At 70.5% G+C, this 56673-nt stretch carries 54 protein-coding genes; 20 read left to right on the forward strand and 34 right to left on the reverse strand.

Translation table 11 applies throughout. From position 1 onward, the window contains the following. Positions 1-286 precede the first annotated feature (286 nt). Both IF78_RS0126675 and IF78_RS0126680 read left to right on the forward strand, forming a co-directional pair. Positions 287-712 carry a pyridoxamine 5'-phosphate oxidase family protein gene (locus tag IF78_RS0126675; protein ID WP_031478747.1) on the forward strand — a complete coding sequence of 142 codons (426 nt, stop codon included), beginning with the start codon at positions 287-289 and terminating at the stop codon, positions 710-712. A gap of 27 nt (positions 713-739) precedes the next feature. Next, positions 740-1420 carry a pyridoxine/pyridoxamine 5'-phosphate oxidase gene (locus IF78_RS0126680; RefSeq protein ID WP_031478748.1) on the forward strand — a complete coding sequence of 227 codons (681 nt, stop codon included), beginning with the start codon at positions 740-742 and terminating at the stop codon, positions 1418-1420. An 18-nt stretch (positions 1421-1438) separates the two neighbouring features. Here the strand turns inward: IF78_RS0126680 and IF78_RS0126685 are convergent, their stop codons facing one another. From IF78_RS0126685 to IF78_RS0126720, 8 genes are all read right to left on the reverse strand, one after another. Beyond that, the gene (locus IF78_RS0126685; RefSeq protein ID WP_031478749.1) at positions 1439-2311 is read right to left on the reverse strand and encodes a GNAT family N-acetyltransferase; all 873 of its coding nucleotides are present in this window, start codon (positions 2309-2311) and stop codon (positions 1439-1441) included. A gap of 149 nt (positions 2312-2460) precedes the next feature. Further along, positions 2461-3090: a GNAT family N-acetyltransferase gene (locus IF78_RS0126690; protein WP_031478750.1), complete on the reverse strand. Its 630-nt coding sequence runs from the start codon at positions 3088-3090 to the stop codon at positions 2461-2463. 24 nt (positions 3091-3114) lie between these two features. Next, entirely contained in the window at positions 3115-3540 is a 426-nt protein-coding gene (locus IF78_RS0126695; protein ID WP_031478751.1) for a Zn-ribbon domain-containing OB-fold protein, read from the reverse strand. Beyond that, positions 3537-3986 carry a hypothetical protein gene (locus IF78_RS0126700; RefSeq protein ID WP_031478752.1) on the reverse strand — a complete coding sequence of 150 codons (450 nt, stop codon included), beginning with the start codon at positions 3984-3986 and terminating at the stop codon, positions 3537-3539. The genes IF78_RS0126695 and IF78_RS0126700 overlap by 4 nt, the downstream gene beginning before the upstream one ends. A gap of 137 nt (positions 3987-4123) precedes the next feature. After that, on the reverse strand, positions 4124-4873 hold the full coding sequence (locus IF78_RS0126705) for an ATP-binding cassette domain-containing protein (RefSeq protein WP_031478753.1): 750 nt from the start codon (positions 4871-4873) through the stop codon (positions 4124-4126). After that, complete coding sequence (locus IF78_RS0126710; protein WP_031478754.1) at positions 4870-5457, reverse strand: hypothetical protein; 588 nt, start codon at positions 5455-5457, stop codon at positions 4870-4872. The genes IF78_RS0126705 and IF78_RS0126710 overlap by 4 nt, the downstream gene beginning before the upstream one ends. A gap of 2 nt (positions 5458-5459) precedes the next feature. After that, positions 5460-6743 carry a DUF7224 domain-containing protein gene (locus IF78_RS0126715; RefSeq protein WP_031478755.1) on the reverse strand — a complete coding sequence of 428 codons (1284 nt, stop codon included), beginning with the start codon at positions 6741-6743 and terminating at the stop codon, positions 5460-5462. Positions 6744-6802: 59 nt separating this feature from the next. Next, entirely contained in the window at positions 6803-7231 is a 429-nt protein-coding gene (locus IF78_RS0126720; RefSeq protein WP_031478756.1) for a hypothetical protein, read from the reverse strand. Between the two features lie 699 nt (positions 7232-7930). Here IF78_RS0126720 and IF78_RS0126725 point away from each other — a divergent pair. After that, a complete protein-coding gene (locus IF78_RS0126725; protein ID WP_031478757.1) occupies positions 7931-9115 on the forward strand; it encodes a flavin-containing monooxygenase in 1185 nt (394 codons plus the stop codon). A 16-nt stretch (positions 9116-9131) separates the two neighbouring features. Here IF78_RS0126725 and IF78_RS0126730 read toward each other — a convergent pair whose 3' ends face one another. Then, positions 9132-9560, reverse strand: a complete 429-nt coding sequence (locus IF78_RS0126730) for a MerR family transcriptional regulator (protein WP_031478758.1) — start codon at positions 9558-9560, stop codon at positions 9132-9134. Between the two features lie 66 nt (positions 9561-9626). Between IF78_RS0126730 and IF78_RS0126735 the strand changes: the two genes are divergently transcribed. Further along, entirely contained in the window at positions 9627-11231 is a 1605-nt protein-coding gene (locus IF78_RS0126735) for an MFS transporter (RefSeq protein WP_051828198.1), read from the forward strand. On the opposite strand, the gene IF78_RS0126740 is transcribed toward IF78_RS0126735, so the two are convergent. The 3 genes from IF78_RS0126740 to IF78_RS0126750 all read right to left on the reverse strand — a co-directional run bounded on the left by IF78_RS0126740 (position 11218) and on the right by IF78_RS0126750 (position 12740). Continuing rightward, complete coding sequence (locus tag IF78_RS0126740; protein WP_078662595.1) at positions 11218-11541, reverse strand: hypothetical protein; 324 nt, start codon at positions 11539-11541, stop codon at positions 11218-11220. The two genes, IF78_RS0126735 and IF78_RS0126740, sit on opposite strands and share 14 nt — an antisense overlap. 109 nt (positions 11542-11650) lie before the next feature. Then, positions 11651-11848: a DUF397 domain-containing protein gene (locus IF78_RS0126745; RefSeq protein ID WP_031478761.1), complete on the reverse strand. Its 198-nt coding sequence runs from the start codon at positions 11846-11848 to the stop codon at positions 11651-11653. Positions 11849-11858: 10 nt separating this feature from the next. Further along, entirely contained in the window at positions 11859-12740 is an 882-nt protein-coding gene (locus IF78_RS0126750; protein WP_031478762.1) for a helix-turn-helix domain-containing protein, read from the reverse strand. 252 nt (positions 12741-12992) lie between these two features. Here IF78_RS0126750 and IF78_RS0126755 point away from each other — a divergent pair, with 252 nt between their 5' ends. Both IF78_RS0126755 and IF78_RS0126760 read left to right on the forward strand, forming a co-directional pair. Beyond that, the gene (locus IF78_RS0126755; protein ID WP_031478763.1) at positions 12993-13451 is read left to right on the forward strand and encodes an ATP-binding protein; all 459 of its coding nucleotides are present in this window, start codon (positions 12993-12995) and stop codon (positions 13449-13451) included. 101 nt (positions 13452-13552) lie between these two features. Further along, positions 13553-14137 carry a Uma2 family endonuclease gene (locus tag IF78_RS0126760; RefSeq protein ID WP_051828200.1) on the forward strand — a complete coding sequence of 195 codons (585 nt, stop codon included), beginning with the start codon at positions 13553-13555 and terminating at the stop codon, positions 14135-14137. An 88-nt stretch (positions 14138-14225) separates the two neighbouring features. Here the strand turns inward: IF78_RS0126760 and IF78_RS0126765 are convergent, their stop codons facing one another. From IF78_RS0126765 to IF78_RS0126775, 3 genes are all read right to left on the reverse strand, one after another. After that, positions 14226-16412 carry a hypothetical protein gene (locus IF78_RS0126765; RefSeq protein ID WP_051828202.1) on the reverse strand — a complete coding sequence of 729 codons (2187 nt, stop codon included), beginning with the start codon at positions 16410-16412 and terminating at the stop codon, positions 14226-14228. Further along, entirely contained in the window at positions 16409-17107 is a 699-nt protein-coding gene (locus tag IF78_RS0126770; protein WP_037641338.1) for an ABC transporter ATP-binding protein, read from the reverse strand. The genes IF78_RS0126765 and IF78_RS0126770 overlap by 4 nt, the downstream gene beginning before the upstream one ends. A 99-nt stretch (positions 17108-17206) precedes the next feature. Then, on the reverse strand, positions 17207-17551 hold the full coding sequence (locus IF78_RS0126775; protein ID WP_234439761.1) for a hypothetical protein: 345 nt from the start codon (positions 17549-17551) through the stop codon (positions 17207-17209). Positions 17552-17911: 360 nt separating this feature from the next. Between IF78_RS0126775 and IF78_RS0126780 the strand changes: the two genes are divergently transcribed. From IF78_RS0126780 to IF78_RS0126795, 4 genes are all read left to right on the forward strand, one after another. Continuing rightward, entirely contained in the window at positions 17912-19399 is a 1488-nt protein-coding gene (locus IF78_RS0126780) for a flavin monoamine oxidase family protein (RefSeq protein WP_031478768.1), read from the forward strand. Positions 19400-19555: 156 nt separating this feature from the next. Continuing rightward, the gene (locus IF78_RS0126785) at positions 19556-21781 is read left to right on the forward strand and encodes an acetate--CoA ligase family protein (RefSeq protein ID WP_031478769.1); all 2226 of its coding nucleotides are present in this window, start codon (positions 19556-19558) and stop codon (positions 21779-21781) included. A 16-nt stretch (positions 21782-21797) separates the two neighbouring features. Next, on the forward strand, positions 21798-22655 hold the full coding sequence (locus IF78_RS0126790; RefSeq protein ID WP_051828211.1) for an enoyl-CoA hydratase/isomerase family protein: 858 nt from the start codon (positions 21798-21800) through the stop codon (positions 22653-22655). 86 nt (positions 22656-22741) lie between these two features. Next, positions 22742-23347, forward strand: a complete 606-nt coding sequence (locus IF78_RS0126795; RefSeq protein ID WP_078662596.1) for a flavin reductase family protein — start codon at positions 22742-22744, stop codon at positions 23345-23347. Between the two features lie 123 nt (positions 23348-23470). Here the strand turns inward: IF78_RS0126795 and IF78_RS0126800 are convergent, their stop codons facing one another. Beyond that, positions 23471-24799 (reverse strand): MFS transporter, encoded by a 1329-nt coding sequence (locus tag IF78_RS0126800; protein WP_031478772.1) that lies wholly within the window; start codon positions 24797-24799, stop codon positions 23471-23473. 71 nt (positions 24800-24870) lie between these two features. On the opposite strand from IF78_RS0126800, the gene IF78_RS0126805 reads away from it, so the two are divergent. After that, a complete protein-coding gene (locus IF78_RS0126805; protein WP_051828204.1) occupies positions 24871-25944 on the forward strand; it encodes a GlxA family transcriptional regulator in 1074 nt (357 codons plus the stop codon). On the opposite strand, the gene IF78_RS46475 is transcribed toward IF78_RS0126805, so the two are convergent. The 4 genes from IF78_RS46475 to IF78_RS0126825 form a co-directional block, all read right to left on the reverse strand. After that, a complete protein-coding gene (locus tag IF78_RS46475; protein ID WP_078662602.1) occupies positions 25840-27111 on the reverse strand; it encodes an MFS transporter in 1272 nt (423 codons plus the stop codon). The two genes, IF78_RS0126805 and IF78_RS46475, sit on opposite strands and share 105 nt — an antisense overlap. Positions 27112-27262: 151 nt before the next feature. Beyond that, complete coding sequence (locus IF78_RS0126815) at positions 27263-28312, reverse strand: alcohol dehydrogenase catalytic domain-containing protein (RefSeq protein WP_031478774.1); 1050 nt, start codon at positions 28310-28312, stop codon at positions 27263-27265. Then, a complete protein-coding gene (locus IF78_RS0126820) occupies positions 28312-29463 on the reverse strand; it encodes an acyl-CoA dehydrogenase family protein (RefSeq protein ID WP_031478775.1) in 1152 nt (383 codons plus the stop codon). Before IF78_RS0126820 ends, IF78_RS0126815 begins: the two co-directional genes overlap by 1 nt. 130 nt (positions 29464-29593) lie before the next feature. Beyond that, positions 29594-30508 carry an SDR family NAD(P)-dependent oxidoreductase gene (locus IF78_RS0126825; RefSeq protein ID WP_031478776.1) on the reverse strand — a complete coding sequence of 305 codons (915 nt, stop codon included), beginning with the start codon at positions 30506-30508 and terminating at the stop codon, positions 29594-29596. Positions 30509-30604: 96 nt separating this feature from the next. Here IF78_RS0126825 and IF78_RS0126830 point away from each other — a divergent pair, with 96 nt between their 5' ends. Further along, on the forward strand, positions 30605-31531 hold the full coding sequence (locus IF78_RS0126830) for a cyclase family protein (RefSeq protein ID WP_031478777.1): 927 nt from the start codon (positions 30605-30607) through the stop codon (positions 31529-31531). A 406-nt stretch (positions 31532-31937) separates the two neighbouring features. Here IF78_RS0126830 and IF78_RS0126835 read toward each other — a convergent pair whose 3' ends face one another. From IF78_RS0126835 to IF78_RS0126845, 3 genes are all read right to left on the reverse strand, one after another. After that, positions 31938-32399, reverse strand: a complete 462-nt coding sequence (locus IF78_RS0126835) for an ATP-binding protein (RefSeq protein WP_031478778.1) — start codon at positions 32397-32399, stop codon at positions 31938-31940. Positions 32400-32907: 508 nt separating this feature from the next. Continuing rightward, entirely contained in the window at positions 32908-33783 is an 876-nt protein-coding gene (locus IF78_RS0126840; RefSeq protein ID WP_031478779.1) for an acyl-CoA dehydrogenase family protein, read from the reverse strand. Between the two features lie 3 nt (positions 33784-33786). Then, positions 33787-34920: an acyl-CoA dehydrogenase family protein gene (locus tag IF78_RS0126845; protein ID WP_031478780.1), complete on the reverse strand. Its 1134-nt coding sequence runs from the start codon at positions 34918-34920 to the stop codon at positions 33787-33789. A gap of 124 nt (positions 34921-35044) precedes the next feature. On the opposite strand from IF78_RS0126845, the gene IF78_RS0126850 reads away from it, so the two are divergent. Beyond that, positions 35045-36556 (forward strand): class I adenylate-forming enzyme family protein, encoded by a 1512-nt coding sequence (locus IF78_RS0126850; protein WP_031478781.1) that lies wholly within the window; start codon positions 35045-35047, stop codon positions 36554-36556. On the opposite strand, the gene IF78_RS0126855 is transcribed toward IF78_RS0126850, so the two are convergent. Together IF78_RS0126855 and IF78_RS0126860 are read right to left on the reverse strand one after the other, a co-directional pair. Continuing rightward, positions 36535-37047, reverse strand: coding sequence for an EF-hand domain-containing protein (locus tag IF78_RS0126855; RefSeq protein ID WP_031478782.1), 513 nt, complete (start codon positions 37045-37047; stop codon positions 36535-36537). The genes IF78_RS0126850 and IF78_RS0126855 overlap by 22 nt on opposite strands. A gap of 180 nt (positions 37048-37227) precedes the next feature. Beyond that, positions 37228-37608: an STAS domain-containing protein gene (locus IF78_RS0126860; protein ID WP_031478783.1), complete on the reverse strand. Its 381-nt coding sequence runs from the start codon at positions 37606-37608 to the stop codon at positions 37228-37230. Between the two features lie 354 nt (positions 37609-37962). Between IF78_RS0126860 and IF78_RS0126865 the strand changes: the two genes are divergently transcribed. Together IF78_RS0126865 and IF78_RS0126870 are read left to right on the forward strand one after the other, a co-directional pair. Continuing rightward, a complete protein-coding gene (locus tag IF78_RS0126865; protein WP_031478784.1) occupies positions 37963-38547 on the forward strand; it encodes a sigma-70 family RNA polymerase sigma factor in 585 nt (194 codons plus the stop codon). After that, positions 38544-39950: a maleylpyruvate isomerase N-terminal domain-containing protein gene (locus IF78_RS0126870; RefSeq protein ID WP_031478785.1), complete on the forward strand. Its 1407-nt coding sequence runs from the start codon at positions 38544-38546 to the stop codon at positions 39948-39950. The genes IF78_RS0126865 and IF78_RS0126870 overlap by 4 nt, the downstream gene beginning before the upstream one ends. A 168-nt stretch (positions 39951-40118) precedes the next feature. Here IF78_RS0126870 and purU read toward each other — a convergent pair whose 3' ends face one another. Beyond that, positions 40119-41000, reverse strand: a complete 882-nt coding sequence (purU, locus tag IF78_RS0126875) for a formyltetrahydrofolate deformylase (protein WP_031478786.1) — start codon at positions 40998-41000, stop codon at positions 40119-40121. Between the two features lie 47 nt (positions 41001-41047). Then, on the reverse strand, positions 41048-41548 hold the full coding sequence (locus tag IF78_RS0126880; protein WP_031478787.1) for an SCO4402 family protein: 501 nt from the start codon (positions 41546-41548) through the stop codon (positions 41048-41050). A 118-nt stretch (positions 41549-41666) separates the two neighbouring features. On the opposite strand from IF78_RS0126880, the gene IF78_RS0126885 reads away from it, so the two are divergent. Next, positions 41667-42974, forward strand: a complete 1308-nt coding sequence (locus IF78_RS0126885; protein ID WP_031478788.1) for an ABC transporter substrate-binding protein — start codon at positions 41667-41669, stop codon at positions 42972-42974. Between the two features lie 13 nt (positions 42975-42987). Here IF78_RS0126885 and IF78_RS0126890 read toward each other — a convergent pair whose 3' ends face one another. Together IF78_RS0126890 and IF78_RS0126895 are read right to left on the reverse strand one after the other, a co-directional pair. Continuing rightward, complete coding sequence (locus IF78_RS0126890; protein ID WP_031478789.1) at positions 42988-44853, reverse strand: hypothetical protein; 1866 nt, start codon at positions 44851-44853, stop codon at positions 42988-42990. Between the two features lie 201 nt (positions 44854-45054). Then, complete coding sequence (locus tag IF78_RS0126895; protein WP_031478790.1) at positions 45055-46440, reverse strand: NsdA family TPR-like regulatory protein; 1386 nt, start codon at positions 46438-46440, stop codon at positions 45055-45057. A gap of 316 nt (positions 46441-46756) precedes the next feature. Here IF78_RS0126895 and IF78_RS0126900 point away from each other — a divergent pair, with 316 nt between their 5' ends. From IF78_RS0126900 to IF78_RS0126910, 3 genes are all read left to right on the forward strand, one after another. After that, complete coding sequence (locus IF78_RS0126900; RefSeq protein ID WP_107050019.1) at positions 46757-47419, forward strand: bifunctional DNA primase/polymerase; 663 nt, start codon at positions 46757-46759, stop codon at positions 47417-47419. A 117-nt stretch (positions 47420-47536) separates the two neighbouring features. After that, a complete protein-coding gene (locus IF78_RS0126905) occupies positions 47537-48310 on the forward strand; it encodes an ABC transporter ATP-binding protein (RefSeq protein ID WP_031478792.1) in 774 nt (257 codons plus the stop codon). Further along, on the forward strand, positions 48307-49899 hold the full coding sequence (locus IF78_RS0126910; protein ID WP_031478793.1) for a hypothetical protein: 1593 nt from the start codon (positions 48307-48309) through the stop codon (positions 49897-49899). Before IF78_RS0126905 ends, IF78_RS0126910 begins: the two co-directional genes overlap by 4 nt. Before the next feature lie 119 nt (positions 49900-50018). Here IF78_RS0126910 and IF78_RS0126915 read toward each other — a convergent pair whose 3' ends face one another. Together IF78_RS0126915 and IF78_RS0126920 are read right to left on the reverse strand one after the other, a co-directional pair. Then, a complete protein-coding gene (locus IF78_RS0126915) occupies positions 50019-50906 on the reverse strand; it encodes an alpha/beta fold hydrolase (RefSeq protein ID WP_031478794.1) in 888 nt (295 codons plus the stop codon). A 748-nt stretch (positions 50907-51654) separates the two neighbouring features. Beyond that, entirely contained in the window at positions 51655-52347 is a 693-nt protein-coding gene (locus IF78_RS0126920) for an iron-dependent transcriptional repressor DtxR (RefSeq protein WP_004000347.1), read from the reverse strand. Between the two features lie 249 nt (positions 52348-52596). Between IF78_RS0126920 and IF78_RS0126925 the strand changes: the two genes are divergently transcribed. Next, positions 52597-53352: an SIS domain-containing protein gene (locus IF78_RS0126925; RefSeq protein WP_031478795.1), complete on the forward strand. Its 756-nt coding sequence runs from the start codon at positions 52597-52599 to the stop codon at positions 53350-53352. 56 nt (positions 53353-53408) lie between these two features. On the opposite strand, the gene IF78_RS0126930 is transcribed toward IF78_RS0126925, so the two are convergent. From IF78_RS0126930 to pdxH, 3 genes are all read right to left on the reverse strand, one after another. Further along, the gene (locus tag IF78_RS0126930) at positions 53409-54848 is read right to left on the reverse strand and encodes a PAS domain-containing protein (protein WP_031478796.1); all 1440 of its coding nucleotides are present in this window, start codon (positions 54846-54848) and stop codon (positions 53409-53411) included. Between the two features lie 149 nt (positions 54849-54997). Continuing rightward, positions 54998-55399 carry a GNAT family N-acetyltransferase gene (locus tag IF78_RS0126935; RefSeq protein ID WP_234439762.1) on the reverse strand — a complete coding sequence of 134 codons (402 nt, stop codon included), beginning with the start codon at positions 55397-55399 and terminating at the stop codon, positions 54998-55000. 408 nt (positions 55400-55807) lie between these two features. Continuing rightward, on the reverse strand, positions 55808-56476 hold the full coding sequence (gene pdxH, locus IF78_RS0126940; protein ID WP_031478798.1) for a pyridoxamine 5'-phosphate oxidase: 669 nt from the start codon (positions 56474-56476) through the stop codon (positions 55808-55810). Positions 56477-56673 lie beyond the last annotated feature (197 nt).

A 56673-nucleotide genomic window follows, 5' to 3' on the forward strand; every position in this document is an offset into this window, starting at 1 on the left:
GGGCGGGGAGCGCCAGGTGTGGGCGCGGGGGCGGGCCGGGGAGCTGCCGCGGTTGGGGGTGGCTTCGGGGACCGGGGGGTGGTTCTGCTCGTCGGGGACGGTGGTGCTGGGACGGGGGTGAGGGGGTTCAGCGGGCGGGCGCCGGGGCCGACGGCACTCCCGCCTCCGGGGTGCCGGCCGGGAACACGCACTCCCGGATCACGCGTTGTGCTGATCGGAAGTCCATGGGTCGTCGTTGCTCATCCGGGCGCGCGGCCGATGGCCCAAGCCCTGGAGGAGACTGCAAATGGCCCTGACCCGGGACGAGCGTGAACAGTTTCTGGCCGAGCCGCATGTCGCCGCGCTGGCGGTCGACGCGGGTGCGGGACGTGCTCCGCTGACCGTGCCGATCTGGTACCAGTACGAGCCCGGCGGCGACGTATGGATCATGACCGGGCTGGATTCCCGCAAGAACCAGCTGATCCAGGCGGCGGGCCGGTTCTCCCTGATGATCGACCGGCTCGAGCCCACCATCCGGTACGCCTCGGTCGAGGGGCCGGTCATCGAGACGACCCCCGCCACCCTCGACCAGCTCCGGGAGATCTCGGCCCGCTATCTCCCCGCCGAGAAGGTCGACGGCTATGTCGACTTCGCCTCGAAGAACCACGGCGAGCAGGTCGTCGTCCGGATGCGGCCCGAACGGTGGGTGTCCTCCGACCTCGGCCAGGTCTGAGCCGGGCCCGCACGTGACAATCGGGGCATGGGAACGGATCATCACGAGCTGGATATTCATCAGACACTGAGGTCGCTGCGGGTGTGGGACCCGGCGGTCACCGAGCTGCCCGCCTTCGACCCGGCCACCGCACCCGCGGACCCACTCGCCCTCTTCACGGCCTGGTTCGCGGAGGCGGTCGCGGCGGGGCAGGTGGAGCCCCACACCATGTCCCTCGCCACGGCCGACGAGGAGGGTATGCCGGACGTACGGACCGTGATGCTGCACGGCGCCGACGCGTCCGGCTGGTCCTTCGCGACCCATGTCGGCAGCCGCAAGGGCCGCCAGCTCACCGCCCGCCCGTACGCGGCCCTCGGCTTCTACTGGCCGGTGCGGGGCCGCCAGGTGCGCGTCCGCGGCCCGGTCACCGCGGCCCCGTCCACCGAGTCGCAGGCCGACCTGCACGCCCGCTCGACCGGCGCGCTGGCGGCGGCGCTGACCGGGCGGCAGAGCGAGGTCCTCTCCTCCTTGGCCGAGTTGGCGCGGGAGTCGCAGGCGGCCTGGGACCGGGCCCAGCGTGAGCCGGACACCCCGGTCCCGTCCTGGACCCTCTACCGCCTGCGCCCCGACGAGGTGGAGTTCTTCCAGGGTGACGCCGCGCGACGGCACGTACGCCTCAACTACCGGCGCGAGGACGAGGGTTGGGCCAAGGAGCTGCTCTGGCCCTGAGGCCTTGAGGTCCTGACCCTAGAAACCCCGACTCCCACGGAAGTCGTACGCCGTGAAGTCCGCGACCGGCCGATACCCGATCCGCTGATAGAGGCTGTTGCTCGTCCGGTTCGCCAGGTCCGTGAAGAGCAGCACCTCACGCACCCCGGAGGCGAGCACGGCCCGGCTGACCTGGGCGGTGACCGCGCCGGCGTAGCCGCGTCCGCGCAGGTGGGCCGGGGTGTAGACGGGGGCGACCCGGACCTGGCCGGCGACCACCGGGGTCACGCCGGCCATGGAGAGGGGGGTGCCGTCCTCGCCCTCCCAGAAGGTGACGCCGCCGTAGGAGATCCGGGAGTCGGCCCAACCGGTGGCGTCACGGGCGGCGTGATCACCGACGGCGTCGACGAACTCGCGGTACCAGAGCACCAGTTGCTCCCGGTCCTCCTTGCCCGCGATCCGCGCCCGGCCCGCCGGAACGGGCTGCGGAACGGTCAGGTTCCCCAGCCGGTACAGGCGTTGGCGCTGGACGACGGCGCCGCGGCCGCCCGTGTGCCGGCGCCAGGCGGCGGTGAAGGCCTCGGCGGTCTCGTGGGCCGCGATGACGCCGGGGACCGAGTGGCCAAGGGCTACCAGGTGGGCGGCGAGGGACTCGGCCTCGTCGGGGGTCAGGGGCGTGACGTTCAACCGGAACGGCGGGGTGCGGAAGTAGGCCGCTCGCACCTGCCCGCCCACCTCCAGCACTCCGAACACGGGTGCCTCGTCGCCGTATGCTCGCAGCCCGCTCGTGCGCAGCGTCTCGGTCACCGTCAGGGCGACGGTGTGCAGATCGGGGCGTGAGCGCAGGAAGCCTCCGGCGTGGGCGAGAAAGCCGGTGAGATCCTGGGTGCAGTACCAGTCGTCCGGGCGCATACCTCATGATCCCGCGCCCGGGCGGAGGATGTGCACCCTTTTCCGCCGCGGACACGAAGCCGACACAACAGCCCACTCCCAGGCGGGGGTTGAGGGGCTCCGGGTTCACGGCCCGGCGGGCCCACACGTTGACGTCCGCGTCCTTCAGCCTACACGCCGACGTCCGGATCCTGTGCGAGTCGCGCGTGCAGATGCATGTCCCGGTAGGCGTCATGCCGCCCCGCTTCCCACATCGCGCCGCGCAGGGTCCCCTCGTAGCGGAAACCGCAGCGCTCGGCGATATGGCAGGAGGAATCGTGGCCTACGGCGTGATCGAGTTCGAGACGGTGCAGGCCCAGGCCCGACTCGGTGAGGGCCCAGCGGGCGACGAGGGAGAGCGCGTGCGTGGCCACGCGACGGCCGCGGACCTCGGGAAGAACCCAGTAGCCGACGCGGGCAGACTTCATCACCGGGTTGATGAGGTTGACGCCGATGTGTCCGAGGGGTGCGCCGGTCGCCGCGTCAGTGACGCAGTACGACGCCGCCACGCCCTCCGCCGTGTTCCACGCCGTGTCGCTCAGTGAGTCCCGGGCGCTGTCGAGGTCCGTGGTGATCTTCAGCGGGGTGTTCCAGCGCCGGAACTCGGGGTCGGTGCGCCCCCGGAACCACGCGTCGACGTCGGCCTCGGAGTCCGGGTCCCAGGGGCGCAGGTGGAGGCCGTGGCCGTGCAGGTCGGGGAACGGGTGGTCGGCAGGGGCGGGGACGCGGTGGGCGAGGTGTCCGTCGTCGGGATGGGTCATGGGGTCATTGAAACGGCCTGACGATCAACCCGTCAGCGGTTCGGGCCGGAACACCGGCACCCCGTCCCGGAAGGCCACCTCCAGCTCCATCCCTGCCCTCAGCCGCCCGGCGTCCGCGCACTCCACGACCTCGGTCATCATCCGCGGCCCCTCCGCCAGATCGACGACCGCGGCGACGTACGGCGTCCGCGCCCCGAAGGGTGGCAGGTCGTTACGGTGCACGACGGACCAGGTGTAGAGGGTGGCCCGGCCGCTCGCGGGCTCCCACGTCACGTCCTCGCTCCAGCAGTGGGGGCAGAACTCCCGGGGGTAGTGGTGGGCGCGGCCGCAGGCGCGGCACCGGCGGATGAGCAGCCGCCCGTTCGCCGCCGCGTCCCAGTACGTACGCGTGAAGGCGTCGGCCTCCGGGATGTCGTACCGCTGATCGACGTCGGATCGCCGCCCGCTCATCCGAACAGCCCCAGCGCGCTGTCCACCGACCACGACTGCCACGACATCCCGAACAGCGCGACCAGCGAGATCAGCGCCATCATCGAGTTCTGCCCCTGCTCGGCCCAGTCGTGGATCATCAGGGCGAAGTAGAGGCCGTTGAGCAGCAGCCCGCCGACGAGGGCGACCGGGGTCAGGAACCCGAGGATCAGGCCGAGCCCGAGGGCCAGTTCCGCGTACAGGACGACGTACGCCATGGTGCGCGGCCGAGGCGCTACGACGACCTCGAAGCCGGACCGCACGGCGTTCCAGCGGTGCTTGCCCGCCACGTCCGCCGCCCAGGCGATCCCGGCGCCCTCGAACCAGCTCTTCTTGTCCTTGTGCCGCCAGCTCTCCAGCCACCACAGCCCGAGGCCTATGCGGAGCACGGCCAGCCATTCCGCACCTGTGAGCCAGATCGCGTCCATGGATCTGACGGTACGTCAGGTCTGCGGAGCCTGACAATCGCCTGTGCGTCAGCGACACCGAGGGAGCCGAAGTCAGGGCTCGGCGTCGTGCCGTTCCTGGTGCGGCGAAGTAGTGCCGCGATGTGCGTGCCGCGAGGTCACTCCGAGCCGTCCAGCCCCATGAGGACGGAGTACGCCGACTCGGCACGGCGCGCCGGTGCGGCGTCGGGGCGTGCGTGGTCCAGGAAGCTCTCGGTTCCGCCGTGGTGGAGGACCTTGCCGCCGTTCATGAGGGTGACGGTGTCGGCTTCGTCGGCCAGGTCGGCGATGTCGTGCGTCGACATGAGCACCGGCGTCTTCGCCGAGACCTCCCGCAGCACGTCACGGAAGACCGTGCGCTGGTGCGGGTCGAGCCCGGCCGTGGGCTCGTCCAGCAGGATCACGCGCGCGTCGTGGGCGAGAGCGCAGGCGATTCCGACGCGGCGCAGTTGCCCCCCGGACAGCCTTGCCGTCTTCCGGCCGGCCTCTTCGGCGAGGCCGACCTGGTCAAGGGATGCTCCGGCGCGCTCCCAGGCACGGGAGCGGTCCTCACCCTTCAGCCAGGCGACGTATGCCACATACTCGCGGGCGGTCAACTGCCTTGAGGTGGGAACCCGTTGTGGCAGCCAGGCCACGTGGCGGCGGTATTCACGGCTGGCGGAGGTGAGGTCCGTGCCGCGGAACAGAACTCTGCCCGCCCTCGGCTCGACCGTGCCGGCGAGCAGAGCCATCGTCGTGGACTTGCCCGCCCCGTTGGGGCCGAGCAGGATCGTCAGGCCCTGCTCGGGGACCTCGTAGGTGAAGCGGGTCAGGACAGGGCGAATCCAGCGGTGGTAGCCAAAGGTCACACGGTCGAGCAGCAGAGTCATCGGTCGGTCCTTGGTGCGAAAAAGATGAGGGAGCAAACTCCGGCCAGAAAGACAGCGGCGGCGCCTACGGCGGCATGTGCGACGTCGGCCTTCTCCGTGACGATCACCCAGGGATAGGGATCGTTGAGACTCCGGCCACCGAGGAACATGGAGTGAATCATCCAGAAGACCGGGAGCAGCGTCGCCCGGTGCCCCAGCAGCGGCCAGGCACCCACGGCGAGTCCGCAGAAGAGCAGGTTGTTGCGCGCCGCCGTCACCATCGCTTCCGGACCGAGCGGGGACATCGCCATGGCCGCCACGGACACGAGCAGGGCGAAACCGGCGACCAGCGTCACGTCCCTCGCGTCGAGCCTGCGCACGGCGGACCGTTCCACGGAGGGAAGCCGTCGTTCGAGGCAGACGACCAAGGCGACGGAGGGGATGAGGCAGAGGAAGTTGCTCAGCTCTGTCGGTACCGCGAAATCCCCCACGAACGCGGGGAAGACGACGACCACGTCGAGGGTGAGTCCGACGCTCAGGACGAAAGCCGCCAGAGCACCGGGCAGCAGGCCCAGGGCTCCCCGCTGGCGCAGCCACCAGATCATGGTCAGCGACCTGCCCCACAGGCCTGGCGCAGCTGATCGGCGTACCACGCCTTCTGCTCCCGCACGGGAAGCCTGCTCACCCTGTTCATCTCAGTGAGGAGCTGTTCCCGGCTCTGCCCTTGACCGAAGTGCTGGGTCTCACGGGACAGCCAGGCAAGGTACTCGCTCTCCACACCGATCGTCCGGGCGGCCCAGAGGGTGTTGTAGTGCAGAGCGTTCCAGTCCGGTTTCGCGCAGGGAATTCCGACCACAGCGATGGCGAAGTTCTCCCGGAGCACCTTGTCCGCGTTGCCGGGCACGAGGTCGAGGGCCCAGTGTTCCCCCCTGGTGTCGAGCTGCCGACCATCGGCCACCGTGACGTCGGTGATGCGGGTGGGCTTCTCGACAATGACGCCCCTGGCCTGCAATTCCTCCGTCATTGCGGCGAGTTCGGCCCGAATCTCGCCGATGTGCTCGGCACCGGCCGACGGAAGGCAGACCTCGGGCTCGTTCCCCTCGCAGGTGATGGGAGCGAAGCCCTTGGCCGCGGGGGCGATCGAGTGCCAGTCCTTGGTGATGCCGTAGGCGCCGACCAGTCCGCTGACCGCGATCACCAGGGATGCGGCGACGGCGGGGACGCGGATACGCCGAGGGCCCGCCAGGAGGACACAGGCGATGGCCAGACAGACCGTCGGCAGGAGTGCGGCCACCGTCATGGCCGGCGAGTACGCCTCACCGAATCCCAGCCAGGCGATGGACCCGGTGACGTGGTGCGCCCAGTAACTGTCGGTCCCCAGCGGGAAACTGATCCCGAGGAACACCGCTACGGCCACGGCCGGCGCGGCGTACAGCGCGTGGAATCGGCGCCCCAGGACGAACCCGATGACGGCGTGCGCGGTGAGGAGGACGACGACGATCGCCATCAGGTGCAGCACATACAGATCGGGAAGGACTCCGACCATCCACAGTCCACCGGCCGTCACGCCCGCGGTGAGGACCGACAGGGAGAGCACGGCGATGAGGATGGGCTGGACCGTGATGCGCCAGGTGGGGCGCGCGGCCCCCAACTCCCACGTGCCGAGGGCTCGCAGTCGCGTCGCCTCCACCGCGGCCAGCCCCGCCACAGCCGCGGCGGCCATCGGCACCGGTGCGTGCACGGCGTACGACGCGACCTGTGCGGGCCACGGCACGGCGATGAGCCGCTCGATGTTCCGAGTGCTCGTCAGAAAGACGAAGGCGAAGAAAAGGCCGATCAGCGGAAAGGCGAGCACGGCCGGATGCGTGCGAAGAGCAGTGGAGATGCGCATGAACCCTCGTTCGGAGGACAAACCGGGGCCGCCGCACGGCGTGCGGCGGCCCAGCAGGATCAGTCAGCCAGGGTCGTGTCCACGCTGACCTTGTCAGCGGCACCCGTGCACGCCGCGCACCCCGTACCGAGCTTGGTGATTTCGAGGTAGTAGCTGTCGTAAGGCAGTCCCGACTGGGTCGCCGTGCTCGTGTATCCAGAACCCTTGAAGCAGTTCGTGAGCGTCGACGTGTCGTGCTTTACGTCAGAGCCCCAGTCTATCTGCTGCCACAGCGCCACATCGACGCTGTTCGTAGTTCCCGCCTGGTCGCACCCGGTGAAGTGGAACTCGTTGTACTGCTCGTCCACCCACTGCTGGGAAGTGGTCCCCTGGACCAGACCGAAAGGAGACTTGCTCCAGTTGGCCCAGGCAACAGAAGTGGTGGCAATCGTGAGTGCGGCGGCCGCCCCCGCGACAACACCGAAGTTACGCAGACGTCTTCCCGACAAAGGAAATCCCCTCCTTGCGCTTCCGATCGTCGAGGCCCCCCTCGAACTGGAGACCGAAAGGCTGGGTGACTATAGCATCGCCCCTGCCGTCCGCCAGCCGTGATCAAACAGGGCACTTCGCCTACCCCACCCGACTCCTGACCTGCGACGCAGGAGCCAGACCCCGCGTCTGCGGGCGGCCATCGGCCGACGCCCGGGCCATCGTCGTGCAGGGCGGAAGAAAAGGCTGAACGGGCCGAACGAGCCGAACGCGCCGAATTCATCGAGGCGGAACCTGTTCCCGTTGTCGCGCGAAATCGCCAGGAAAATGAGCTCGGCTCAACCCCCAAAAGAGCGGACCGATCGAACAGAGTTCTCCTGCCCGACCTTCTTTACACCTCCGGAAAGAGTCGACCCAATCGGCAATCCCGCCGTTCCGTAAGCAGCGGCATCCGCGAACTGTCCCGGCCCCGCCTCCAGTTGCCGCCGGCAGCCTCACCGTCAAGGCCGGCGGAGCCCTTCACACCTCGGCGCTCCTCTGCGCCGAGCGGTTGAGTCAAGGCGTGCCATATCCGGACTCGCACCATGTCCACCTCACCCCCACTGCAAGGAGACCTGCGCCACAGACCCCGGCCACTCCTCCACACCCGTAATCGATCCGCAACCAATTCCGGGCTTGACCGAGACCCATCAACCGACTGCGTGATTACGCTCCCGACCATGGCCGACTCCACAGCGTCCCCGTCTCCCGCGGACCGCCCCGTCTACGTCATCGGCGGCGGCCCCGGCGGTCTCTCCGTCGCGTACGCCCTGCGCGCCCAGGGCATACGGGCCGTCGTGCTGGAGAAGTCGGACCGGGTCGGCGCCTCCTGGCGGCGTCACTACGACCGCCTCCATCTGCACACCACCCGGCGGCTGTCGGCCCTGCCCGGGCTGCCGATGCCGCGCCGCTTCGGACGCTGGGTGTCCCGGGACGACGTCGTGCGCTACCTGGAGAAGTACGCCGAGCACCACGACCTGGAGATCGTCACCGGCGTAGAGGTCTCCCGGGTCGAGCCCGCGCCCGACGGCTCCGGCTGGCTGCTGCGCGCCACCGGCGGCCGTGAACTGACCGGCGCCGCGGTCGTCGTGGCCACCGGCCACAACCACACCCCGCGCGTCCCGGACTGGCCCGGCCGAGCCGACTACACCGGCGAGTTCCTCCACGCGGGCGAGTACCGCAACGCCGCCCCCTACGCCGGCCGGGACGTCCTGGTCGTCGGCGTCGGCAACACCGGTGCCGAGATCGCCGTGGACCTGGTGGAGGGCGGGGCCTCGCGGGTGCGGCTGGCGGTGCGCACGGTCCCGCACATCGTGCGGCGCTCCACCGCCGGGTGGGCCGCCCAGTTCACGAGCATCCTCGTACGGCGACTGCCGGTCGGCCTCGTCGACCGGCTCGCGCGCCCCGTGGCCAAGCTCAGCGTGCCGGACCTGTCGGACCACGGACTGCCCCGCCCCGACACCGGCCTCTACAGCCGGGTCAAGGAAGGGTCCATCCCCGTCCTCGACGTCGGCCTCATCGACGCCGTGCGCAAGGGCCGGGTCGAGATCGTGGCCGCCGTGGAGGGGTTCGAGGAGGGCAAGGTCACCCTCGCCGACGGCACCCGCCTCACGCCGGACACCGTCATCGCCGCCACCGGATACGTCCGCGCCCTGGAGAACCTCGTCGGCCACCTCGGCGTGCTCGACACCCGCGGCAAGCCGGTCGCCCAGGGCGCCCGCACCCCGCCCACCGCACCCGGCCTGTACTTCACCGGCTTCACCAACCCGATCAGCGGCAACCTCCGGGAGATGGCGATCGACGCGCAGAAGATCGCGAAGGCCATTGCCCGGAGCGGCGACGGCCGGGTTTCGCGTCTGCCGTGACTGAGGGGCCGGCGACTCAGGGCGACGGGACCGGCGGTGCGCCGAACGCGGTGCCGACCGCCTCGTCGCAGTCCAGTGTCCCGGCCGCCTCCGGAGGGACGGGCGCGGCGATGATCGCGTCCAACATCTCGCGCGCGGCGCGTAGTTCGTTCATGGCGGCGGTGATCCGGTCCCGCTCCCTGGCCAGGTCCACCAGCAGGTCCGGGCAGGCGGCCGCGAGTTGCCCGCCCTCCTCGACCATGCAGGGAAGCACGTCGGCGATGGTCGCGGTGCCCAGTCCGGCGGCGAGCAGCGTGCGGATGCTGCGCACCGTGTGGACATGCTCGTCGGTGTACTCGCGGTACCCGCTCGGCCGTCGCAGCGGACTCAGCAGCCCCTGCTCCTCGTAGTACCGCAGTGCCCGTTCGCTGACTCCGGTCCGCTGCGACAACGCCCCGATACGCATGTGATGACAAGCTCCCCGAAAAGCGAGTTGACTCTGACATCGACGTGAGGGTTTAGCTTACGCGGCATGTCAACGGAAACGCCCCACACGACCCATCCCCGACAGTCGGCCGGACCCCGAGAATGGCTCGGGTTAGCCGTGCTCGCGCTCCCCACCCTGCTGCTCGCCATGGACGTCACCGTGCTGTACCTGGCCGTCCCGCACCTGAGCGTGGCCCTCCAGCCAGGCAGCAGCGAACTGCTCTGGATAGCCGACATCTACGGCTTCATGATCGCCGGCTTCCTGGTCACCATGGGCACGCTGGGCGACCGGATCGGCCGCAGAAAACTCCTGATGATCGGGGCGGCCGCGTTCGGCGTCGCTTCGGCGCTCGCCGCCTACTCCACCAGCCCCGAGATGCTGATCGCTGCTCGCGCGCTCCTCGGGATTGCGGGGGCGACCCTGATGCCGTCCACCCTCGCGCTGATCACCAACATGTTCCGTGACCCGAGGCAGCGTGGCACGGCCATCGGTGTCTGGGTGACCTGCTTCTCGGCCGGTGTGGCGCTGGGGCCCGTACTGGGCGGACTGCTGCTCCAGGCGTTCTGGTGGGGCTCGGTCTTCCTGCTGGGTGTGCCGGTGATGGTCCTGCTGCTGGTGACCGCCCCGGTGCTGCTTCCAGAGTACCGCGACACCCGGGCCGGTCGACTGGACCCGACCAGCGTCGTACTGTCCCTCGCCGCCGTCCTGCCGCTCATCTACGGCATCAAGGAGCTGGCCAAGGACGGCGTCGCGGTGCTGCCTCTGTCCGCCCTGACCGGGGGTCTCGTCCTCGGAGTGCTGTTCGTACACCGGCAGCCCGGGCTGGCCAGTCCTCTGCTCGACGTCACGCTGTTCAGGAACCGTTCGTTCAGCGCCGCCCTGGCAATCCAGTTGCTCAGCATCGCCGCCTTGGGCGGGGTCTACCTGTTCATCACCCAGTACACACAACTGGTCGAGGGACTCTCGCCCTTCAAGGCGGGGCTCTGGCTGCTGCCCGCCGCCGGTGCGCTCATCCTGGCGTCCGCCCTCACTCCGGCGCTCGCCCGCAAGGTGCCCGCCGCGCACGTCATCGGGGCCTCGCTGGCGATCTCGGCGGTCGGCTACCTGGTACTCACCCAGGTCGACAGCGTCTCGGGGCTGCCTGTTCTCGTGACCGGCTTCGTCATCGTCTACCTGGGCATCAGCCCCATGTTGGTCCTTGGCACCGACCTGATCGTCGGGGCGGCCCCACCCGAGAAGGCGGGCTCGGCCGCCGCGATGTCCGAGACGAGCACCGAGTTCGGCGTCGCCGTGGGCGTCGCGGTCCTCGGCACGGTGGGCACCGCCGTCTACCGCGACCGGATGACCGGAACCTTCCCCAGCGAGGTCCCGGCGCGGCAGGCCGAGTCCGCCCGTGAAAGCCTGCCCAACGCCATGGCCGCGGTGGACGGCCTCCCCAGCCGACTGCACGACCTCTTGCTCGACCCCGCCCGAGCCGCCTTCACCCACGGCCTGAACACCGTCAGCGCCATCAGCGCCCTGCTCGTCGCCACCCTGGCCCTACTGGCCGTATGGCTGCTGCCGCGAACCCGCCCCGACCACGCCACCACAGAGCCGAGCGGCGCCAGGGACACGGACATCGAAACCACCACAGCGATCACTGGTTCTTGAGGCCGGTCCTGGCGGTGTTGCGAATCCGCTTGGTGCGACCGCGCTCGGCGAGGAGTTCGAGAACGTCAGCGTTCGACCCGGTGGACGCTTTGCGCTGGAGCCAGTCGGACGACGCGAGCAGGGCGTCGGGGCACCAGGACTGCCGCAGTGCGATGGCGCGGAAAAGGGTCCATTCCTGCAGGCGGCGTACCAGGAAGGGATGGGGGGTGGCGGCCCGGCCCATGGACTGTGCCCACGGTTCGTAGGCCGGGCCGAGGTGGAGGTCGGCGGCCCGGCGGTCCAGGTGCCGGAGAACGGCGGACCGCGCCATCACCTGGTCCGGATCGGCGAGAACGGCGCCGACCAGCTCGGCCTCGTCGACGTCGGCGACCTGCTCCAGCTCGCTCAGGTAAGCCGCGAAGCGGAGGTGTTCGGCCGGCTCATCCGACAGCGGTCGGCCCTCCGGACTTGAGGGTCTGGAGGAGCGCGGCGAGGCCTTCGGGGGCGGTGGCCAGGATGACGTCGGGGGTGTCGCTTTCGCGGAGGCGGATCGTTCCGTCGGCGGTAGAGGCGAGGTAGAGGCAGTTGCCTTCCGGGCCGCCACTGTACGACGACTTCTGCCAGTGCAGTTCGGGCATCCGGGCCTCCTCAGAGGGTGTAGAGCAGATGCTGGACAAGGGCCAGCGAGTCCTTCACCGAGTGTGCTTCAGGGGCCAACGATACGTCGATGGGAGCGAGAGCCTTCTCCGCGATGCGGTCGAACAGGGAGTCGTACTCCTCAAGCTGGCGTGGCCGCACCAAGTAGTGTGAGCCCAGGAGCTGTTCGACCACCACGGTTCCCAACCTCCGGTTGGAGGGGATGACATGTGCGAAGTTGCCAGTGAGAGCGGCATGCGCCTGAGCGCTGAACGGATAGATCTGAATGGTCACGTTCGGTAGGCGCGCCAGCTCGATCAGGTGCAGCAACTGCTCGCGTACGACTTTGGTGTCACCGAACCTCATGTGCAGCGCGGACTCATGGATGACGGCATGCACGGACGGCGGGTTGTCGTGCCTGAGAATGTGCTGCCGTTCCATGCGGAACCGCAGGCCTTCTTCGATGTTCGCGAAGCCCAGATCGGGGCTGGTGAAGATGGAGCGCGTGTAGTCGGCAGTCTGGAAGAGGCCCGGGATGAGGAGGGTCTCGTGCGTCCTGATGGCCACGGCCTCTGATTCGAGTTCGGCCAGATTCAGGGCGTCAGGCCCCAGCTGCTTCCTGTAGGCGCTCCACCAGCCTTTGCCGCTGGCCTCGGACATGGCGACCAGCGCCTCAATAAAGGGCTCCTCCGAGCAACCGTAGACGTGACACAGATCGAATAGCCGCTCAGTGAGGACCGAGGTCCGGCCGGCCTCGATGTGCCCCAACTGGCCGCGCGTCATGCCGATCCGCTCGGCGGCTTCACTGGTGGTCAACCCACCATGTTCGCGCAGTTGTTTGAGTTCGAAGCCGAGCCGCCGCTGCCGTTCGGTGATAGTAGTGCGCAGTCCCACGAGTTCTCCTTGGCGATGAGACCAAAGTCTGCCAAGTCTGCCCCGACAACAGGAGTTAGTCCACCAAGTCCGGCGAGCAGGTTGCTCGCGAGAACCCTTCATGGCTACCTTGAGTGCGGATCACGTAACACTGTGGAGCCATCCAACTTGCCCTGCCCATAAGCCGACAGAGCACCCGCCCCTCCACCCAGGCGCGCGCGGGCGACGCCATCGCCGGGCAATGGGAACCCTCACTCGACAGGAGCCGTCCCCATGGACTCATCCCGCCATGCATCCCACCGCCCCACCCAACCCACCCACGAATACAGCCGCTTCGCCCCGGGCGACGCCACCGCACCCCGCCTCTGCCGGGACTTCGTCAGAGCCGTCCTCTTCACCCACGACCGGGAGAACCTCGTCATGCCCGCCGCCCTGTGCACCTCGGAGCTCGTCACCAACGTCCACCTGCACACCAAGGGCACCGCCATGCTCCGCATCCGGCTCACCCCGACCCGCTTCAAGGTCAGCGTCTTTGACGAGAGCCCCGATCCACCCGTCGTGACGCACCCCGCGGCAGGGGTGGTCGCGTGCTGGGGCCGAGGGCTCGCGCTGGTCGCGGAGATGGCGGACGTGTGGGGCGTCGCCGATGAGAGGCCGGGGCGGTATGCGAAGGGGGTGTGGTTCGAGCTGGGCGCAGGCAGGGGACCGCTCGGGCTTCGCTCCAACGGATGAACCAGGGGCACCTTCCCTGGTCAGCCGCCATGCGGCACCTACCGTGATCGCATTGCTCGTGCCCCGAGCACACCCAGCCGACCGTGAGAAGGAGGTGCCCCTTGACCGCGCCCGGCCTGGACGAAGCCGTATGGCAGGCGTGGAAGACCTTGGAGCTTCCCGAGGGCTACCGCGCAGAGACCGTCGAGGGAGCCATCGAAGTGTGGGCCATCGGCCGACTGCCCCACGCCCGGGTCGTCAATCGCGTGCGCGCTGCACTGCAGCGGTTCCTCGATGGCGGTGAGTACGCGACGTACCAGGCCATGGAGGTCATCTTCGGGCGCAAGGGCTGGACACCGGATGTCCTCGTAGCCCCGGAGGACCTGGAGACGTATGAAGACGAACTCGGCGTTGACGCCTCCGCAGTCCACCTCGTGGTCGAAGTTGGCTCCCCCGCCAGGGCCGACCAGGACCGCGACCGCGTCCGCAAGCGCCGCGAATACGCCCGCGCCGGCATCCCCGTCTACGTCCTCATCGACGACTACGACGGCCAGGGCTCCGTCACCCTCTTCACCGGCCCCCGCCCCGACAAGGCCGACTGGGAGGACATCCACCGCGTCCCCTACGGCACCGATGTCACCATCCCCGAAGGCCCCGCCAAGGGTTTCCTGATCGGCGAGGCGATCACCGGCCCAAGGCGGGGCTGAGCGCCCACGGCGTCGAGGATCAGAGGACATCGCCTCCGACGGCGGGCGACCCGCGCCCTCCCTCCCGGTGACGCATCCAGATGTCTTCTCAGTCTGCTTCGGGTCGCCAGGATGGTGCGGCGCGGCGTGCCGAGTGCGCCGCGAGGAGCCCGATCGTCACAGCGGCGAGTGAGAAGCCGGTGGCTGCTGTGGCCAGGACCGGCCAGGAGAACTTGCCTTCTCGCAGGGAGATGACGAAGAACAATGAGTGCCAGTTGGTGATGAATGTGGCGATGCAGGTAGCGATGAGCAACGGCACGGTCAGATACCACGTGGCGATGGTGCGGAAGATTCGGGTGTTGCCGGTGAGGACGCTCAGCGGTGCCAGTCCTCGTCTGATGCGTACGAACTCGGCCGCTGCGCTGATCAGGCCTGTCACCAGCAGCAGGCCCAGGCCTGTGCCGCCGAAGAGGTAGAGCCAGTAGTTGAGTCGATTCTTCTCTTGGGCGCCTATCACCCAGGATTCGCCGGGCGTTTCCACGTTGATCCCGGGGAGTACGGCATAGGCGGCCTTCTCGATCTCCGCTCGGTGCCCGGGCTCGTCGGCGGCCACGATCAGCGACTGGCGGGCACGGCCCGTCGGTAGTGCGCCGTCAACGGCTTGGACGGTGAGGTTGCCCTGGTAGGGGGCGGCCAGTTCTTTCAGCCGTGGGTCTTGTGTGGTGATGGGCTTGGCGGTTGTCGGGCAGGGCAGGCGCAGTGCCTTGAGGTCGTGGCAGGCGCCGGCCAGGTCGATGTGGGGGTGGTCACCTTCGGGATGGGCGGTGGTGGCCAGGAGGTGCGTCCTGTCCGGAAGGGTGCGTGCCAGGTGCTCAGTGGCGCGGGGGGTGAGGTTGCTGCTGGAGACGGTGAGGAGGGTGTCTCCCACTCGCTGGGTCAGCTGCTTGGCAGCGGCGGCGCTGTCTCCCAACCGGCTGTTCCAGACCTGCAGATGGCTGATGAGACCGATACCGATGATGAAGACCACGGAGAGGCGGACAAGCACTCCTGGATGAGCCGCTGTCCAGCGGCCGGCGATGAGGCGCCCCGGGTTCCCCTTGCGATAGCCGCTTGCGGCGATGCGTTTCCCGTTGGCGACGCTGAGCATGGCGACGGCTGACGGCAGCGTGGCCCACATCAGAACGGTTCCGGCCAGGAAGACCACAACATCCGGACCCTTGGGGGCGTACTGACTGCAGGCGATTGCCAGGACACCGATGCCGCACAAAACCAAGCGCCATTTGGGCACGTGTGAGGAGGAAGTGCTGGGTCGTGTCGCCGTCTTCGTGCGTTGAACCCGGTGAAGCACCACGACCAGCAGGAGTGTCAGGACGAGGGAGGCAACGAGCGCCGCGATCAGCTGCGGCCATGCATGGCGCAGGTCATCGGCGTTGACGATATAGCCCGTGAAGGGCAGCCGTACGTCGGTTGCCAGCAGGACGGCGGCTGGGATGAGAGCCAGGAGTGTCCCTACGGCAGCCGGGGTGAAGGCTTCCCCTACGTTCATCACCGCTCGGTGCGCCCAGGAGGCTCCCAGGGCGTTGACGAGGTGGCTTCGGCGGTCTCGGGTGGCTGATCCGACCCGGGTGGCCACGACCAACAGAGCCAAGCCCGGTACGGCCATCAGGACTGCGATGACCCCGACAGTCTCCGCCTTGGTGTGGGGATAGATGTCCTGGTTCATCGGGAAGAGCTGACCGAAGCCCGTGATGTACTGCCAAGACGCCGCCGTGGGGTTGGCCGGCGGGTGGGCGGGGCGGGCGTAGGCGATTCGTTCAGACGGCGACCTGAGCCCCTGCTTGTCGATTGTTCCGGCGTAACGGCCGTATCTTTCGAGGCTGTTGTTGTCTTTTGCCGCTTCGGCGAGTTCCGGGGACAAGAAGACCTCGCCCGGCCGAGGCCAGCGCGAGAGGCCCGGTGGCGGAGGCGTGTCGGTCGCGAGAGGCTCGACGTAGATGATGCTGTGCGGTGACGCGCCGAACGAGTCGATGGCCTCTTTCCACAAGGCTGTGGCCTCGTGCGCGTCGCCGGCCAGAAGAGGGCCTCGCACCGTATCGCGCTGCGTGCGGCCGTCGAAGGTCGCGCTGGTGGTCACCATGGCCAGGGCGGTCAGTGCGATAGCGGCAGAGGCCGTCATCAGGGCCCACAGGCGCAGTCGCGTGCCGGGCGTGGTGCGTCCTGCGGCACGCCCGATCCGCAGAAGCTGGACCCAGAGCCGTCCAGGGCGGCGGAGGCGTGGTGAGTGCTGGTCGGTCACGCGTGCGTCCCCCGCTGAACAGGGATGAGCGCGCTCTCCTGGAGCTGGAACTCGTCGTCCGCGCGATCGGCGACCGCGGGATCGTGAGTGACTACCAACAGCGCGCAGTCCCGCTCGCGACAGATCCGGAACAACTGGTCCGCCACGTTCTCACGTGCTTTCGGGTCCAGCGCACCGGTGGGCTCATCCGCCAGCAGCACGGACGGCTGCGCGATGAGCGCCCGGGCCACGGCCGTGCGCTGGCGTTCTCCTCCGGAGAGCATGCCCGTTGGGGTACTGCCATGGGGCACTTCGAGTTCTTCCAGGAGCCGTGTGGCTGACTCATAGGCACGATGATGGTCGGCGCCGTCGAGGAGCATGGGCAGAGCCACGTTCTCCACTGGTGTCAGTTCGGGCAGCAGCTCGCCGAACTGGAAGACCATGCCGAGGTGTTTGCGGCGGGCCTTGGTCAGAGAGCCGGGCAGGAGTCCCGTCAGGCGATGCCCCCCTGCCGTGATCGTGCCAGAGGCCGGTTTGATCAGCCCGAGCACGCACATGAGAAGTGTGGACTTGCCCGATCCACTGGGCCCGGTAACGGCCACCGACTTCCCCGGGTCCACAGTGAGGTCGACGTTGTTGAGGAGAACACGGTCTCCGACCTGATAGGTCAGGCCCTTGATCTGGAGACCACCGCCCAGCGGAGGGGTGTGGGTCACAGCACGTCCGTATCTTGAAGTAGGCGAGCGGAGATGAAACGGCCCGTCGGGCAAGCCATGGAACGGCTTACCCGACGGGTACTCAAGTGGTGACTCCGCTTACGGAGCCTTCCACCCGGAGCAGTCGTCACTGTCCCAGTCGTTGTCGTCGCACGCCTTGAACTTGATGACCTTCGAGCCGTCACCCGAGATCACGCGGGTCTTGAAGCCGCTGTGGTTCCACAGCGTGCGCAGTTCGCCGGGGCTGGCCTGGCGGTAGTACTCGGCCTTGCCCGGGTCCCCGTCGTCGCTGCCGTCGTAGACGGAGATAAGGCCGCTGTCGCCGTTCCACGGGCTGGTCGCGGTCACACCGCCGCCCTTGGCGTCAAGCGCCATCGCGGTGCTGGTCGGCACCCCTATACCGATGATCAGTGCTATGCCGGCAATCGCCTTGACTCTGCGCATAGTTGATCCCTCCCCTGTTTGAAGTGACCTGTGCGGCTGATGTGCCGCCTGGTGCAATTGATGATCATGGTTCGGTCAAGATTCCTTCACAAGGGAATTACTCTCAGTGTGAAAGTTGTCACCCAGTGGAACCTTGGGTTCCGGACCCGACTCGCCGCATTCACCACCGAGCCGTGGGACCCGCGGGGGAGCGGCAGGAGGCGCGGGGAGAGGCCGACCTCTAACTCCCTTGCGTGCACCACTCGTTACTTGCGAGTCAGATGTTACCCAAGAGCTGTACGGCACCCCCGCACCGCGCCAGAATGTGAACGCTGCTCAACTTTCTGGCTCCACTCCCTCTCGCTACGACGGAGGACGCACGTGGCACGCGAAAGACAGCTCTCCCGGCGCTCACTCCTGGGCGGCGCAGCCGCCGGTGCCGTAACACTCACCGCCACCACCGCCACCGGAACGGCATCCGCGGCGACCACCCGCGACGTCGACGTCGCCATCGTCGGCGCCGGCCTCGCCGGTCTCACCGCGGCCCGCGACCTCGTCGCCGCCGGCAAGTCGGTCGTCGTACTGGAGGCTCGCGACCGAGTCGGCGGACGAGTGGTGGGCCTCAACCTCACCAACGGCGGCATCACCGAGGGCGGCGGCGAGTTCATCGGCCCCACTCAGCAGCGCATCAAGGCCCTCGCCGACTCCCTCGGCGTGGAGACCTTCACCACCTACAACGCGGGCAACAACCTCCTCTACAAGGACGGCAAGAAAACCCCGTACGCCACCGACGGCATCCTCGGCGCGGTCCCGCCCATCGACGCGGCCGGGCTCGCCAACGCCGCGATCGTGCAGGCCACGCTCGACGACCTGGCCAAGCAGATCCCGGTCGACGTGCCCTGGACCGCCGCCAAGGCCGACGAATGGGACCGGCAGACCTTCGAGACCTGGCTGCGTGCCAACGCCGTCATCCCGTCCGCCAAGTTCCTCTTCGACGTGGCCTGCACGTCGATCTTCTCTGCCGAACCCCGCGAACTCTCCTTCCTGTTCGTCCTCTTCTACATCGCCGCCGCCGGCGACGCGTCCAACCCCGGCACCCTGGAACGCCTCACCGAGACCGCGAACGGCGCCCAGGAGCTCCGCTTCGTCGGCGGCTCCCAACTGGTGCCGATCAAACTCGCCGCCGCGCTCGGCGACCGGGTGGTGCTGAGCGCCCCGGTGCGCACGATCGCCAAGTCCGGCGGAAAGTACGTGGTGACCGCCGACGGCATCACCGTCAACGCCAAGAAGGTCGTCGTCGCCGTACCCCCGCCGCTCGCCGCCCGCATCAGCTACGACCCGCTCCTCCCCGCCGCCCGCGACCAGCTCACCCAGCGCCTTCCGATGGCCTCGGTCGGCAAGGCGATCGCGATCTACGACACCCCCTTCTGGCGCGCCGACGGCCTCAACGGCCAGGTCGTCAGCGACACCGGCGTGATCAGCTCCACCTTCGACAACTCCCCGCCCGACGCCTCCTACGGCGCCCTGATGGGTTTCATCGAGGCCGACGAGGCGCGGAAGCTGGACGCGGCGAGCGAGGCGGAGGTCAGGGCCGCCGTGCTGAAGGACTACGCGACGTACTTCGGCGAGAAAGCCGCCTCCCCTTCCTCCTTCGTCCTGCAACGCTGGAACAACGAGGCCTACACCCGCGGCGGCCCCGTCTCCATCGCCGCCCCCGGCGTCCTGACCCAGTACGGCCCCGCCCTGCGCGAGCCCGTCGGCGGCATCCACTGGGCCGGGACGGAGACCTCCACTTACTGGATGGGCTTCATGGACGGGGCCGTGCGGTCGGGCGAGCGGGTGGCGAAGGAGGTGCTGGCAGTGCTGTGAGCGGGCGGCGGTGGCGACCTCCCTACACAGGATCCGTCGTACCCACGCGTGCGGTCCCGCCCAACTTTGCGTGCACAGCCGTTCCTGGCTTGGCGTCAGTTCCTTTAATCTGACACTGCGTCAGTTAATCGCTGTCACACAGGAGCGGGCGGACCGATGCTTGGATCAACCCACGGCACCCTCACCACCGACTCCCGCCGGGCCCGGGTCATCGCATGCGGCGAACAGCCCGGGCCCGCCGTCCACGGCCGGCCGGCCGAGGTCGACGATCTCGACGTCAGCGGCCGTCCGCTGTACTCCGACGTGCCCGATCTGGACCGCTTCTTCCGACCGGAGTCGGTCGCCGTGATCGGCGCCTCGGACGCCGAGGGACGGCCGAACACCGGCGTCACCCGCCAGCTGATCGCCTGGTCCGAGCGGGTCGGCGCGCGGCTCCATCCCGTGCACCCGAGCCGCCCGTCCGTCTTCGGCATCCCATGCTCTCCCTCCGTCGCCGACCTGCCCGAGCAGGTCGATCTCGCCGTACTGCTGGTCGCCGACCCCCTTCCGGTGATCGAGCAACTGGCCGAGGCCAAGGTGAAGTTCGCGGTCGTCTTCGCCTCCGGGTTCGCCGAGACCGGCGAGGCGGGCGCCGCCGCGCAGGACCGGCTCACCGCCGCCGTCGAGCGGTCCGGGATGCGGCTGCTGGGCCCCAACACCAACCTCAACGCCTTCGAGCGGTTCCGCGACGACCTGGACGGTCCCGCGATCGCCCTGATCACCCAGTCCGGCCACCAGGGCCGTCCCGTCTTCGCCCTCCAGGAGCTCGGCATCCGGCTCTCCCACTGGGCGCCCACCGGCAACGAGGCCGACCTGGAGACGGCCGACTTCATCTCCTACTTCGCCGAGCGGCCCGAGGTCGGCGCCATCGCCTGCTACGTGGAGGGCCTCAAGGACGGCCGTTCCTTCCTGCTCGCCGCCGACCGCGCGGCCCGCCGCGGAGTGCCGGTCGTCGCCGTCAAGGTGGGCCGCACCGAGACCGGCGCCCGCACGGCCGCCTCACACACCGGCAAGCTGACCGGCGCGGACGCGGTGGTGGACGCGGCGATGCGGCAATACGGGGTGATCCGGATCGACGGCCTCGACGAACTCCAGGACACTGCCGCCCTGTTGGCCCGAGCTCGGCCGCCCCGGGCCGACGGCGTCGTCGTCTATTCGATCTCGGGCGGCACGGGCGCGCACTTCGCCGACCTGGCCACCGAGGCGGGGCTCGCCCTGCCGGTGCTGTCCGGGGCCAAGCAGGCCGAGCTGCACCAGTGGATACCCGAGTACCTGAGCGTGGCCAACCCCGTCGACAACGGCGGGCACCCGGTCGGCGACCACCGGGGCCGGAAGATCATCGACGCCATCCTCGACGACCCCGCCGTGGGCGTGCTGATCTGCCCGGTCACCGGGCCTTTCCCGCCCCTCAGCGACAAACTCGTCGAGGATCTGGTGGACGCGGCCGAGCGGACGGACAAGCTGGTCTGCGTGGTGTGGGGGTCGCCGGTCGGCACCGAGCCGGCGTACCGCGACGTCCTGCTCGGCTCCTCGCGGGTGGCCACCTTCCGCACGGTGGCGAACTGCATCACCGCGGTCCGCGCCTACCTCGACCACCATCGCTTCGTCACCGGATACCGCTCCCCCTTCGACCACGCGCCCCGCACCCCGTCCCCTTCCTTCCGCAAGGCGCAGCCACTGATGCGCCCGGGCCAGCAGCTGAGCGAGCACGCGGCGAAGCAGCTGCTGCGGGCGTACGGCATCCGCGTCCCGCGCGAGCAGTTGGTGACCAGCGCGGCGGCGGCCGTACGGGCCGCGGGACTGGTCGGCTACCCCGTGGTCATGAAGGCGTCCGGCGCGCGGATCGCCCACAAGACCGAGCTCGGCCTGGTCAAGATCGGGCTGACCTCCGCCAGCCAGGTCCGCGACGCCTACCGGGAGTTGACCGACATCGCGCGCTACGAGGACATCTCTCTTGACGGCGTCCTCGTCTGCCAGATGATCGAACGGGGCGTCGAGATGGTCGTCGGCGCCACGCACGACGAGTTGTTCGGACCGACCGTGACCGTCGGGCTCGGCGGGGTGCTCGTGGAGGTGCTGGGCGACAGCGCCGTACGCGTGCCGCCCTTCGGGGAGGAGCAGGCGCGGGACATGCTCGCCGAACTGCGTGGGCGGGCCCTGCTCGACGGGGTCAGGGGGCGTCCGCCGGCGGATCTCGACGCGCTCGTCGAAGTCGTCCTGCGTGTGCAGCGCATGGCCCTGGAACTGGAGGACGACCTCGCGGAACTCGACATCAACCCGCTGATGGTGCTGCCCAGAGGGCAGGGCGCGGTGGCGCTGGACGCGCTGGTGGTGTGCAGCTGAGATGACGATGGCGAACATGCCTGATTCCCCCCGTGGGACAGCAAAGGCCAACCAGACGGAAAAGCCCGTCGAGCCGGAAACTCACTCTGAGTCATTGGTACAGCACACCACTGACAACCAGGTCTGCCGCATCACCCTGAACCGCCCCGAGGCCCTCAACGCCATCACCCCTGACCTGCGAGAACGCATCATCCAACTGCTTGCCGACGCCTCCGCGGACCCCGCCGTACGGGCCGTCGTGCTGACCGGAACGGGCCGTGGTTTCTGCGCGGGCGCGGACCTGCGGGGCGGTTCGGCGGCCGGTGAGCGCGTCCCCGGCGACGTCGCCCGCACGATCCGCCTCGGCGCCCAGCGGCTGATCGCGGCCGTCCTCGACTGCGAGAAGCCGGTGATAGCGGCGGTGAACGGCACCGCGGCAGGGCTCGGCGCGCACCTCGCCTTCGCCTGCGACCTCGTACTCGCCGCCGAATCGGCGAGGTTCATCGAGGTGTTCGTCCGACGCGGCCTGGTCCCCGACGGCGGCGGCGCCTATCTCCTCCCCCGACTCGTCGGCCCCCAGCGGGCGAAGGAGCTGATGTTCTTCGGCGACGCGCTCACCGCCGCGGACGCCGAGCGGCTGAGCCTCGTCAACCGCGTCCTCCCGGACGGGGAGTTGGAAAAGACGGCCCGCGAGTGGGCCGAGCGTCTCGCCACCGGCCCTACCCGCGCCCTCGCCCTCACCAAGCAGCTCGTCAACGCCTCCCTCGACACCGACCGCACCACCGCCTTCGCGGCGGAGGCGGCCGCGCAGGAGATCAACATGACGACGGAGGACGCGCGGGAAGGCGTGGCGAGTTTCGTGGAGCGCAGGGGCGCCGAGTACCAGGGGCGGTGAGCGCGAGGGGCGCCGAGTAGCAGGGGCGGCGCACGCCCGCACACCCCTTCCAATCTGACACACCGTCAGCTTCAATGGATGGCGTGATGGGACACGCAGGGATGGCGGCCGCCGCCGTCCGCTACCTCAGGTCGGTCGAGGCAGCCCCCGAACGGGCGCCCGTGGAAGCGCTGCCGCGCCCTGAGCTGCGGTGCGTCGGCGAGGACGAGCGAGCGCCCGTCGGGCAGGCCGAGTTCCGGCGCGTGCTGGGGAACTTCGCGACGGGCGTGGCCGTTGTCACGGCACCTCCCGAAGGCGACACCGGCTCCCCCGCCGGCTTCGCCTGCCAGTCCTTCTCGTCCCTCTCCCTCGACCCGCCCCTGGTCGCCTTCATGGTCGGCCGTACGTCGACGACGTGGCCGCGCATCGCGCGCGCAGGCGTCTTCTGCGTGAACGTCCTGAGCGCCGGCCAGGGCGAGCTGTGCCGCGCCTTCGCGGTGAGCGGCGCGGACAAGTTCGCGGGGGTGGCGTACGACGCGTCCCCCGTATCCGGCTCCCCCCGCCTCGCGGGCACTCTCGCGTGGATCGACTGCACGATCCACACGGTGCACACGGGAGGAGACCATCTGATCGTGGTGGGCCGGGTGGAGGCCTTGGGCGCGAGCGACGGGGACGAGGCGCCGCTGCTTTTCCACAAGGGGCGGTTCGTCTAGGCCGTCAGGAGCTGCCGCGGACCCGCGGCGCCGGGACCCGCGGCGCCGGGACCGGCGGCGCTCGCCGGCACGACGGGAGGCGGCACGGCGGGAGGCGGAGCTCAGCCAGGCAGTCCCCCGCCCTTACGCCGCCATCCCCACCGGCGCCGTACGCCGCCGAATCACCAGCACCATCAGCGCAGCCGCCGCACACAGCGCCCCCGACGAGTACCAGACCATGTCGTACGTCCCGAAGACGTCCCGCGCGACCCCGCCCAGGAAGGCCACCAGCGCCGCACCGACCTGGTGGGAGGCGAGGACCCAGCCGAAGACGATCGCGCTGTCGTCACCGTACTGCTCCCGGCACAGGGCGACCGTGGGCGGGACGGTGGCGACCCAGTCGAGGCCGTAGAAGACGATGAAGAAGAGCATCGGCGGGCGGACGCTCGGGGCCAGCAGCATCGGCAGGAACAGCAGCGAGATGCCGCGCAACGCGTAGTACACCGCGAGCAGCCGGCGCGCCTCGAAGCGGTCGGTGAGCCAGCCGGAGGCAACCGTGCCGACCACGTCGAACACGCCGATGACCGCGAGCAGCGAGGCGGCGGCCGTGATGGGCATGCCGTGGTCGTGGGCGGCGGGCACGAAGTGGGTTTGGATGAGGCCGTTGGTGGAGGCGCCGCAGATCGCGAAGGAGCCGGCCAGCAGCCAGAAGGGGCCGGTGCGGGCCGCCGAGAGGAGCACCGTGATCGCCCGGCGCGCGGCGCCCGGAACGGGGGGCGGCTTGGGCACGAACTCCTGCGCGCCGTACGGCCTCAGGCCCACGTCGGCCGGGTGGTCGCGCAGCAGCAGCCAGACGAAGGGGACGACCGCGAGAGCGGCCAGGGCCACCGTCACCGCGGCCGGCCGCCAGTCGTAGTTCTCGACCGTCCAGGACAGCACGGGCAGGAAGATCAGCTGGCCGGAGGCCGAGGCGGCGGTGAGGATGCCGGTGACCAGGCCACGCCGCTCGGTGAACCAGCGGTTGGTGACCGTCGCGGCGAAGGCCAGCGCCATCGAACCGGTGCCGAGGCCCACCAGCAGCCCCCAGCACAGCAGCAGTTGCCAGGCCGCCGTCATCCACACCGTCAGGCCCGAACCAATCGCGATCAAGGTGAGCGCGACAGCGACCACGCGCCGGATGCCGAAACGGTCCATCAGCGCGGCGGCGAAGGGGGCGGTGAGCCCGTACAGCGCCAGGTTGATCGAGACAGCGGCACTGATGGTGCCGCGTGACCAGCCGAACTCCTGGTGCAGCGGGTCGATGAGGAGCCCCGGCACGGAGCGGAACGCGGCGGCACCGATGATCGTCACAAAGGCGACGGCGGCGACGAACCACGCCCGGTGCAGTGCGATTCTGCGGCTACGCCGCGGTCGGGGCTTCCTGGTCGGCCGGACGTCCTCTGCGGTGCTCGCTGCCTCGGTTGTCTGGGTCACGACATAGAGCTTCGGGGCTGTGATCGGCCGAAACGAGTGGCCCGAAGGACAGCATTCGTTAGGATCGGGCCATGGACGCGGATACGGACACAGACACGGCCACCAGCGCGGCGCACGCCCAGCAGGAACCCTTCCGCCCGCACCGCGTCGTCGTGCTCGCCCTCGACGGCGCCCTGCCCTTCGAACTCGGCATCCCGCACCGCATCTTCGGCCGCCCCAAGGACGCCCAGGGGCGGCATCTGTACGAGGTCGTCACCTGCTCGGTCCGGCCGCCCGGCCCGGTGGAGACGGACGCCGACTTCGCCATCCAGGTCGGGCACGGCCCGGAAGCGTTGGCCACGGCGGACACCGTCGTCGTGCCGGCGTCGTACGAACTCGGCCCCGTCTTCGAACAGGGTGTCCTCACCGACGACCTGGCCGCCGCCCTCGCCCACATCCGCCCCGGCACCCGGCTCACGTCCATCTGCACGGGTGTGTACGTCCTCGCCGCCGCCGGTTATCTGGACGGCCGTCCCGCCACCACGCACTGGGCCGACGCCGCGCGCTTCCAGGCGCTGTTCCCGAAGATCGAGGTCGACCCGGACGTCCTCTTCATCGACGACGGCGACGTGCTCACCTCGGCCGGCGTCGCGGCCGGGATCGACCTGTGCCTGCACATCGTCCGCCGCGACCACGGCACGGCGATCGCCAACGACGTGGCCCGCCGCACCGTCGTACCGCCCCACCGGGACGGCGGCCAGGCCCAGTACATCCACCGCCCGGTCCCCGACCCGCAGCAGGCGTCCACGACCACGGCCCGCGCCTGGGCCCTGGGCCGGCTCCACGAGCCGATCCAGCTGCGCGACATGGCGGACCAGGAGTCCATGTCCGTACGGACCTTCACCCGCCGCTTCCGCGAGGAGGTCGGCGTCAGCCCCGGCCAGTGGCTCACCCAGCAGCGGGTGGAACGCGCCCGGCACCTGCTGGAGTCCACCGACCTGTCCGTCGACCAGGTCGCCCGGGACGCGGGCTTCGGCACGGCCCAGTCCATGCGACAGCACCTACAGACGGCGCTCGGCGTCACACCCACCAGCTATCGGCGGACCTTCCGCGCCGGGAGCCGCGACGACGCCCCGGACAGGCCCTGGGCCCACGGCGGCCGTTGAGCCGTCCCGGCGGGCTTCTCCCCACCAGCCGAGCGCCGTCAGCACCAGCGTCAGCTGCACTCCGGCCAGGATGGCCGTGGACGGCTCCACCACCTGGAGCAGACCGCCCGCGAGGGAACCCGCCGCCGCGTAGCCCGCGCCCGCGGCGGCGTACAGCACGGAGTACCCGGCGGCCAGGGCGCTCGGCGGTAGCGCCTCGCGCAAGGAGAGGTTGCGGGTGATCAGCGCGCCCGACTGAAGCACGCCCGCCAGGACGAGGGCGATCGCGATCGCGGCGGCGCCCGGTATCAGCGCGGCGAGGGACACGAAGACCGACATCCCGCACATCAGCACCGCACTGCGCGCGCGGAGCCGCCCCGGCCACGACCGGAGGCCGTACAGGAACGCCCCGAGCCCCGCCCCCACGGCCATGCCCGCCAGGATCGGACCCGACCAGCCCACGCCGATGCCGCGCTGTTCGAGGAGGGCGGGCACGGTGAGTTCGCACAGGCCCAGCAGGGTGATGCTGGCCGCGCCCGTGACGTAGACCGGCCACGCGCGTATCAGCACGCGGGACTTCGCCCGGCCTGCCTCGCCCGCACCGTCCTGCTCCCCGTTCGTCCACCCGGCCGGCAGCAGCAGCTGGCCCACGATCGACGACGCCATCAGGGCTCCCGCGAGGAGCAGCGGCACCCGCGGCGCCACCCCGAGGGCGAGGCCGGCCACCGCGACCGGGGAGACCGCCCACACACCGGACATCAGCATCGACTCGGCCGACAGCGCCTGCGGCACGGCACGCTCCGGGACCAGCGAGGTCAGCAGCGCCCGCTGACCACCGGCGGTCGCCGCCGGCGCCGCACCGGCCAGGAACGCGAACGCCCCCAGCACCACGGGGTGCGCCCCGGCCAGCACCCCGAGCCCCGCGAACCCCACCGCCCCGCCCGCGAGCCCGACGACCAGATGCCGCCGACCGCGAGCCGGATCCAGCCGCAGTCCGAGGACCGGGGCGGCGATGATCTCGCCGAGCACGTACACGGCCGCGAGAGTCGCGCCCAGCGTGTACCCGCCGGGCCGCTCCCGCACCAGGAACACCAGGGCCAACGGCGTCATGGCGACCGGCATGCGAGAGGCGACGGCGGTGCAGGCCCAGATCAGGACCTGCTTGGAGGCGACGTCTCGATAGGTCATGCAGATGACGGTAGGCGCCGCCACTGACAACCCGGCAGACACTTTCCGGGCCTGTGGAAAACGGCGTCAGGAGGCCCTCGGCCCCCGCATCCGCGCAAGGCACCCAAGGTGCCCGCGGTGCCCAAGGCGTCCACGGCGTCCACGGTTCCGCTCAGAAGGTGAGCACCCCGCGAGCCACCTTCCCCGCCTCCGCGTCCGCCGCCGCCCGCTCGAACTCCTCGACCGGATACGTCTGCGTCACCAACTCGTCCAGCAGCAGCCGCCCCTCCCGGTACAGCTCGGAGTACAGCGCGATGTCCCGCTGCGGCCTCGACGACCCGTACCGGCACCCGAGGATCGACTTGTCCAGGTACATGGACGACACGACGAAGGAGGCCTCGGCGCCCGCCGGCGGAACCCCCAGCAGGATCGCCTGTCCGTGCCGGTCGAGCAGATCGACGGCCGCCCGGATCAACTCGACGCGCCCCACGCACTCGAAGGCATGGTCCGCCCCCGTCGGCAACAGCTCGCGCACTCCCTCCACCGACGTCAGGAAGTCGGTCGCCCCGAACCGCCGCGCCACCGCTTCCTTCGCCGGATTGGCATCGACGGCGACGATCCGCGACGCACCCGCGATCCGCGCCCCTTGAACGACGTTGAGCCCGATGCCCCCGGCCCCGATGACGAGCACGCTGTCCCCACGGTCCACCTTGGCCCGGTTGAGCACGGCGCCCACCCCGGTGAGCACCCCGCACCCGATGAGCGCGGCCGAGGGCATGGGGATGTCCTTCGGGATCCGAACCGCCTGCACGGCCTTCACCACGGTCCACTCGGCGAACGCGGAGTTGGACGCGAACTGGAAGACGGGCCGCCCTCCCCGGCCGAACGGCTGCCCGGGCCGCCCGATCGCGTGCCGGCACATGGTCGGCCGCCCCCGGTCGCACTCAGCACACGTACCGCAGTTGGCGAGCGTGGACAGGGCCACATGGTCCCCGGGGACGACATGGGTGACCCCCACACCCACCGCCTCCACCACCCCCGCCCCTTCATGCCCCAACACCACAGGAACCGGAAAAGGTATGGTCCCGTCCACCACGGACAGATCGCTGTGACACAACCCGGCCGCCGAGATCGCGACCACGACCTCCCCCGGCCCCGGGTCCCGCACCTCGAGGTCATACGCGACCTCTACCCGCTTCCCGTCGAACACCACGCCGCGCATCACACAACCCCCTTGGGTTCCCTGGGCAACCCGAGCACCCGCTCGGCGATGATCGTGCGCTGAACCTGGTCCGACCCGCCGTAGATGGTGTCGGCCCGGGAGAACAGGAAGAGGTGCTGCGCCTCGTCGAGTTCGTACGGCGCGGAGGGCGACCACTCCACCGGCCCGACCCCCGCCGCGGCACCCCGCACCTGCACCGCCAGCTCCCCGAGCCGCTGATGCCAGCCACCCCACAGCAGCTTCGCCACACTGGGCGCCCCCGCGTCCCCGGCCCGCCCGAGCGTGCGCAACGCGTTCCAGCGCATCACCCGCAGCTCGGCCCACTGCCGCACCAGCCGCTCCCGAACGACGGGATCACCCACGGCACCGGACCTCACGGCCGCCTCCACGACGCTCCCCAACTCCCGTGCGAACCCGATCTGCTGAGCGAGCGTGGAGACCCCCCGCTCGAACCCGAGCAGACTCATCGCGACCTTCCACCCCGCGCCCTCACCCCCGACGACGTGCTCCACGCGCGCGTGCGCCCCGTCGAAGAACACCTCGTTGAAGTCGCTGGTGCCGGTCATCTGCCGGATGGGCCGAACCTCGATGCGCCCCGGCTGATCCATGGGAACGAGCAGGAAGCTCAGGCCCCGGTGGCGGGTCGAGTCCGGATCCGTCCGGACGAGAACGAAGCACCAGTCGGCCTCATGAGCGAGGGAGGTCCAGATCTTCTGCCCGGTGACCCGATACGTCCCGTCCGAGGCCCGCTCGGCCTTCGTACGAACCCCCGCGAGGTCGGACCCCGCCCCGGGCTCGCTGTACCCCTGACACCAGAGCTCCTCACCGAGGGCGATCGGCGGCAGGAAGCGGCGCTTCTGCTCGCCGGTCCCATGGGCGATCAGGGTGGGCCCCAGCAGGTTCTCCCCGATGTGCCCGGACCGCGCCGGCGCCCCGGACCGCGCGTATTCCTCGGCCCAGACGACCTGTTGGGTAAGCCGGGCACTCCGATTGCCGTAGCCACTTTCAGGCCACCCGAGCCCGATCCACCCGGCTTTCCCGAGGGCCCGCTCCCAGGTACGACGCTCCTGCGCGCCCTCGACATGCTCGGAGAGCCACGCCCGAGCCTCCACCCGGAACGCTTCGTCATCGCCGCTGAACCCGAAGTCCACTGACGTCTCCTCTTGTCACCGGTCGGATCGAACCCCCTAGGGGCGCGGGGCTGTGCCAATATGCGGCTCCGCCGCCTGGGCGCGACCAGCCACGAACAACCCGCAGCCGCCCCCGACAAATCCCCCTGAGCTATTGGGTGTTAGGCCGCGCACCCTCCCGCGCCGCCCTCTCCATCGCCTCCACCCGAGCAAGCATCGGCATGGGATCCACCCCCACCGACCCCGGAAGAACCTCCGCAATCCGCTCGGGCGTCCAGGAACCATCGGCATAAGCACAGCGCAGCTCCCGCGGCTGAGCCCACACCGCGATCTTCGCCCCCGCGACCGTGTACACCTGCCCCGTGACCCCCTGCTCCCGAGCCGCATCCGACAGCAGGTACACGACCAGCGCGGCCACAGCCTCCGGCTCGCCGATCTCCGCCAGCTCCATGGGAACGTTGGCGGACATACGCGTACGGGCGACCGGCGCCACCGCGTTCGCGGTCACCCCGTACTTGTGCAGGCCCAGCGCAGCGCTCCGCACCAGCGAGATGACCCCACCCTTCGCCGCGCTGTAGTTCGCCTGCGAGACCGACCCTTGGTGATTGCCACTGGTGAACCCGATCAGGGTCCCTGCCCGCTGCTTGCGCATCACGGCGGACGCGGCCCGGAAGACCGTGAAGGTCCCCTTCAGGTGAGTGGCGACAACGGGATCCCACTCCGCCTCGGTCATGTTGAACAGCATCCGCTCCCGCAGGATCCCGGCGACGCATACGACGCCGTCGAGGCGTCCGTACGACGCCAGCGCCACGTCGACGACCCGCTGCCCACCCGCCATCGTGGAGATGTCGTCCCCTACCGCGACCGCCTCCCCGCCGGCCGCCTCGATCTCCTTGACGACGGCTTCGGCGACCTCGCTGGTGGGCGACGCGCCGTCCACGGAGACGCCGTAGTCGTTGACGACGACCCGGGCCCCCTCGGCGGCAGCAGCCAGCGCCACCGCCCGCCCGATCCCCCGGCCCGCCCCCGTCACGGCGACGACCTTGCCTGCCAAGAAGTTCCCCATGCCCCGGCCCCTTCCCGCAGTTTCTGACGGTCCGTTAGATTCGATTCGATTCTACGACCCGTCAGATACGGGGAGACAAGCCCCCGGGGAGGACTCATGTCACTGCCGGACGCGTTCCACGAGATCGCCAAGCGCGTGAACAACTGGGGCCGTTGGGGTTCCGACGACGAGATCGGCACCCTGAACCTGATCACCGACGACGTCGTCCGCGAGGCGGCCACCTGCGTCCGTACCGGCCGCCGTGTCCCCCTCGCCCTCCCCCTGCAACAGGACGGCGTCCAGACGGGGATGATCCCCGGACGCGTCAACCCCCTGCACGCCATGGTGCAGATCAACCAGGAGATCTTCGGCCCGGGAACCGTCGCCTGCAGCGACGACACCGTGACCATGGGCCTGCAGGCAGCCACCCACTGGGACGCGCTCACCCATGTCTCGCACTCGGGCCGGATCTACAACGGCCGCTCCGCCGACACCATCACCCCGCACGGCGGCGCCGAGTTCAGCGGCATCGACAAGGCGCGGCACATCGTGTCGCGGGGCGTGCTGCTGGACGTGGCACGCGCGCGTGGCGTCACGCGGCTCGACGGCGGGCACGCGGTCACCCCGGAGGATCTGGAGGCGGCGGAGGAACTCGCGGGCACGCGCGTGCGTGCCGGCGACATAGTGCTCGTACGGACCGGTCAGATCCAGGTCTACCTCGCCGGCGACAAGCACGCGTACGGCTACCCCTCGCCCGGCCTGTCGATCCGTACGCCGGAGTGGTTCCACGCGCGCGATGTGGCGGCCGTCGCGAACGACACGCTGACGTTCGAGATCTTTCCGCCCGAGACGGAGGATCTGTGGCTGCCCGTGCACGCGCTGGACCTGGTGGAGATGGGGATGCTCCAAGGGCAGAACTGGAATCTCGAGGAGTTGTCCACAGCCTGTGGAGAAGTCGGCCGCTACACGTTCCTGCTGTCGGCGATGCCCGAGCCCTTCATCGGCGGCACGGGGACTCCCGTCGCTCCCGTGGCCGTGCTCTGACGACGCCGGTTGGCGGCGCGGCGCCCCCACTCTCGGCTACGCTCGAGCGGGAGCTGCCCCCATCCGCCCCAAGCACGGCACCGCGCCACCATCCGACTCGGCGCGCCTTCCCCCACTCTCCGCTCCCCCTGCCCTGAGAGAACCGACGCCGAATCACGACCCACGCTCGACAAGGGCCTCCGTCACCAAAACCCTCGTCGTCCCCTCGCGGCGAATCGCTGACCACAAGCGTGATCAACCGGACACGCCACGTCAACTCCCAGTCGGCGATTTGTTACTTACGCCCCATTCACAGCGGCCGCGCACGGGAGCACACCCGGGCGCACCGACGTCCACCCGAGGGGGAGAGACAGCGCTTTCTGCAACCGTGCACCGAATCCAGCGGAATTATCGGCACATGCGCCTGTCACACCGCTTCGTACGCGAGCCCCTCATACGCCGACGCCCCGCTCCCGTAGGCGGAAGCGGCCCCCTTCGACTCCGCGGCGCGGTCCAGTTCGCACCAGATCCGCTTGCCGGCGCCCTCTGAGCTCCAGCCCCACCGGTCCGCGAGACCGTCGACCAGCGCGAGGCCCCGGCCGCCCGTCGCGTCATCGTCGGCGCACCGGGGCACCGGGGCGCGGCCACTGCGGTCGGCCACCTCGAGCCGTACGGTGGCGCACTCCTGGGCGGCCCCCGGCAGGGACAGTCGCAGCACGGCCGGGCAGCCGGTGTGCACCACGGCGTTGGTGACCAGTTCGGACACGAGCAGGATCAGCGTCTCGGCGAGCGGTTCGTCGATCCCTATCCCCGACCCGGCGAGCCGCGAGCGGGCCCACCGCCGGGCTCGCCCCACCTCAGCGGGGTCGGGCCGGATCTCCAGCTGCACTTGAAGCACCTGCACCGCTCACACCATCCGAACCGGCGGACACATAGCCCCGCGCCTCACGAGGGCCACGATCCTAGCCATTTTTTTCATGGCCAGAACAATGGCCAAAGCCAGGGTCACGGAACGTGAATCCCTTAGCTGACAGCATGGTTGACGTACAGTCACCCCAACAAGCGCTTCGGGCATATTCCAGCGCGAAGGAGTACCCCTGCGGCATACTGTGCGACGCTTGTTGCGAGGAGTCGAACAGGCGGGGGCAGAAAGCCCTCCCGCCCTGCGAGAAGCGGCGCGCACCGCCGGATCCGGGGCCGCCTCAAGGGCAACTCCGGCATGGCTCATGCTCGGAACCACTCGCATCTCACACAAGGTACCGGAGCGGACCGCCGACTCCAGGACGTGACGAGTCACGCGTAGGACACAACCCGATATCAACGCTCCGTAATTCCGGTATGCCACATTCCGCGACATCGGCGCGGGCATCCTGGGCGACACCGCAGACCAAGGCGCGTTAGGTCGGGCGTGCGAGGAGTTCGGCGGCCAGACTCTCCTCACTGTCCGTGACGTCGCCTGCACGGTAGGTCCGCACCCATGCCCGCTTCAGATGCAGGTGCACCTCGAACTCCCAGGTGAATCCCATGCCGCCGTGCACCTGGAGACAGTCGCGGGCGCCGCGCACGGCGGCCTCGTCCGCCAGCAGCCGGGCCGCGTCGATGTCGACCGGTTCGGCGGTGACGGCCGCCGCGTAGACGGCCGCGCGGGCCGTCTCCGTGCGCACCAGCATCTCCGCGCACAGATGCTTCACCGCCTGGAACGCGCCGATCGGCTGCCCGAACTGCTCGCGCGCCCGGGCGTGTTGCACGGCCAGCTCGCACGCGCGCGTGGCGCTGCCGAGCTGCTCGGCGGCGGTGAGGAGTACGGCGACGGGGTCCACGCCGGAAGCCGAGGGAACCCGGTGCAGGGGCGTCAGCGGGTCGACCGACCGCAGCGGTACGGCCGCCTGCGCGTCGCCCCGCACGACGTCCGCCTGCGCGAGCCACTCCACCAGGCCGTTGCCGGCGGCCGCCACGACCACCTCCCCGGTGGCCGCGCCCGGCACGTCCCCCGCGGCCAGATGGGTGGCCACCAGCGGCCCCGGCAGCAGGGCCCGGCCCGCCTCCTCGAACGCCAACACCGCCTCGGGCAGCCCGAGTCCGACCCCGCCCTCGGACTCCGGCAGCCGCAGCGCGAAGAACCCGGCCGCGCCGAGCTCGCGCCACAGCGCGCGGTCCAGACGGCCGGGCGTGTCGAGGGCGGCCCGCAGCGTCTCCGGGCCGAAGCGCCGCGCCAGCAGCTCCCGCACACCGCCTTGCAACGCGCGCTGGTCCTCGGTCAGTTGGAACCGCATCCGTCACCGCCCCTTCGGCAGCCCGAGGATCCGCTCGGCCACGATGTTCCGCTGGATCTGCGAGGTGCCGGCCGCGATGGTGTACGACAGCGAGGACAGGCGGTCGAGGACCCACGGCCGGTCAAGGTCGAGGGATTCCGGCCCCAGGACGTCGGCCGCCGCGTCGTACAGCTCCTGGCGGGCGTGCGAATACCTCAGTTTGAAAACCGAACCCCCGACCCCCGGCACACCGCCCGTGAGCTCCGCCTCGCTCACGTTCCACTGCGTCAGCCGCCACAGCGCCCGGAACTCGGCGTTCAGCCGCCCCAGCCTGCGCCGCAGCACCGGATCGTCCCAGCGCCCGTTCTTGCGTGCCTCGACGGCGAGTTCGCGCAGTACGCGCCGGCAGGCTACGACCTCGCCAACGAAGGCCGTGCCGCGCTCGAAGGACAGGGTCACCATCGTCACGCGCCAGCCGTCGTTCTCGTCGCCGACGCGGTTGGCGACCGGCACCCGCACCTCGTCGAGGAACACCTCGGCGAACTCGGCCGACCCGGCGAGGGTCCGCAGCGGCCGTACGGTGATGCCCGGCGCGTCCATGGGCATGGCCAGCCAGCTGATCCCGCGGTGCTTGGGCGCCTCGGAGTCGGTGCGCACCAACAGCTCGCACCAGTCGGCCACTTCGGCATGGGAGGTCCAGATCTTGGACCCGCTCACCACATAGTCGTCGCCGTCCCTACGCGCGCGCGTGCGCAGCGCCGCGAGGTCGGATCCGGCGTCCGGTTCGCTGAAGCCCTGGCACCAGACCTCGTCCCCGCGCAGGATCGGCGGCAGCCAGCGCGCCCGCTGCTCGGCGGTTCCCTCGGCGGCGATGGTCGGCCCCGCGTGCAGCAGCCCCACGAAGCCGGCGCCCACGTAGGGCGCGCCCGCCTTCTCGGTCTCCTCGAGGAAGATCAGCCGCATGGTCGGGGAGGCGTCCCAGTGGACCTCGGCGTACCCGGCGTCGTACAGCCTGCGCTGCCAGCCGAGGTCGTAGGCGCGGCGCCCGGGCCAGTCGTCGGGGGACGGCTTCGGCGGGAGCGTCGGAAGGACCCTGCCCAGCCACTCCCGCAACCGCGCCCGGAACTCCTCCTCTTCGGGCGTGTACGTGAGGTCCATCCACCACCTGCCTGACGGCCCGTCAGTTTCACCAGCAGGCTAGCCCCGCACCCCTGGACCGACAAGGCGCCGAGCCCTACGCTCTCGGCACGATCTGACACACCGTCAGTAAAAGGGGGTTGTCGTGAACGACACCGCACACGCCCTGGGTTCCTCGCGCACGCTCTGGGAACTGGTCGCACGCCGTGCCGAACTGACCCCCGACCGCCCCGTCCTCCTCCAGGACGACCGCGCACTGTCCTTCGGCGAGCTACGCGCGCGTGCCGAGCGCGTGGCGGCCGGCCTGCACGGCATGGGCGTACGCCCCGGGACGGTCGTCGCCTGGCAGCTGCCCACCCGCATCGAGACCGCCCTGCTCTCCTTCGCGCTGGCCCGCCTGGGCGCCGTGCAGTCGCCGGTCATCCCGTTCTACCGGGACCGCGAAGTCGGCTTCGCACTGCGGGAGTCGAAGGCGGAGTTCTTCGCGGTGCCGGGCGAGTGGCGGGGCTTCGACCACACCGAGATGGCGCGGCGACTGGGCGCGAAGGGCATCTTCGAGGCGTACGGCACCCTGCCCGACGGCGATCCGACCGTACTGCCCCCGCCGCCCACCGAGGGCACCTCGGTGCGCTGGATCTACTGGACCTCGGGGACGACGTCCGACCCCAAGGGCGTACTGCACACCGACCGTTCGCTGATCGCGGGCGGCTCCTGCCTTGCGCACGCGCTGCGCCCGACGGCCGACGACATCGGGTCGATCGCCTTCCCGTACGCCCACATAGGCGGCCCGGACTACATGGTGATGCTGCTGCTGTACGGCTTCCCGGCGGTGCTGTTCGAGCAGTTCGCGCTGCCGGACGCGCTGGAGGCGTACCGCGGGCACGGTGTGACGATCGCCGGCGGGTCGACGGCCTTCTACTCGATGTTCCTGGCGGAGCAGCGCAGGCGGCCGGGCGGGGACAAGGTCGTGCCCTCGTTGCGGCTGCTGGCGGGCGGCGGGGCGCCGAAGCCGCCGGAGCTGTACCACGCCGTGGTGCGCGAGATGGGGGTGCAGCTCACACACGGGTACGGCATGACCGAGGTGCCGATGATCACGATGGGGGCGCCGGACGACACGGCGGACAACCTGGCGACGACGGAGGGGCGACCGCCGAAAGAGATGGAGATACGGATCGTGGAGGGGGAGGTGCGGCTGCGCGGGGAGGCGGTGTGCCGGGGGTATCTGGACCCGGCGCAGACGGCGGCGGCCTTCGACGAGGAGGGCTTCCTGCGCACCGGTGACCTCGGCCATCTCACCGGCAGTGGGCATCTGGTGCTGACCGGGCGCCTCAAGGACGTGATCATCCGCAAGGGCGAGAACGTCTCGGCGAAGGAGATCGAGGACCTGCTGCACGGGCATCCGGCGGTGGGAGACGTCGCCGTCATAGGGCTGCCGGACCCGGAGCGCGGGGAGCGGGTCTGCGCGGTCGTGGAACAGCCGGCCGGCGCGGCGAAACTGACGCTCGCGGAGCTGACCGCCTACTTGCGCGGGGAAGGGCTGTCGACGCACAAGCTGCCGGAGCAGTTGGAGGTGGTCGACGCCCTTCCGCGCAACGAGACCCTGCGGAAGGTGCTCAAGTACAAGCTCAGGGAGCGCTATTCGGGGACCGTGAAGTAGCGGGCGAACGCCGTCACGATCTCGCTCTCCGCCACCTGGCCGTCGCCGTCCGTGTCGAGCGCGGCGGCGGCCGCCCGGGCGACCTCCTCCTGGACCCCGAGGCAGCCGAGCACGCGCGCGGTGTCGGTGACGGTGGCGTATCCGTCACCGTCGGGGTCGGCCACGGCGAGGGCGCCGTGCAGGAAGGGGCGGGCGATCTCCGCGAACCGGTCGGGGTTGTCGCGCAGCCGCTTGACCGCGCCGTTCACGAACTCCTCGCGGGTGATGCGCTGGTCGCCGTCGCGGTCCGCGATCCCGGCCATGCCCTGCCAGAACGCCTCGGCGCCGACGTACAGCGCCTGGCCCTTGTCGGACCGGGCGGCGGTGCCGAACTCCGCGAGCAGCGCCTTGGCCGCCGCGTTGAAGTCCTCCCGGTCGATGTAGCCGTTGCCGTCCTGGTCGAAGGTGGCGAACCGGGCGGCGATCTTGCGCTCGTACTCGCTGCTGACCATGTCTTATCGGGCCGCCTTACGTCACGTGGGGTGCATCTGGCACGGAGCGTACGACGCCGTGGGGCGTCCGGGCGCGGGAAAGCGGCGGTTGTGCCAAGACCGAGGGAATTTTGGGACAACGGTGTGGCACTTCGAGGGGGTGGTGAACGGACCCCTCAAGGTGGCGGGAAGTCCGGCCCCTCAGGCCGACAGTGGTCCGGCGTCCTCCGCGACCGCCGCCGCGACGTCCGGGTAGACCTCGAACAGCCGGCGCACTCCCAGCGCCCCCAGAACCCGGTTGACGTGCGAGCCGTCCGCCGCGCCCTGCGCGGGGAGTATCAGCCGCAGGCTGCCCTGGCAGGAGCGGATCAGGCGGCGGGCGGCGATGAGCACGCCGACCCCGCTGGAGTCGCAGAACATGACGTCGGAGAGGTCCAGGACGAGGCTGTGGCGCCCTTCGGCGACCGCCTCGTGGACATGCTGGCGGAGCACCGGCGAGGTCACCAGGTCCAGCTCCCCCGAAACCTGGAGCACGGCCCAGTCGCCCCGCTCGTCGCCGATCACTTTCACCGTCACCACCACGCCCCTCGCCCGCCGACACTCGCCGAAACGGAAGCGACTCCTACGCTTCCTTGCAGCGCGGCTGCCCAGCGGCTGTTCCCTGAAACACCCCCCAGGAAACGGTCACCGATCAGAAGAGGCTTGTTTCAATCGCATTCGATCCTGTTCGATCGGTTCCGATCGCACTACGGTCGGGTAACCGAGCGGGTGCGGGATCGGACAGGCCCTCTATCACGAGTGCGAGGTGCGTCACCAGCCATGGCTCTACAAGGGGCGCACATTGCGACAAAGGGGCGTGCGCTGTCATCCGTGCCGACTACATTCGGGGAGACGGCGGACGCACGCTGGACAGGGACGGACCGGTGAGGGGGCTGTATGGCGAAGAGGGACGCACCGCCCCGCTGGGACCGCAAGATGCAGCAGCGCCTCGCCCGCGGTGAGGCGGCCGCCCTCGGCGAGCTCTACGACCGGTTCGCCTCGCTGGTGCACGGCCTCGCCCACACCGTGCTGGGCGACGAGCGCGCCGCCGACCACCTCACCCGCGACGTCTTCGCCCATGTCTGGGAGCACCCGGACACCTACGACCCCAAGCAGGGCCCGCTGCGCTCCTGGGTCGCCGCGCTGACCCACCGCCTCGCCGTGCAGCGGCTGCGCGCCACCGAGACCGCCGCCCTCCGCCAGGCCGGCCACGGCTCGACCGAGGAACTGGAGCGCAAGGTGCGGCACGCCTCGGTCGCCGCCCGCGCCGACTACATCGTCCAGTCGATGCCCGTACCGCTGCGCGCCGCCCTGGAACTGGCCTATTTCCAGCGCCGCGACTACCGCCAGACCGCCGTCGACCTCGGCGTCACCGAGGACGAGGCCCGCCGCCGCCTCCGCCTGGGCCTGCAACTGCTCTCCACGGCCCACGACGCCGGAGCCGCGCCAGGGGCGCCGCCGGGATACGGGGGTGCGGTGTGAACGAGGCGGGACGGTTCGAGGTGTACGACGAGAACGAGGGGCCGGGGGACCACGGAAGCGAGGAGCCGAACGAGAAGGAAGACGGTGAGAGTGGCTCGGGAGACACCTCCCGTGGAGCCGACGGCATGAGCAGCGGCAACGGCGACGACCGGCTCCCCACCCCCGAACCGAGGCCGGACCAGCCGCCCCGCATACCGCTCCCCCGCGCCTCCGTCGAGGACACCGGACAGCCCCTGCCCGACCTTCGGGTGCCCGACCTCACCGAACCGGCCCCACGTCCGGCTCCGCTCCTGCTGGAGCACCGGGTCCTGAAGTCGCTCCTCGGGGCGTGGGCGCTGGCCGCCTGCTCACCGGAGGAGACGGCGGCCCTGGAGGACCACCTCGGCGACTGCGGCGCCTGCGCGGACGAGGCGCTGCGCCTGCGCGAGGCCGTCGGTCTGCTGCACCCCGCCGAGACCCTCGACCTGGACCCGTCCCTGCGCACCCGCGTCCTCGCGGGCTGCCTGGAGAGGCGCCCACCGCGCATCCCGGTGCCGGAGTGGGCGTCTCCGTACGACGCCGAGACAGCCCGCCTGGACGCCCTGCTGCAGGACTTCGGCGACGCCGAGTGGCACGCGCCCGTGCGGCTGCGGTGGTTCGAGAAGGACGAGCCGGCGAGCCGCCGTACGACGGTCGCCGGGGTCATCGCGCATCTGCTGACGGTCGACGGGCTGGTGGCGATCGCGCTGGGCCTGGAGGACCCGATGGGCGACGTGACCGCGGACCGCCCGACCCCGTCCGCGCGCACGGAGGCGTACTGGCGGGCCTCGCACTACCCGCCGACACGCGCCGTGCGGGCACCGTGGCGCGCGCAGACCCACGACCTGGTCCGCACGGTGTCCTTCACGGGCGGCGGCACCGGCAAACTGTCCGTCCCGTACGGCGACTTCGAACTGCCGCTGCACGACGCGATGCTGGACCGCGCCTTCGAGTGCTGGGTGCACGCCGAGGACATCGCCGAGGCGGTGGACTACCCGTACGAGCCGCCGTCCGGCCGCGACCTGCACAGCATGGTCGGCCTGGCGGCCCGCATGCTCCCCACGGTGCTTTCGGCGCGCCGCCGAGCGGGGCTGGCGGCGCCGGCCTCCGGCCCACACCGCCATCTGGTCTCGGCCGGCGAGCCCGGCCGCTCGCTCCGGCTGGAGATCGAGGGCTCGGGTGGCGGGGAGTGGCTGATCCCGCTGGACTCTCCGGCAGCGGTGGGCTCCGCGGAGCACGAGGTGGCCCATATCGCCCTGGATGGCGGGGAGTTCTGCCGGCTGGCCGCGGGGCATGTGTCTCCGACGGAGGCGGCGGGGCAGGTCGGTGACCGGGAGGCGATCAGGGATGTGCTGTTCGCTGCGGCGAGCTTGAGCCGGATGTAGGGGGCGGTTACGGCTTCGCGGGCGGCTGCGGGTGGGTTTGTGGTTGCTCGCGCAGTTCCCCGCGCCCCTTGAGTACGTGCAGTGGACGCTCCTAAGGGGGGGGCGGGGAACTGCGCGACCAGCCCACGACTACCCGCAGCCGCCCGCCAAACAGAACTACCCGAGCTCCTAGGCGAATACGACCGTCCGCCGGCCGTTCAGCAAAATCCTCCGCTCGGCATGCCACTTGACCGCCCGAGCCAACGCCTGACACTCCACGTCCCGCCCGATCGCCACCAGCTGATCCGGCGTGACGTCGTGCCCCACCCGCTCGACCTCCTGCTCGATGATCGGCCCCTCATCGAGGTCGGCGGTCACATAGTGTGCCGTGGCGCCGATCAGCTTGACACCCCTGGCGTGAGCCTGGTGATACGGCTTCGCACCCTTGAAGCTCGGCAGGAAGGAATGGTGGATGTTGATGATCCGCCCGCTCAACTGCTTGCACAGGTCGTCCGAGAGGACCTGCATGTAGCGGGCCAGCACGACCAGCTCCACACCCTCCTCGCGCACGATCTCCAGCAGCTGCGCCTCGGCCTCGGACTTGTTGTCCTTCGTCACCGGGATGTGGTGGAAGGGGATGTCGTACGACCCCACGAGCTCGGCGAAGTCGGTGTGGTTGGACACCACGGCGGCGATCTCCACCGGCAGCGCCCCGATCCGGGCGCGGAACAACAGGTCGTTCAGGCAGTGCCCGAACTTGCTGACCATCAGCAGGACCCGCATCTTCTCCTCGGCCCGGTGGATCTGCCAGTCCATCTGGAAGGAGTCACCGATCGCCGCGAAGCTCGCCCGCAGCTTGTCCACCGTCACCGGCGCCTCCGCCGAGAAGTGGACGCGCATGAAGAACAGTCCCGTGTCGTGGTCGCCGAACTGCTGGCTGTCCTCGATGTTGCAGCCGGTCATGAAGAGGTAGCTCGACACGGCGTGCACGATGCCCTGCTTGTCGGGGCAGGACAGGATGAGGACGTACTGGTCGGCGGGGACCGCGGCTCGGGTGGACTGCTCGTTCATGCAGCACAGGGTCCCATATCCGACGCGCCCGGCGGACAGCCGTCCCGTTACGCGGACCGCGTCATGATCCGCAGCACCTCGAGCGTGCGCGGCGGGGTCTCCGGGTCCTCGCCGTCGGCCATGGCCATCCGGACGTGAGCGTCCCGCGCCGCGCGCACCGCTTCCGGCCACCCCTGGTGCTCCATGTACGCGGAGACCGGCGCGTCCGGGCCGACCTGGTGCATGATGCGCAGCACCCGCAGCACGGCGGTGTCGACCAGCGCCGCCTCCTGCGAGTCCCGGAATATGGTGCCGACGTATTTCTCCGCCGACCAGTTGTCGAGCCAGGTGTCCTCGACCAGGCGGTAGACGGCGTCGGTGACGTCGCCGTATCCGTCGACGCCGGCCAGCCAGACGTCCCGCTGGAACACCGGATCGGAGAGCATGTGCAGCGCGGAGCGCACATTGCTGCGCCAGCGCCACCACGGCATGTCGTTGTGTGGCATGCCGCCCATGGTGGATGAGCGACGGCCGCGACGGGAAGAGCTCTCCGAACCTTGCACGGTCATCGATCGTACGTTTCCTCTTCACAGGCACACCACTGGCCCCCGTAATTCACCTTCCAGTCACCTCTTGATAACCAAGGGTCACGCGGAGGTTTGTTGTGTGGCGGAATCGTGCGTGTCCATGACCGGCAGGCCACGCATGCGCAGCACCTACCTCCCCGCGACCCGCAAGCAGCCCGTGAGAGCCGCGGCGCGCTCCGCGGCCACCCTGGTGGCGTGTGCGTCCCTCGCCGTCGGATGCGGGGTCATCCCCGGTACCACGGGGGGTTCCGGGGATGACTCGATCACCGTCATGACCTGGGCCCCGCAGAACACCAAGGCCACCAACAAGCCCGGCATGCCCGCCTTCGCGCAGGCATACGCCCGCTGGGTCAACGCCCACGGTGGCCTCAAGGGCCGCAAGCTGAAGGTCCTCACCTGCAACGACCACAACGACAGCGTGGCCGCGGCGAAGTGCGCCGACCGCGCGGTCGAGGAGAACGCCGTCGCGGTCATCGGCTCCTACAGCCAGTTCGGCGACACCTTCCTGCCCTCGCTGGAGGGCGCCGGCATCCCGTACATAGGCGGCTACGGCGTCACCAACGCCGAGTTCACCAGCCCCCTCTCCTACCCCGTCAACGGCGGCCAGCCCGCCCTCCTGGCGGGCCTCGGCAAGGAGCTGGCCGGCCGCTGCGGCCCCGTCGCGCTGGTGCGCCCCGACACCATCGCGGGCGACGAGCTGCCGCCTCTGCTCGACTCCGGCCTCAAGGCGGGCGGGCACCCCGCCTCGGGCGACCAACTGGCCGACGAGGACGCCACCGAGTACGCGAGCCAGTCGGTGCGCGCCCTGGACTACGCCGCCGGCGACCTGTCGGACACGGGCTGCGTGGTGCCCGCCCTCGGCGACCGCACCAGCACCTTCATGGACTCCTTCCGGCGATCGCGCGAGGACTTCTCCGCCGTGCGCACCGCCACCGTCCTCGGCAGCGTCGACCAGACCGTGATCAACACGACCGGCGGGGCGACCGTGTACGACGGGTCGTACATCACCGGCTGGTACCCCGTGGCGAGCGATCCGCGCTGGGACGCCATGAAGAAGGTGATCAGCGAGCAGGCCTTCGGCGACAACCGCATCGACCCCGCGGACCCCGGCGTGCAGACCACGTGGATCGCCTACACGGTGTTCAAGAAGGTCGTCGAGTCGCTGGGCGACGGCGAGGTGAACGCCGACTCGGTGCGGGACGCCCTGAACAACGGCATGAAGATCTCCACGGGCGGACTCACCCCGGCCCTCCAGTGGAAGTTCCAGGACGTCCTGGCCTCGGTCGGCTTCCCCCGTCTGGTCAACCGCAAGGTGACCCTGCAGGTGGTGCGGGACGGCCGGCTGGTGGCGGCCCGCAAGGGCTTCATCGACGTGACGAGGACCCTGCAGAACGCCGACCTGAACTGACCGTCCGCGCCACCTACAGCTGGGTCGGCTGGCGCTGCGTCAGGCCGTACTTCTCGGCGATCGCGTTCCACAGCCGCGCGGCCGTCTTCTTCTGCTCGCTGGCGGTGCCGCTGGCCCGGTTGCCGGCCTGGGTCTGGCCGGTGGAACGAGCCTGGCCCTTCTTGCAGAGCTGCCCCTTCTTGGCCGCCACCTGGTCCGCCCACGCCGCGTAGTGGTTGTCGGCGGACGCCGACGCCTGCCACGCCTTGGTCAGCGCGGTGGTCAGCGCCGCGTGGTTCGGGAGCTTGTCGACGGTGAGCTTGGACAGGTCGGTGACCAGCTGGTTGCGCTGCCCGGCCGCGTCACGCAGGTCCTTGGCGGCCTGCGCGAGGTTGCCGCAGGACTTCACGTCGGCCACCGCGTTGATCACGGCGGTACGGCTGTCACCGCTGTCGGCCAGCAGCTTGTCCAGGGCGATCGCCTGCTCCTCGGCCGGGTCGGCGGGCGGCGAGGAGGAATCCTCGGTCGCCGGGGCCGTGGCGGCGGCGGGTCGGTTCTCCTCGGTCTTCTTGTCGTCCCCGCCGCCCGCGAGCAGCGCGCCCGCGCCGATGCCGAGGACGGCGATGCCGACGCCGACGGCGGCGATGAGCGGCACCCGCGAGCCGGTACGACCGCCGCGGCCGCCCCGCCCACCGTCGTCACCGCCCGGGCCGTAGGGGGCGTGCGGGTTGTTCGGGCCGGGCGGGAAGTACGCCCCCTCGTGCCGGCCCTGCGGCTGCGCTTGCGGCTGCTGGAAGCGCGGCAGCTGCTGGGTGGACGCGGCCGGGGGCTCGCCGGCTGGCCCGCTGCGGAACAGGTTGTCGAAGTCGGACAGCGGCTGCCGCTGCGGCCCGCCGTGCGGCGCCCCCGCCTGACCGGGCACCGGCGGGATGTACTGCGTGGCATCGGCGTCGGATCCGGACGCGGGCGGCAACGGTCCGCCGCCGCTCTGCCGTGCCCGCCCCAGAATCTGGGTGCTCTCGTTGGACACCTCGGGCGGCAACGCGCCCGGCCCCACCGGCGGGATGTACTGGGTCGCACCCTCGTCCGCGCCGGACGCGGGGGGCGTGCCGGTCGCGCCGACGGGCGGTATGAAGCGGGTGGCCTGGTCGTCGGCGCCCGCGGGGGCGGCACTGACCGGCGGTAGGTACTGAGTGGCGCCTTCGTCGGCCGGAGGCAGCGGAGCCCCGAACCCACCGGTACCGGCCCCGGCGTGCGGAAGCGGCGCGTTGGGGACGCCGTGCCCGGCGGGCGGCAGCGGCGCACCCGGGCCACTCTGCGGAGCGGGCGGCAGCGCACCGGCGGAACCAGCCGCGCCGTACGCCTCCCCACCGGCGGGCGGCAGCGGCACGCTCCCGCCCGGAGTCCCGTACGCCTGGCCACCCGCGGACGGCAGCGGCGCCGAGGACGGGCCGCCGCTCTGCCCGTACGGCGGCTGCGGCGCCGGCATCGGTGCACCGGCCGGGCCGCCATGCCCGTACGACGGCGTGCTCGGCGGCGCACCCTGCGCGCCGCCGCCGTACGCCCCGCCCTCCGGAGCCGCGCCCCACGGGGCCGGGGACGGCGACTGGTACGGCTGCTCCTGCCCGCTCCAGGACTGGCCGGGCTGTGCTCCCCAGGCCTGTCCCGGCGCGGCCGGGGGCGGGGGCGGAGTCTGGGCCTGGTCGGGTCCCCACGGGGTGCCCCAGGCCTGGCCGCCGGGCGGCGCCGAGGGCGGGGGTGTCGTCGGCGGCGTCGCCGGTACCGGGGTCGGCCGGCCCGTCATACCCGGCAGCAGCGGCTCACCACCGTCGGAGGGCAGCACGATGCCTTCGCGCGCTTGCCGCGCCGAGGGCTCCTCGCCCTGTCCACTCTGCGTCACCGGGACTCCTACGAATGGGGGACCTTCGGAATCGTCGGCTCACGCTACCGGGTCCTCCGTTCCAGGTGCTACGCGGCCGAGGACGTGACCTGCGTCCCTGTGACCGCGGTAACAGCAACGGCCCCCAATCCGCTGTTAATGCCCTCCCTTCACACCGGCACCTTCATTTCCCTGCCGTTCACGTCCTCGTACCCCCTGGTTTCATGCCGCGGCCTGGAGGTCCAGCCGCGCCCCGAAGTCCCGTACCACCGGCTCCTCCCGGAACGGCTCCAGCCGCTGCTGGAAGTCCTCCAGATACTCGGCGCCCCGGTTGGAACGGAGCGTGCCCAGGAGTTCGACGGCCTTCAGCCCGGTGTGGCAGGCCTGTTCGATCTCGCGCTGCTGCACCTGTGCCGTGGCGAGCAGCACATAGCCGATCGCACGGCGCCGCGCCTTCGTCTCGGGGAGCCCGGCCAGCGACTCCTCGGCACGTCGCGCCGCCGCCTCGGCCTGGCCGAGGTCGCGGTGGCAGTGCGCCAACTCGTCGGCGAGATAGGCCTCGTCGAAGTGCGTGATCCACGCCGGGTCGTCCCCGGACTCCGGATCCGCCGTCTCCAGCGCGCTCACCGCACGCCCGGACGCCACCTGGGCGGACCGCGCGTCACCCATCAAGGCATGCCCTCGCGCCTCGGCCGCATGGAACATCGCTTCCGCGCGCGGGGTCACGCGCCCCCGCGCCCCCTCCTGCGCCGCCCGCGCCAACTGCGCGATCTCGCGCGGGTTCCCGAGCTGCGCGGCGAGGTGACTCATGGAGGCGGCCAGCACATAGCCGCCGTACCCCCGGTCGCCCGCCGCCTGCGCGAGCCGCAGCGCCTGGATGTAGTACCGCTGGGCCAGCCCCGGCTGGCCGGTGTCGACGGCCATGTACCCGGCGAGCTCGGTCAACCGCGCGACGGCGGCGAAGAGTTCCCGCCCCACCGACTCCCGGTACGACCCGGCCAGCAGCCCGGAGACGACACTGTTCAGGTAGTGCACGACGACCGGGCGCACATGCCCGCTGCCGTACTGGTGATCAAGGTCTACGAGCGCCTGCGTCATCGCCCGCACGGCAGCCACGTCGGACTGCCCCACGCGCGGCCCCGCCGAGCGCGACACCTGCGAGTCCGGCGACGAGATCAGCCAGTCCCGGCTCGGCTCGACCAGCGCGGACGCGGCGACGGACGAGCCGGACAGGAAGTCCCGCCGCCCGACGTCGCTGCGCCACAGCTCGCAGACCTGCTCGATGGCCCCCAGTACAGTCGGCGAGAACTGGAGACCGACGCCGGACGCGAGATTCTTGCCGTTGGCCATGCCGATCTCGTCGATCGTGACCGTACGGCCCAGCTTCCGGCCGAGCGCCTCGGCGATGATCGCCGGCGCCCGTCCCCTCGGCTGCTGTCCGCGCAGCCAACGGGCCACGGACGTCTTGTCGTAGCGCAGATCGAGACCGTGCTCGGCACCGCACATGTTGACCCGGCGGGCCAGCCCGGCGTTCGAGCAACCCGCTTCCTGGATGAGCGCCTGCAGCCGTTCGTTCGGCTGTCGCGCGACGAGAGGCCTTGCGGCCATGGCGTACCCCCTGTGGCTGCGGTGCCTGCCCACGCACCGAGTTGACGTTCTTCCACCGCCGAATCCGGCTCGGGGCACTGGCTGTGCACCGCAAAGTTCCGGCCGTGAAGATCAATGCCCCGTCGGCATACCGAAAATGCGAGGCTTGCGAGGATTGCCGGGGTAAAGGCGGAAGCCGACCCCACAGGTGGCTACCCAGTCCGGGCCGGTGTTCCTCCCACGCGCCCCCACACATGCACCCATGCGCCCCAATTGAGAAATCAATGCTCCTCCCCCGCGCGCGTCATGCCCGTAACCAGGGGTGGGTGCGGGAGTTGTGTTCAGCGTGGAAGAGACGATCCCGGCCACCGAAGCCGCCCAGATTCCGAAGCAGCGCGGCGAAACGCTGCTGGAGACCGCCGTTCGCTACGCCGAGGAGCGCCACTGGGACGTGTTCCCGGGTACCTGGCTGGAAGCCGTCGACGGCGTGCAGGTCTGTTCCTGCGGCGACACCACATGCCCCGCGCCCGGCGCGCACGCCGCGCGCCCGGATTGGGCGACGCTGGCGACGGGCAGCGCGACGGTCGCGCGACGGATGTGGCAGAAGCAGCCGAACGCGTCGATCCTGCTGCCGACGGGCCGTACCTTCGATGCGATCTCCGTCCCGGAGACGGCCGGGTTTCTCGCGCTGGCCCGGATGGAGCGGATGGAGTTGTCGCTGGGGCCGGTGACGTTGACGCCGGATCGTCGGATGCACTTCTTCGTGCTGCCGGGGGCGGCGGTGAAGGTGCCCGAGCTGGTGCGCAAGCTGGGGTGGTCGGTCGGGTCGCTGGATCTGGTAGCGCTCGGGGAGGGGGCGTACGTCGCCGGGCCGCCTACCCGGTTCGGATCCCGGGGGGCTGTGCAGTGGGCCTGCCGGCCTACGCCGGCGAATCGGTGGTTGCCGGATGCGGAGGAGTTGATCTCGCCGCTCGCGTATGCCTGCGGCCGGGACCGGTAGCGCCTCTTCGTCTGCCGAGTGCGGTAGATCGGCGGCTGCGGGTTGTCTGTGGCTGGTCGCGCCCACGCGGCGGAGCCGCCTATTGGATACAGCCCCGCGCCCCTAAGGTTGGCGTCCATGACGTCGGCCGTTAGCGTGCGTGGGCTCTGGAAGCGGTTCGGGCAGCAAGTTGCCGTTGCCGGGATTGATCTGGAGTTGCCTGCCGGGAAGTTCATCGGGCTCGTCGGGCCCAATGGAGCGGGGAAGACCACGACCCTCTCCATGGTGACTGGGCTGCTCAGGCCCGATCAGGGGTCCGTGTCGGTCGTCGGGCACGACGTGTGGCGGGACCCCGTCGAAGTGAAGGCGCGGATCGGGGTGTTGCCCGAAGGTCTGCGGCTCTTCGAGCGGCTCTCCGGGCGGGAACTGCTCGCCTACTCGGGGCGGTTGCGCGGGCTGCCCGGGGCGGAGGTCGACAAGCGGGCCTCGCAACTGCTCGACGTGCTTGATCTCGCGGGGGCCCAGCACAAGCTGGTCGTCGACTACTCGACCGGTATGCGCAAGAAGATCGGGCTCGCGGCCGCGCTCCTGCACAATCCCGAAGTGCTGTTCCTGGACGAGCCGTTCGAGGGCGTCGACCCCGTCTCCGCCCAGACCATCCGCGGAGTCCTGGAGCGCTACACCGCCTCCGGGGCCACCGTCGTCTTCTCCTCCCATGTCATGGAGCTCGTCGAGTCGCTGTGCGACTGGGTCGCCGTCATGGCCGCCGGGCGCATCCGGGCGCACGGGACCCTCGCCGAGGTGCGCGGTGACGCGGCCTCGCTGCAGCAGGCGTTCCTCGAACTCGTCGGCGCGGGCGGCCGCGACGCCGGGACCGACCTCGACTGGCTGGGCGGCGGGGCGGCGCGATGAGCACCGACGTCACAGCAGTCGTCGTACGGCTGAAGCTGTCCCTGCTGCGGAACGGTCTGCGGCAGTCCGCCGGACGGCGGGCCGCCTACATCGCCTCGGCCGTGCTGGTCCTGCTCTTCGCCGCCCTGCAACTCCTCGGGCTGATCTTGCTGCGCGGCAACGCGCACGCCGGCTCCCTGGTCGTCCTCCTGGTCGCGGTGCTCGCGCTCGGCTGGGCCGTGATGCCGCTGTTCTTCCCCAGCGGGGACGAGACCCTGGACCCGACGCGGCTGGTGATGCTGCCGCTGCGTCCCCGGCCACTGGTACGGGCGCTGCTCGCGGCCTCGCTGGTGGGGATCGGTCCGCTGTTCACGCTGTGCCTGTTCGCCGGTTCGGTGATCGCGCTCGCGCGGGGCGCGGTGGCGTACGTCGTCGGTGTCATCGGTGTCGTACTGGCCCTGCTGGTGTGCGTGGCGCTCGCGCGGGCCGTCGCCGCGGCCAACATCCGGCTGCTGACCAGCCGGAAGGGACGCGATCTGGCGGTGCTGAGCGGGCTGGTCATCGCGATCGGCGCGCAGGTCGTGAACTTCGGGGCGCAGCGGCTGGGTTCGTCCGGGCTCGGCGAGCTCGATCCGGTGGCGGATGTGCTGCGGTGGCTGCCGCCGGCCTCCGCGATCGGGGCGGTGGAGTCGGTGAGCGAGGGGTCGTACGGCGTCGGTCTTCTCCAACTCGCGTCGACTGCGGGGGCGTTGGTGGCCCTGATCGCCGTATGGTCACGGCATCTGACGCGGCTGATGACCTCGCCCGACGGCTCCACGCTCCAGGCGGTCACCGAGGCCGCCGTACGGGAAAGGACCTCCGCCGGTCCGGCCCGCTTTCTGCCGGCCGGCCGCACCGGCACGGTCATGGAGCGCAGCCTGCGCTACGTCTGGCGGGACCCGAAGACCAAGGCGGGCTGGGTGACCTCGCTCGCGATCGGCCTGATCGTGCCGCTGTTCAACGCCCTGCAGGGCACCGGTTCGATCTACTTCGCCTGCTTCGCCGCCGGGATGCTCGGCATCATGATGTACAACCAGTTCGGCCAGGACACCTCCGCGTTCTGGATGGTCGCGCTGACCATCTCGTCGCCCCGGGACGCGTACGTCGAACTGCGCGGCCGGGCCCTGGCCCTCCTGCTGATCACCCTGCCGTACGCCACGCTCGTCACCGTCCTCACGACAGCGCTCCTCGGCGACTGGCCCAAGCTCCCCGAGGTCCTCGGCCTGTCCTTCGCCCTCCTCGGCGCGATGCTGGCGACGGGCGCCTGGACGTCGGCCCGTTTCCCGTACTCCATCCCCCAGGAGGGCTACAAGAACGTCGCTCCCGGCCAGACGGGCCTGGCCTGGATCTCCATCTTCGGCGGCATGATCGCGGCGGCACTCCTGTGCGCCCCCGTGATCGCGCTGACGATCTGGCTGAACGTGAGCGAGGACGGCGACGCGTGGACGTGGCTGCTGCTGCCGGGGGGCGCGGCCTATGGGGCAGCGATCACCCTGCTGGGGCTACGGCTGGCGGCGCCGCGGACAGCGGCCCGACTGCCGGAAATCCTTGCGGCGGTGAGCAAGGGCTGAGGGCTCCTTCTGACGCCCGGGCCGGCAACGCCCTAAGGGGCGCGGGGAACTGCGCGAACAACCCACACAACCCGCAGCCGCCGTCGAACACGAAGCCCCGAGCTCCTGGGCGCCCGGCGTCAACCAGCGGAGCGCACCGCATCCAAGAAGGGCTCGATGGCCGCCCGCCACCCTTCCGGCTGGTCGTAATGCACCAGGTGCCCGGCATCGGCCACTTCCGCGTACTCCCCCCGAGGCAGCACCCGAACCATCTCCTGAGCCTCGGCCCGCCCAAGCTCCCCGTCCAGCCCACGCACGACCAGCGTGGGGCACCGCACCTGCGCCAGTTCCTCCCAGTGCGCGTCGTACACCCACGTCTCCCGGGAGGCGAGCATCTGGTCCAGCTCGAAGACCGGCCGCCAGCCGTCCTCGCACTCGTGCATCACCTCGGCGTAGAACTCCCCCCGCGCGGGATTCGGCCGCTCGACCCAAGGGTCGTCCTCACCGAACCACTTGCGTACGTCGGCCAGCGTGGCGAAGGGGACGGGCCAGGACTTGAACCAGTCCGCCCACTCCCGCTGCGAGGCCGCGCCGAGCGCGGAGGCCCGCATGTCGCAGATGATCACGCCGCGCACCAGGTCGGGCCGCTTGGCGGCCAACTGCCAGGCGGTCAGCGCACCCATGGCGTGGCCGACGAGGACGGCCGGGGCGAGGCCGAGCTGTTCGAGGGCGGCCTCGGCGTCGTCGACGTACGCCTCGCGCGTGAAGGCGGCCTGCTCGGGCTTGTCGCTACGACCGTGGCCGCGCTGGTCGAGTGCGACGGCACGGTGCCGTTCGGAGAGCCAGCGGGCGGTGGAGGCCCAGTGGGAGGCGCGGCCCATCAGGCCGTGCAGTAAGAGGACGCCGGTGGCGCCGTCGGGCTCCTTGGCGGGGTCGGTCTTGAGAGGGTCGGTCTTGAGAGGGTCGCCGAACTCCCAGGCCGCGAGACGTACGCCGCCTGTCCCGGTCACGTCGATGCGCCGCGCCATAGATCCTGGCACCCCCCTAGCTCCGCTCGGACCGCTCGCTCCCGATCGAGCCGGCCGATCCTGTGAACCGCGCCCTGCCTGCCGTTCCTGCCGTATCCGCCATCGCTCACCGAGCACCGCGCGCTGCCCGCGTCACACGCGCCGCCGATGCCCTCGCATGCGATGTGCATGTCCTGTGTGTCTCACGTGATCTTATGCGCACATTCCTGAAGCGCGCGTTCCGCCTGACCCGTCACTCGCAGACTATCGAACCCGTATTCGAAAATGCGGTCTCCGGGGCCAACACCCCTCATTCGAGTGACCCCCCGCAAGGATTGATCGCCACTGCTGAGGGGAGATCTTCAGCGGGAGGCGGACCGCTCGGGGAAACCGGTCCGAGGGGAATGACCCTGAGAGCTCGGGGCTCCGGGTCAGCACAGGGGAGGACAGGCCCCGGCGCCGCAAGGCGCCGGGGCCCTCTCCGCAACCACGGCACATCCGCCCGCCCCCTCACCGGCCGGTCGCCTCGCGGCGATCACGGCCAAGAGCCCTCAGGTCACATGCCTCACGCGACAGCCTCGCACGCGAAGGGTCCGAGCGCTGCGATTTGACGGAGTGAATCTTCGATTCGACGCGGTTCCGCGGATCACCCCAACTCCCGCTCCCTCACCGGGAATTACACGGGAGAGAACCCGGGACGGACGGGTGCCGATGACTCAGTGCTCGGCGACGAACACGACGGCTCGGTGCTCGCGACGAACACGACGGCTCAGCGCTTGGCGACGAACACATGGGAGGCGACGTCGGCCTCCAACTCGGCCGCCTCGCCGCCGCTGCCCACCAGGACACCGCCCGCCGACTCGGTCACGCTCACCACCGAGCCGGGCTGCACTCCCGCCCGCCGCAGCGTGTACATCAGCTGCGCGTCGGTCTGGATCGGCTCGCCGATACGGCGCACGACGACCGTCTTGCCCTCGACGCCCGGGTCGAGGTCGGCCAGCGAGACCATGCCCTCGTCGAGGAACGGATCGGCGCCGTCCTTCTCACCGAGCTCCTCCAGGCCGGGGATGGGGTTGCCGTACGGCGACTCGGTCGGGTGCCGCAGCAGCTCCAGCACACGCCGCTCCACGGCCTCGCTCATCACGTGCTCCCAGCGGCACGCCTCGGCGTGCACCTGCTCCCACTCCAGGCCGATCACATCGACGAGCAGACACTCGGCGAGGCGGTGCTTGCGCATGACGCGGGTGGCCAGCCGCCGCCCCTCGTCCGTGAGCTCCAGATGACGGTCGGACGCGACGGACACCAGCCCGTCACGCTCCATCCGCGCCACCGTCTGGCTGACGGTCGGCCCGCTCTGGTCCAGCCGCTCGGCGATCCGGGCGCGCATGGGGACCACACCTTCCTCCTCCAGCTCGAGGATGGTGCGGAGATACATCTCCGTGGTGTCGATCAGTCCGGACATACGTGCCCCTCGATTAGCTCTGCGATTAGCTCAGCCGGAAGCGAGACAGCTCCACGGCGCGTGCGCTGGCCCTGAACTCAATTCTGCCGGATACCACTGACAACCGTGCCGCGCCGTTGAAACCAGCGGGTTACACACGCATCGCCGGGGCCCGTACTCCCGTATTGACACCACACTGGTCCAGACCGCACGGTGATCCGCGACACACACCCATCCGACCGCCGCCACCCCCACCCCGGAGGGCCCCGCATGAGCGACAGCAAGCCGGCCGACCAGTTCTTCGACGCCGCGATCGGACTGCTCCAGCGGGTCCGGGACGAGGAGGCCGGGAACATCGAGGCGGCCGGCACCCTGCTCGCCGACACCGTCGCCGACGGCGGCCGGCTCTTCGCCTTCGGCGCCGGTCACTCCTCCCTCGCCGCCCAGGACATCGTCTACCGCGCCGGGGGCCTCGCCCTGATGAACCTGCTCGCGGTCCCCGGGGTCGTAGGCGTCGACGTCATGCCCGCCACCCTCGGCTCCGCCCTCGAACGCGTCGACGGCCTCGCGAGCGCGGTCCTCGACAACTCCCCCCTCCGCGACGGCGACGCGCTCGTCATCATCTCCCTCTCCGGCCGCAACGCCCTCCCCGTGGAGATGGCCATGAGCGCCCGCACCCACGGCGTCAGGGTCATCGGCGTGACCTCAGTGGCGTACGCCTCGGAAACCGAGTCCCGCCATGCATCCGGCACCTATCTGAAGGACCACTGCGACATCGTCCTCGACTCGAAGATCGCGATCGGCGACGCGGAACTCAGCCTCGACACCATCCCGGCCCCCTTCGCCCCCGCGTCCACCGTCGTGACCTCGGCCCTCCTCCAGGCGGTCATGGCCACAGCGGCCGCCGCACTGGCCGAGCGCGGCATCGAGCCCCCGCTCCTGCGCTCGGGCAACGTCGACGGCGGCCACGACTGGAACAGGCGGGTGTTCGAGAAGTACGGCGACAGGATCTTCTACCGGCACTGAAGCCGCCCACCCGGCACGGACACGTCACGGGCCGGGACCCGGCAGCCCAGCCGTGGCTACTGCGAACCCAGCGCCCCCGCCAGATCCAGCGCGGAAGCGATCCGCACCGCCACATCCTCCGCGTACGCCGCGTCGCCCCGCTCGAACGCGCTCCGCCCGGCGCCCCGCAGAAACGTCACGACCCCCAGCGTCCGCCCACGACTGCGCAACACGGCACATAGCGCGTGCACCGCGTCCGCCGGCCACTGCCGCCCCACGGCCCACTCACGCGCCCGCTCCGCCGACAGATTCCCCGCGTCCGCCCGCACCGATCCGGCCCGCGCCACGCACTGCAGCGCCGGATGCCCCTCGGCATATCGCACCGGCAACCCGGCCTCCCCGCCCAGCAGACTCGGCCCCGGCGCCCCGGAGGGCGTCACGGCGACCCGGACCAGCCGTACCGGCTCCGCGGTTTCCCCGTCCGCGACCGCCCCGCCCGCGACCCGGTCGATCAGCGCGTGATCGGCGAACCCGGCCAGCGCGAAGTCCAGATGCACGGTCGCCGCCTCCGCGGGGTCCTCGCACTCCGCGGCGGCCCGCGCGGCCCGATGCAGCTGATTCGTCCGGAACCGCAGCAGCGCCGCCTCCTGCTCCCCCTGCTTGGCGGCGGTCACGTCCTGGAAGAGCCAGCCCACCCCCAACGGCACCGGCTCCTCCGCCAGCGGCGAGGCCAGCCGTACGAAGCCGCACCGCCAGCACCGGCGCCGCTCACCCTCCGGCGTCCGCACACTCACCCAGATCTCGGCCGGCGCGGGCGGCGCACCCTCCGCCAGCACATGTGTGAGCGCGCTCTCCAACTCCTCGACACCCTGGGCGAGCAGCTCCCCGAGCGGCCGCCCCAGCACGGACGTACGCCCGATGCCCAGCGCCCGAGCCGCATGAGCGTTCACCACCGCGGGCCGCAGATCGGCGTCGACGAGCACCACACCCCACGACGCGTCCTCGAACAACGCCTCACTCAGCGCGATCGACCGCTCCAGATCGATCTGCGCGTGCACCTCGCTGAAGGCGCAGTACACCCCGGCCGGCTTCCCGTCCGGCCCGCGCACGGCAGCCGACTGCGTCCGTACGAGGACCCGCCCGCCGTCCTTGGTCAGCAGCGCGAACTCGTGCACCTGCCGCCCCGGAGCGTGCATGGCGGACATCAGCCGCCCCTCGACCTCCTCGGCGTCGGCCTCGCGCACCGCCCACCCCGCGAAGCCGTGCTGCCCCACGGCCTCGTCCGCGCTCCACCCGAGGATCCGCTCCGCTTCACGGTTCCAATGGGTGACGACCCCGTCCGCGTCGAAGGCGCACAGGGCCGCGTCCATCCCGTCCAGCAGCGCGGCCAGCAGATCAGAACCGCCCGCCGAACCCTCCGAACCGGCCGAACCGGCCGACGACCCGTCCGGACCGTCCCGCTCGGGCTCGTCCGGCCCCAGCTCGTCGGTGGTCCCACTACGCCGGGAAGCACTCACATGGACCCCCTGCCAAGCGCTGCGTCCGCACGTACGACGCGTCGGTTCGCTCACTTGCAATCATCTAACTGGAACGTGACGCAGCACACACCGTGTTCCCCAAGATTGAAGGAATCGTTGTACGCGCCGTCATGCGAGCCGCTGCGTGACTACTCCCACCGCAGGTCCACCCAGAGATCGGTCTCACCGTCCAGCACATACCGATCGATCTCGACGAACCCACGCGCCTCGGCGAACCGCAGGCCGTCCTCGTTGACGGCCAGCACACAGGTCTCGACCGCCTTGGCACCCAGCACGCGCGCGTGGGCGAGCCCCTCCTCGTACAACGCCGAGCCGTACCCACGCCGCCGGTACCCGGGCAGCACCCGCGCGATGACCGTCGCCACCGCCTCCTCCCCCTCCGGCGGCCGCACGGTCGAGCAGCCGACGAGGACGTCACCGACGTACGCGTTCCGCAGCCGGTACCGCCCACTGCGCTCCCGCACCTCGTCGAGATCCATGGCCGCGGGCGGAACGATCACGTTGTGGACATGCCGCCACTCCCGGAGCATGACCTCACCGTCCACCGGCGCTGTGCGAACACCTCGATCTCGAGCTGCTCCTGGCACCGCCTGCTGGTTTGTCATGGACGGAACGCTAGGTGACCAGTGCGGACGGGTCCAAGGAAAAAAAGAGGTTGATCGAGGCAGAGCCGCTTCTTTAGTGTGTGGGGCACACGAGAAGGGAGGTGGTTCGGCAGATGTATGAAAACCGGACGCGTGAGGTGGCTGCGGGCTAGCGGCCCGTCACCCCACCCAGTGCGGTGCCGGACCAGCACGTGAGAGACGCGTGCAGCCGGCCCAATCCCAAGCAGTCACCCGACCCGCGAGCTCGCCGGCACGTCCGGCCGGCTCCCCCGCCACCGGCGGAGGGACCCGAGCTCGCGGGTCGTCTGCCTTCGCAGCCGGCCTGGCCCCGGCTCACGGACTGAGCCGCTCCACCCGCCAGCTCCCGTCCTGCTCCGCCACATACCGCAGCCGGTCGTGCAGCCGGTTCTCGCGGCCCTGCCAGAACTCCACCGCCTGCGGCGCCACCCGGAAACCGCCCCAGTGCGGCGGCACCGGGACCTGCTCGCCCTCGGGATAGCGCGCGGCCAGCTCGGCGTACGACGCGTCGAGGTCGGCCCGGGTGGCGATGACCGCGGACTGGGCGCTGGCCCAGGCGCCGAGCTGGGAGCCGTGTGGGCGCGTGCGGAAGTACGCGGCCGTCTCGTCGCGGCCGGTGCGCCGGGCCACGCCCGTGACGATGACCTGGCGGGCCATCGGGTGCCAGGGGAAGAGCAGGGAGACGTACGGGTTGTCGGCGAGGTCGCGGGCCTTGCGGGAGTCGTAGTTGGTGTAGAAGACGAAGCCCTGCTCGTCGAACTGCTTCAGCAGCACCGTCCGTGAGCTGGGCCGTCCCTCGGCGTCCGCGGTGGAGACGATCATCGCGTTCGGCTCGAAGAGGTGGGCCTCCGCCGCGGCCTGCTTGAACCAGCGCGCGAACTGCTCGACGGGGGTGGCGGCGAGGTCGTTCTCGGCGAGGCCCTCTGCCCGGTAGTGCTTGCGCATCGCGGCGGGGTCGAGGGGGACGGCGTCTCGGTCGGTCACGCGGTCATCTTGCCGTATGGGGCGGGCGGCGTCGGGGACGGTGTCCTTCGTCACTGCATGGCACTGAGTGCCGCAAGGCCTCCCCAAGGGTGGCACTCGGGGATATCGTGCTGTTGCCGTCGCGGTTGGATGACCGCCAGCCGCACGGGGCATCACAGGGGTACGCCCCCGGACCGCGAGTCCGCCGAGGCTCGGTT

It is taken from the genome of Streptomyces bicolor (assembly GCF_000719285.1).
Taxonomy (GTDB): domain Bacteria; phylum Actinomycetota; class Actinomycetes; order Streptomycetales; family Streptomycetaceae; genus Streptomyces; species Streptomyces bicolor.

Bases quoted from the DNA above. Each gene is read 5' to 3' on its own strand.
- IF78_RS0126705 (WP_031478753.1), bottom strand. From the start codon at position 4,873: ATGACTCTGCTGCTCGACCGTGTGACCTTTGGCTACCACCGCTGGATT.
- IF78_RS0126740 (WP_078662595.1), bottom strand. From the start codon at position 11,541: ATGGCGCGGTCCGCCGTTCTCCGGCACCTGGACCGCCGGGCCGCCGAC.
- IF78_RS0126815 (WP_031478774.1), bottom strand. From the start codon at position 28,312: ATGCGCGGCGTGGTGTTCGACGGGAAGCGGGTAGAGGTCGCGTATGAC.
- IF78_RS0126755 (WP_031478763.1), top strand. From the start codon at position 12,993: ATGGACTCATCCCGCCATGCATCCCACCGCCCCACCCAACCCACCCAC.
- IF78_RS0126700 (WP_031478752.1), bottom strand. From the start codon at position 3,986: ATGGACGCGATCTGGCTCACAGGTGCGGAATGGCTGGCCGTGCTCCGC.
- IF78_RS0126885 (WP_031478788.1), top strand. From the start codon at position 41,667: ATGACCGGCAGGCCACGCATGCGCAGCACCTACCTCCCCGCGACCCGC.
- IF78_RS0126680 (WP_031478748.1), top strand. From the start codon at position 740: ATGGGAACGGATCATCACGAGCTGGATATTCATCAGACACTGAGGTCG.
- IF78_RS0126840 (WP_031478779.1), bottom strand. From the start codon at position 33,783: ATGCGGTTCCAACTGACCGAGGACCAGCGCGCGTTGCAAGGCGGTGTG.
- IF78_RS0126710 (WP_031478754.1), bottom strand. From the start codon at position 5,457: ATGATCTGGTGGCTGCGCCAGCGGGGAGCCCTGGGCCTGCTGCCCGGT.
- IF78_RS0126695 (WP_031478751.1), bottom strand. From the start codon at position 3,540: ATGAGCGGGCGGCGATCCGACGTCGATCAGCGGTACGACATCCCGGAG.
- IF78_RS0126925 (WP_031478795.1), top strand. From the start codon at position 52,597: ATGAGCGACAGCAAGCCGGCCGACCAGTTCTTCGACGCCGCGATCGGA.
- IF78_RS0126735 (WP_051828198.1), top strand. From the start codon at position 9,627: ATGTCAACGGAAACGCCCCACACGACCCATCCCCGACAGTCGGCCGGA.
- IF78_RS0126880 (WP_031478787.1), bottom strand. From the start codon at position 41,548: ATGACCGTGCAAGGTTCGGAGAGCTCTTCCCGTCGCGGCCGTCGCTCA.
- IF78_RS0126825 (WP_031478776.1), bottom strand. From the start codon at position 30,508: ATGGGGAACTTCTTGGCAGGCAAGGTCGTCGCCGTGACGGGGGCGGGC.
- IF78_RS0126715 (WP_031478755.1), bottom strand. From the start codon at position 6,743: ATGCGCATCTCCACTGCTCTTCGCACGCATCCGGCCGTGCTCGCCTTT.
- IF78_RS0126865 (WP_031478784.1), top strand. From the start codon at position 37,963: ATGGCGAAGAGGGACGCACCGCCCCGCTGGGACCGCAAGATGCAGCAG.
- IF78_RS0126745 (WP_031478761.1), bottom strand. From the start codon at position 11,848: ATGCCCGAACTGCACTGGCAGAAGTCGTCGTACAGTGGCGGCCCGGAA.
- IF78_RS0126895 (WP_031478790.1), bottom strand. From the start codon at position 46,440: ATGGCCGCAAGGCCTCTCGTCGCGCGACAGCCGAACGAACGGCTGCAG.
- IF78_RS0126855 (WP_031478782.1), bottom strand. From the start codon at position 37,047: ATGGTCAGCAGCGAGTACGAGCGCAAGATCGCCGCCCGGTTCGCCACC.
- IF78_RS0126795 (WP_078662596.1), top strand. From the start codon at position 22,742: ATGGGACACGCAGGGATGGCGGCCGCCGCCGTCCGCTACCTCAGGTCG.
- IF78_RS0126725 (WP_031478757.1), top strand. From the start codon at position 7,931: ATGGCCGACTCCACAGCGTCCCCGTCTCCCGCGGACCGCCCCGTCTAC.
- IF78_RS46475 (WP_078662602.1), bottom strand. From the start codon at position 27,111: ATGACCTATCGAGACGTCGCCTCCAAGCAGGTCCTGATCTGGGCCTGC.
- IF78_RS0126790 (WP_051828211.1), top strand. From the start codon at position 21,798: ATGCCTGATTCCCCCCGTGGGACAGCAAAGGCCAACCAGACGGAAAAG.
- IF78_RS0126775 (WP_234439761.1), bottom strand. From the start codon at position 17,551: ATGCGCAGAGTCAAGGCGATTGCCGGCATAGCACTGATCATCGGTATA.
- IF78_RS0126690 (WP_031478750.1), bottom strand. From the start codon at position 3,090: ATGACCCATCCCGACGACGGACACCTCGCCCACCGCGTCCCCGCCCCT.
- IF78_RS0126805 (WP_051828204.1), top strand. From the start codon at position 24,871: ATGGACGCGGATACGGACACAGACACGGCCACCAGCGCGGCGCACGCC.
- IF78_RS0126675 (WP_031478747.1), top strand. From the start codon at position 287: ATGGCCCTGACCCGGGACGAGCGTGAACAGTTTCTGGCCGAGCCGCAT.
- IF78_RS0126730 (WP_031478758.1), bottom strand. From the start codon at position 9,560: ATGCGTATCGGGGCGTTGTCGCAGCGGACCGGAGTCAGCGAACGGGCA.
- IF78_RS0126915 (WP_031478794.1), bottom strand. From the start codon at position 50,906: ATGGCGCGGCGCATCGACGTGACCGGGACAGGCGGCGTACGTCTCGCG.
- IF78_RS0126785 (WP_031478769.1), top strand. From the start codon at position 19,556: ATGCTTGGATCAACCCACGGCACCCTCACCACCGACTCCCGCCGGGCC.
- IF78_RS0126910 (WP_031478793.1), top strand. From the start codon at position 48,307: ATGAGCACCGACGTCACAGCAGTCGTCGTACGGCTGAAGCTGTCCCTG.
- IF78_RS0126830 (WP_031478777.1), top strand. From the start codon at position 30,605: ATGTCACTGCCGGACGCGTTCCACGAGATCGCCAAGCGCGTGAACAAC.
- purU (WP_031478786.1), bottom strand. From the start codon at position 41,000: ATGAACGAGCAGTCCACCCGAGCCGCGGTCCCCGCCGACCAGTACGTC.
- IF78_RS0126845 (WP_031478780.1), bottom strand. From the start codon at position 34,920: ATGGACCTCACGTACACGCCCGAAGAGGAGGAGTTCCGGGCGCGGTTG.
- IF78_RS0126905 (WP_031478792.1), top strand. From the start codon at position 47,537: ATGACGTCGGCCGTTAGCGTGCGTGGGCTCTGGAAGCGGTTCGGGCAG.
- IF78_RS0126920 (WP_004000347.1), bottom strand. From the start codon at position 52,347: ATGTCCGGACTGATCGACACCACGGAGATGTATCTCCGCACCATCCTC.
- IF78_RS0126685 (WP_031478749.1), bottom strand. From the start codon at position 2,311: ATGCGCCCGGACGACTGGTACTGCACCCAGGATCTCACCGGCTTTCTC.
- IF78_RS0126935 (WP_234439762.1), bottom strand. From the start codon at position 55,399: ATGCTCCGGGAGTGGCGGCATGTCCACAACGTGATCGTTCCGCCCGCG.